Source organism: Streptomyces antimicrobicus (genome assembly GCF_020532625.1).
Classification (GTDB): domain Bacteria; phylum Actinomycetota; class Actinomycetes; order Streptomycetales; family Streptomycetaceae; genus Streptomyces; species Streptomyces antimicrobicus.
The window spans coordinates 1-51781 of the sequence record NZ_JAJAUY010000031.1 but is presented as its reverse complement, the minus strand read 5'-3'; the positions used below and the strand labels follow the sequence as shown (position 1 = coordinate 51781).

Annotated in this window: 46 protein-coding genes and 2 pseudogenes; 17 read left to right on the top strand and 31 right to left on the bottom strand. The window is 72.0% G+C overall.

Going from position 1 to position 51781, the window contains the following annotated elements; genetic code table 11:
* Both LG632_RS11235 and LG632_RS11230 read right to left on the bottom strand, forming a co-directional pair.
* Positions 1-190, bottom strand: a pseudogene (locus LG632_RS11235) (hypothetical protein); the annotation flags it as partial.
* 149 nt (positions 191-339) lie between these two features.
* The gene (locus tag LG632_RS11230; protein WP_226726817.1) at positions 340-1167 is read right to left on the bottom strand and encodes an IclR family transcriptional regulator; all 828 of its coding nucleotides are present in this window, start codon (positions 1165-1167) and stop codon (positions 340-342) included.
* Positions 1168-1295: 128 nt separating this feature from the next.
* Between LG632_RS11230 and LG632_RS11225 the strand changes: the two genes are divergently transcribed.
* From LG632_RS11225 to LG632_RS11210, 4 genes are all read left to right on the top strand, one after another.
* Complete coding sequence (locus LG632_RS11225; RefSeq protein WP_226726816.1) at positions 1296-2834, top strand: aldehyde dehydrogenase (NADP(+)); 1539 nt, start codon at positions 1296-1298, stop codon at positions 2832-2834.
* A 224-nt stretch (positions 2835-3058) separates the two neighbouring features.
* Entirely contained in the window at positions 3059-3286 is a 228-nt protein-coding gene (locus tag LG632_RS11220) for a hypothetical protein (RefSeq protein WP_226726815.1), read from the top strand.
* 81 nt (positions 3287-3367) lie between these two features.
* Complete coding sequence (locus tag LG632_RS11215; protein ID WP_226726814.1) at positions 3368-4576, top strand: TerD family protein; 1209 nt, start codon at positions 3368-3370, stop codon at positions 4574-4576.
* A 100-nt stretch (positions 4577-4676) separates the two neighbouring features.
* Positions 4677-4859: a hypothetical protein gene (locus tag LG632_RS11210; protein ID WP_226726813.1), complete on the top strand. Its 183-nt coding sequence runs from the start codon at positions 4677-4679 to the stop codon at positions 4857-4859.
* 134 nt (positions 4860-4993) lie between these two features.
* On the opposite strand, the gene LG632_RS11205 is transcribed toward LG632_RS11210, so the two are convergent.
* Complete coding sequence (locus LG632_RS11205; RefSeq protein WP_226726812.1) at positions 4994-6442, bottom strand: alkaline phosphatase PhoX; 1449 nt, start codon at positions 6440-6442, stop codon at positions 4994-4996.
* A gap of 186 nt (positions 6443-6628) precedes the next feature.
* Positions 6629-8221, bottom strand: a complete 1593-nt coding sequence (locus LG632_RS11200) for a hypothetical protein (protein ID WP_226726811.1) — start codon at positions 8219-8221, stop codon at positions 6629-6631.
* Between the two features lie 215 nt (positions 8222-8436).
* Here LG632_RS11200 and LG632_RS11195 point away from each other — a divergent pair, with 215 nt between their 5' ends.
* From LG632_RS11195 to LG632_RS11185, 3 genes are all read left to right on the top strand, one after another.
* A complete protein-coding gene (locus LG632_RS11195; protein ID WP_226726810.1) occupies positions 8437-10278 on the top strand; it encodes a DUF8508 domain-containing protein in 1842 nt (613 codons plus the stop codon).
* A 203-nt stretch (positions 10279-10481) separates the two neighbouring features.
* Complete coding sequence (locus LG632_RS11190) at positions 10482-10736, top strand: hypothetical protein (protein ID WP_226726809.1); 255 nt, start codon at positions 10482-10484, stop codon at positions 10734-10736.
* Positions 10737-10942: 206 nt separating this feature from the next.
* Positions 10943-11353 (top strand): peptide deformylase, encoded by a 411-nt coding sequence (locus LG632_RS11185; protein WP_226726821.1) that lies wholly within the window; start codon positions 10943-10945, stop codon positions 11351-11353.
* Positions 11354-11841: 488 nt separating this feature from the next.
* Here LG632_RS11185 and LG632_RS11180 read toward each other — a convergent pair whose 3' ends face one another.
* The 3 genes from LG632_RS11180 to LG632_RS11170 all read right to left on the bottom strand — a co-directional run bounded on the left by LG632_RS11180 (position 11842) and on the right by LG632_RS11170 (position 15113).
* Positions 11842-12678 carry a hypothetical protein gene (locus LG632_RS11180; RefSeq protein ID WP_226726808.1) on the bottom strand — a complete coding sequence of 279 codons (837 nt, stop codon included), beginning with the start codon at positions 12676-12678 and terminating at the stop codon, positions 11842-11844.
* 209 nt (positions 12679-12887) lie between these two features.
* Positions 12888-13868 (bottom strand): 2,3,4,5-tetrahydropyridine-2,6-dicarboxylate N-succinyltransferase, encoded by a 981-nt coding sequence (gene dapD, locus LG632_RS11175; RefSeq protein ID WP_226726807.1) that lies wholly within the window; start codon positions 13866-13868, stop codon positions 12888-12890.
* Between the two features lie 9 nt (positions 13869-13877).
* Positions 13878-15113, bottom strand: coding sequence for an MFS transporter (locus tag LG632_RS11170; RefSeq protein WP_226726820.1), 1236 nt, complete (start codon positions 15111-15113; stop codon positions 13878-13880).
* 111 nt (positions 15114-15224) lie between these two features.
* On the opposite strand from LG632_RS11170, the gene LG632_RS11165 reads away from it, so the two are divergent.
* Positions 15225-16109 (top strand): winged helix-turn-helix transcriptional regulator, encoded by an 885-nt coding sequence (locus LG632_RS11165; protein WP_226726806.1) that lies wholly within the window; start codon positions 15225-15227, stop codon positions 16107-16109.
* Here LG632_RS11165 and LG632_RS11160 read toward each other — a convergent pair.
* The 10 genes from LG632_RS11160 to LG632_RS11115 all read right to left on the bottom strand — a co-directional run bounded on the left by LG632_RS11160 (position 16084) and on the right by LG632_RS11115 (position 23696).
* On the bottom strand, positions 16084-16635 hold the full coding sequence (locus LG632_RS11160) for a TetR/AcrR family transcriptional regulator (RefSeq protein ID WP_226726805.1): 552 nt from the start codon (positions 16633-16635) through the stop codon (positions 16084-16086). The genes LG632_RS11165 and LG632_RS11160 overlap by 26 nt on opposite strands.
* A complete protein-coding gene (locus LG632_RS11155) occupies positions 16635-16961 on the bottom strand; it encodes a DMT family transporter (protein ID WP_226726804.1) in 327 nt (108 codons plus the stop codon). The genes LG632_RS11160 and LG632_RS11155 overlap by 1 nt, the downstream gene beginning before the upstream one ends.
* 128 nt (positions 16962-17089) lie before the next feature.
* Positions 17090-17449, bottom strand: a complete 360-nt coding sequence (locus LG632_RS11150) for a metal-sulfur cluster assembly factor (protein WP_226726803.1) — start codon at positions 17447-17449, stop codon at positions 17090-17092.
* Positions 17446-17907 carry a Fe-S cluster assembly sulfur transfer protein SufU gene (gene sufU, locus LG632_RS11145; RefSeq protein WP_226726802.1) on the bottom strand — a complete coding sequence of 154 codons (462 nt, stop codon included), beginning with the start codon at positions 17905-17907 and terminating at the stop codon, positions 17446-17448. Before sufU ends, LG632_RS11150 begins: the two co-directional genes overlap by 4 nt.
* A gap of 28 nt (positions 17908-17935) precedes the next feature.
* Positions 17936-19192, bottom strand: coding sequence for a cysteine desulfurase (locus LG632_RS11140; protein WP_226726801.1), 1257 nt, complete (start codon positions 19190-19192; stop codon positions 17936-17938).
* Positions 19189-19953: a Fe-S cluster assembly ATPase SufC gene (gene sufC, locus LG632_RS11135; RefSeq protein ID WP_226726800.1), complete on the bottom strand. Its 765-nt coding sequence runs from the start codon at positions 19951-19953 to the stop codon at positions 19189-19191. The genes LG632_RS11140 and sufC overlap by 4 nt, the downstream gene beginning before the upstream one ends.
* Positions 19954-19960: 7 nt before the next feature.
* Positions 19961-20278: a non-heme iron oxygenase ferredoxin subunit gene (locus tag LG632_RS11130; RefSeq protein ID WP_226726799.1), complete on the bottom strand. Its 318-nt coding sequence runs from the start codon at positions 20276-20278 to the stop codon at positions 19961-19963.
* Positions 20278-21456 carry a Fe-S cluster assembly protein SufD gene (sufD, locus tag LG632_RS11125; protein ID WP_226726798.1) on the bottom strand — a complete coding sequence of 393 codons (1179 nt, stop codon included), beginning with the start codon at positions 21454-21456 and terminating at the stop codon, positions 20278-20280. Before sufD ends, LG632_RS11130 begins: the two co-directional genes overlap by 1 nt.
* A 66-nt stretch (positions 21457-21522) precedes the next feature.
* Complete coding sequence (sufB, locus tag LG632_RS11120) at positions 21523-22938, bottom strand: Fe-S cluster assembly protein SufB (protein ID WP_226726796.1); 1416 nt, start codon at positions 22936-22938, stop codon at positions 21523-21525.
* Positions 22935-23696, bottom strand: a complete 762-nt coding sequence (locus tag LG632_RS11115; RefSeq protein WP_226726793.1) for a helix-turn-helix transcriptional regulator — start codon at positions 23694-23696, stop codon at positions 22935-22937. The genes sufB and LG632_RS11115 overlap by 4 nt, the downstream gene beginning before the upstream one ends.
* A 238-nt stretch (positions 23697-23934) precedes the next feature.
* Between LG632_RS11115 and LG632_RS11110 the strand changes: the two genes are divergently transcribed.
* The 4 genes from LG632_RS11110 to LG632_RS11095 all read left to right on the top strand — a co-directional run bounded on the left by LG632_RS11110 (position 23935) and on the right by LG632_RS11095 (position 27839).
* A complete protein-coding gene (locus tag LG632_RS11110) occupies positions 23935-24861 on the top strand; it encodes an ABC transporter ATP-binding protein (RefSeq protein WP_226726792.1) in 927 nt (308 codons plus the stop codon).
* A complete protein-coding gene (locus LG632_RS11105) occupies positions 24858-25625 on the top strand; it encodes an ABC transporter permease (RefSeq protein ID WP_226726791.1) in 768 nt (255 codons plus the stop codon). The genes LG632_RS11110 and LG632_RS11105 overlap by 4 nt, the downstream gene beginning before the upstream one ends.
* Before the next feature lie 72 nt (positions 25626-25697).
* Complete coding sequence (locus LG632_RS11100; protein WP_226726790.1) at positions 25698-26846, top strand: hypothetical protein; 1149 nt, start codon at positions 25698-25700, stop codon at positions 26844-26846.
* Between the two features lie 33 nt (positions 26847-26879).
* The gene (locus LG632_RS11095) at positions 26880-27839 is read left to right on the top strand and encodes a COX15/CtaA family protein (protein ID WP_226726789.1); all 960 of its coding nucleotides are present in this window, start codon (positions 26880-26882) and stop codon (positions 27837-27839) included.
* Between the two features lie 13 nt (positions 27840-27852).
* Here LG632_RS11095 and LG632_RS11090 read toward each other — a convergent pair whose 3' ends face one another.
* The 3 genes and pseudogenes from LG632_RS11090 to LG632_RS11080 form a co-directional block, all read right to left on the bottom strand.
* A complete protein-coding gene (locus LG632_RS11090; RefSeq protein WP_226726788.1) occupies positions 27853-28980 on the bottom strand; it encodes an amidohydrolase family protein in 1128 nt (375 codons plus the stop codon).
* A gap of 406 nt (positions 28981-29386) precedes the next feature.
* A pseudogene (locus LG632_RS11085) lies at positions 29387-29698 on the bottom strand (hypothetical protein); the annotation flags it as partial.
* 24 nt (positions 29699-29722) lie between these two features.
* Positions 29723-30670 carry a heme o synthase gene (locus LG632_RS11080; RefSeq protein WP_226726819.1) on the bottom strand — a complete coding sequence of 316 codons (948 nt, stop codon included), beginning with the start codon at positions 30668-30670 and terminating at the stop codon, positions 29723-29725.
* 283 nt (positions 30671-30953) lie between these two features.
* On the opposite strand from LG632_RS11080, the gene tkt reads away from it, so the two are divergent.
* The 5 genes from tkt (at position 30954) to pgl (ending at position 37635) form a co-directional block, all read left to right on the top strand.
* Positions 30954-33056 carry a transketolase gene (tkt, locus tag LG632_RS11075; protein ID WP_226726787.1) on the top strand — a complete coding sequence of 701 codons (2103 nt, stop codon included), beginning with the start codon at positions 30954-30956 and terminating at the stop codon, positions 33054-33056.
* 38 nt (positions 33057-33094) lie between these two features.
* A complete protein-coding gene (gene tal, locus LG632_RS11070) occupies positions 33095-34213 on the top strand; it encodes a transaldolase (RefSeq protein ID WP_226726786.1) in 1119 nt (372 codons plus the stop codon).
* Positions 34214-34218: 5 nt separating this feature from the next.
* A complete protein-coding gene (gene zwf / locus LG632_RS11065) occupies positions 34219-35748 on the top strand; it encodes a glucose-6-phosphate dehydrogenase (RefSeq protein ID WP_226726784.1) in 1530 nt (509 codons plus the stop codon).
* The gene (opcA, locus tag LG632_RS11060; RefSeq protein ID WP_226726782.1) at positions 35745-36770 is read left to right on the top strand and encodes a glucose-6-phosphate dehydrogenase assembly protein OpcA; all 1026 of its coding nucleotides are present in this window, start codon (positions 35745-35747) and stop codon (positions 36768-36770) included. Before zwf ends, opcA begins: the two co-directional genes overlap by 4 nt.
* 82 nt (positions 36771-36852) lie before the next feature.
* On the top strand, positions 36853-37635 hold the full coding sequence (gene pgl, locus LG632_RS11055) for a 6-phosphogluconolactonase (protein ID WP_226726780.1): 783 nt from the start codon (positions 36853-36855) through the stop codon (positions 37633-37635).
* 84 nt (positions 37636-37719) lie between these two features.
* Here pgl and pgi read toward each other — a convergent pair whose 3' ends face one another.
* The 11 genes from pgi to uvrC all read right to left on the bottom strand — a co-directional run bounded on the left by pgi (position 37720) and on the right by uvrC (position 51732).
* Complete coding sequence (gene pgi / locus LG632_RS11050) at positions 37720-39375, bottom strand: glucose-6-phosphate isomerase (RefSeq protein WP_226726818.1); 1656 nt, start codon at positions 39373-39375, stop codon at positions 37720-37722.
* Between the two features lie 143 nt (positions 39376-39518).
* The gene (locus LG632_RS11045; protein WP_007263454.1) at positions 39519-39854 is read right to left on the bottom strand and encodes an RNA polymerase-binding protein RbpA; all 336 of its coding nucleotides are present in this window, start codon (positions 39852-39854) and stop codon (positions 39519-39521) included.
* 65 nt (positions 39855-39919) lie between these two features.
* A complete protein-coding gene (gene secG, locus LG632_RS11040) occupies positions 39920-40156 on the bottom strand; it encodes a preprotein translocase subunit SecG (RefSeq protein WP_226726778.1) in 237 nt (78 codons plus the stop codon).
* A 101-nt stretch (positions 40157-40257) separates the two neighbouring features.
* Positions 40258-41034 carry a triose-phosphate isomerase gene (gene tpiA, locus LG632_RS11035; RefSeq protein ID WP_226726777.1) on the bottom strand — a complete coding sequence of 259 codons (777 nt, stop codon included), beginning with the start codon at positions 41032-41034 and terminating at the stop codon, positions 40258-40260.
* Positions 41035-41040: 6 nt separating this feature from the next.
* Positions 41041-42252 (bottom strand): phosphoglycerate kinase, encoded by a 1212-nt coding sequence (locus LG632_RS11030; protein WP_226726774.1) that lies wholly within the window; start codon positions 42250-42252, stop codon positions 41041-41043.
* Positions 42253-42376: 124 nt separating this feature from the next.
* Positions 42377-43381, bottom strand: coding sequence for a type I glyceraldehyde-3-phosphate dehydrogenase (gene gap, locus LG632_RS11025; RefSeq protein ID WP_226726773.1), 1005 nt, complete (start codon positions 43379-43381; stop codon positions 42377-42379).
* 204 nt (positions 43382-43585) lie between these two features.
* The gene (locus LG632_RS11020; RefSeq protein ID WP_226726771.1) at positions 43586-46561 is read right to left on the bottom strand and encodes a M14 family metallopeptidase; all 2976 of its coding nucleotides are present in this window, start codon (positions 46559-46561) and stop codon (positions 43586-43588) included.
* 164 nt (positions 46562-46725) lie between these two features.
* The gene (whiA, locus tag LG632_RS11015; protein WP_226726770.1) at positions 46726-47715 is read right to left on the bottom strand and encodes a DNA-binding protein WhiA; all 990 of its coding nucleotides are present in this window, start codon (positions 47713-47715) and stop codon (positions 46726-46728) included.
* Positions 47706-48755 (bottom strand): gluconeogenesis factor YvcK family protein, encoded by a 1050-nt coding sequence (locus tag LG632_RS11010; RefSeq protein WP_226726768.1) that lies wholly within the window; start codon positions 48753-48755, stop codon positions 47706-47708. The genes whiA and LG632_RS11010 overlap by 10 nt, the downstream gene beginning before the upstream one ends.
* Positions 48752-49723 (bottom strand): RNase adapter RapZ, encoded by a 972-nt coding sequence (rapZ, locus tag LG632_RS11005; protein WP_226726765.1) that lies wholly within the window; start codon positions 49721-49723, stop codon positions 48752-48754. The genes LG632_RS11010 and rapZ overlap by 4 nt, the downstream gene beginning before the upstream one ends.
* Entirely contained in the window at positions 49720-51732 is a 2013-nt protein-coding gene (gene uvrC / locus LG632_RS11000) for an excinuclease ABC subunit UvrC (RefSeq protein ID WP_226726763.1), read from the bottom strand. The genes rapZ and uvrC overlap by 4 nt, the downstream gene beginning before the upstream one ends.
* Positions 51733-51781: the final 49 nt, after the last annotated feature.

The window sequence follows — 51781 nt, the reverse complement described above, 5'->3', positions numbered from 1 at the left end:
TGCGGCTGGTGCCCGTGGTGCGGCGGCTGGGCGGGACCGTGCGGTCGGCGCGGTCGCCGTGGCCGGTGCGGTCGGCACGGTCGCCCTGGTCGGCGCGGTCGGCGTGGTCAGCATGGCCGGTGCGATCGGCACGGTCGGTGCGGTCGGCGTAGTTGGGCTGGCTGGTGCGGATACTGCTTCCCCTGGTCATGCATCCACGATCGCGCCCGCCCCCACCCCGGCACCTCCCCCGCCATGGGGAACCCGCTCCCCCGCCTGGGGGAGGAGCGCCTCCTTCCACCGGCTCACATGCGCCGACCAGCCCCCGGCCCCCATCCGGGCCCGATCCGGCCCACCGGCTCACATGCGCCGCGTCGCCGCCGCCAGTCGGTCCCGTGCCTCGAACAGTGCCGCCCTGATGGCCTGTTCGTGCCCGGGCGTGAGCCGGGCCGCCGGGACCGAGCAGCTCACCGCGTCCCGGGCGGGAGTCCGGTAGGGCAGGGCCACGCCGAAGCAGCGCAGTCCGAGGGTGCTCTCCTCGCGGTCCACCGCGTACCCCTGCTCCCGCACCAGCGCCAGCTCCTCGATCAGCGCCTCGCGGTCGGTGATGGTGTGCGGGGTGACCGCCTCCAGCCGCTCGGGCAGCAGCCGCCGCACCTCCGCGTCGGTGTGGGTGGCCAGCACCGCCTTGCCCAGCGCCGTCGCGTGCGCGGGCAGCCGCCGTCCGACCCGGGTGAAGGGCCGGAGGTGGTGCTGAGACTGCCGGGTGGCCAGGTAGACGACGCTGGTGCCGTCCAGCCGGGCCAGGTGGATCGTCTCGGTCGTCTCGTCGGACAGCCGGTCCAGCGCGGGCCGGGCGGCCGCGACGACCTCGTCGCCGTCGATGTAGGAACTGCCGACCAGCAGGGCCCGTACCCCGATGCCGTAGCGCGTGCCGGTCGCGTCGGTCTCCACCCAGCCGAGGTTCACCAGGGTGCGCAGCAGCATGTACAGGCTGGACTTGGGCAGGCCGAGGTCGTACTGGATGTCGGCCAGGCTGTGCAGTCCGGGATGGGCCGCGAAGTGCTCCAGCAGCACCACCGTCCGCACGGCCGACTTCACCGCCGCTCCGGCCCCGGCCCCCGTCTCGGCCCCGGCCCCCGTCCCGGCTCCGGCTCCCGCCCCGGCCCCCGTCTCGGCTGTCGTCATCGGCTGCTTCCCCTCTGGCTGTCGCCTCTTGTCACGCGGTGGGCGCGGAAATAGAGTCCGCAGCAGAAGTGATCATTCACCCACCGGAACGCCGTTCAGAATACTGAACGACCAGGAGGCAGCGGGCCATGACAGCGACCCCAGTCTGGAGTGTGGACCCCCGCACCGGGAAGCAGCGCGAACAGGTTGCGGCGGAGGCCACACCCGCCGACGTGGACCGCGCCGTCACGGCCGCCCGCGCCGCGTGCGCCGCCCTGGCCGACCGCACCGCCCGCACCGCGTTCCTGCGCACCGCCGCCGATCTGCTCGACGAGGCGGGGCCGGCCGTCGTCGAGACCGCGGACGCCGAGACGGCGCTCGGTCCCGTCCGGCTCACCGGCGAACTCGCCCGCACCACCTACCAGCTGCGCGCCTTCGCCGACGCGGTCGAGGACGGCGCCTACCTCGACGTCCGCATCGACCACGCCGACGCCTCGCTCACCCCGCCGCGCCCCGACCTGCGCCGCTACAAGGTGCCGCTCGGCGTCGTGGCCGTCTACGCCGCCTCCAACTTCCCGCTCGCCTTCTCGGTCCCCGGCGGCGACACCGCCAGCGCGCTGGCCGCCGGCTGCCCGGTCGTCGTCAAGGCCCACCCGGACCACCCGGCCACCTCCGAGCTGTGCGCCTCGCTCCTGCGCCGGGCCGCCGAGCGGACCGGCCTGCCGGCGGACGTCGTCCAGGTCGTCCACGGCTTCGACGCGGGACTGGAGCTCATCCGCCACCCGCTGGTGGCCGCGGCCGGCTTCACCGGCTCGATCCGGGGCGGCCGGGCGCTGTTCGACGCGGCCGCCGCGCGGCCGGTGCCGATCCCCTTCCACGGCGAGCTGGGCTCCCTCAACCCGGTCGTGGTCACCCCCGCGGCCGCCGCCGAGCGCGCCGAGGAGATCGGTGCCGGCCTGGCCGGCTCGGTGACGCTCGGCGTGGGCCAGTTCTGCGTCAAGCCCGGCCTGGTCCTCGTCCCCGAGGGCGCCGACGGCGACCGGCTGGCCGGCGCGTTCGCCAAGGCGCTCGGCGAGACGGCCCCCGGCGTGCTCCTCGACCACCGGATGCGGCAGAACTTCCTCGCCGGTGTCCGCGAGCGCGCCGCCCTGCCCGGCGTCGACACCCCCGTCACCCCCGGCCCGGGCGACGAGCACACCGTCGGCGCGGGCTTCCTGACCGTGCCCGCGCGCAGCCTCGCCGAGGACCGCGACGGGCGCTACGAGCTGCTGCTGGAGGAGTGCTTCGGCCCGGTGACGGTCGTCGCGCGCTACGCCGACCAGCACGAGGCCGGCGCGGTGCTGGCCCGGCTCCCCGGGAACCTGACCGCCACCCTCCAGCTGTCGCAGGCCGAGGCTGCCGGTGCGCCCGGGCCCGCCGCGGAGCTGCTCGGCCGGGTGACCGCCCTGGCCGGGCGGGTCGTGGTCAACGGGTGGCCGACCGGCGTGGCCGTCGCCCCGGCCCAGCACCACGGCGGCCCCTACCCGGCCGCGACCTCGCACTCCACGTCCGTCGGCGGCACGGCGATCGAGCGGTGGCTGCGCCCGGTGGCGTACCAGTCGGTTCCCGACGCGCTGCTCCCGCCGGAACTGCGCGAGGCGAACCCCCTGGGCCTGCCGCGCCACGTGACGGGGCCGAGCGGCACCTGACGGTCCACCGCCGCCCCACCGGCGCCCCCTACGCCCCGACGCCCCCGACGCCCCGGCACCACCGGCACGACGGACAGCCCCGCCCTGCCACCGGCCCCCGGCCCAGGCCCGAGGCCCAGGCCACAGGCTCACAGGCCACAGGCCGCCATGCCGCCATGCCCCCATGCCCCCATGCCCAGGAAATTCCGTTGCCCGCCCCGCCCCCCGCAGGGCAGGCTCCGCCCATGCCGAGACCTCAGGGATTCACGTACGACGAGCGTGCCGACGGCACCGTGGTCATCACCCACCGCGGCCGCGCCGCCGGCACGCTGCGCGGTGGCCGGGCCGAGAAGTTCCTCGCCGAGGTGGTGTCCGGGGACGCCCAGCTGGTCATGGCCCGCTGGACGGGCGCGTACAAGTTCGGCAACGAGCGCCTCGCCCGCTCGCACCCGCGCAACAGCGGCCGCCGCTGACCCTTCCCGCCGTACACCGTACGAGCCGCCCGTACGGCAGGTACCGGGGAACGGCGGCGCACCCTCGGTCGTTCTCGGGGCATGACCGCTATGACCCCTGGTTCGAACCTGCCGCTGAACGCCGTCCGCGTGACGGTCGAGGTGGCCGCTCCGGTGCGTCTCGACGTCTCGGGACTGCTGCTCGCGGCCGACGGCAAGGTGCGCTCGGACGCCGACTTCATCTTCTACAACCAGCCCTCGGGCCCCGGTGTCAGCTACCGGTCCGGCGGCGGCACGGCGCCCGACTCGATCACCGTCGACACCGCCGCCGTGCCGCCCGGCATCGAACGGATCGTGGTCACGGCCAGCCCCGACGCCGCCGGCCAGACCTTCCAGGGCATCGAGCCCACGGCCACGGTGCGCGACGCCGACAGCGGCACGCAGATCGCCACCTTCACCCCGCCGCGGCTGGGCACCGAGACCGCGCTCGTGGTGGTCGAGATCTACCTGCGCGGCGGTGCGTGGAAGGTGCGCGCGGTCGGCCAGGGGTACGCCGACGGGCTCGCGGGCATCGCCACCGACTTCGGGGTCACGGTGGAGGAGGAGCCCGCCGCCACACCCGCCGCCGCCCCGGCCGCGGCCCCGCCCGCCCCCGCCGCGGCCCCGCCCGCCCCGGCCACGGCCCCGCCCGCGGCTGCGTCCGCCGCCACCCCCGCCGCCCCCACGGGAAGCGGCAAGATCAACCTCGACAAGGGCCGCGTCAGCCTGACCAAGAACCAGACCGTCTCCCTGGTCAAGGGCGGCCGGCCGCTGCTCTCGCAGGTCAAGATGGGCCTGGGCTGGGAGCCCGCCTTCCGCGGCGCCGACATCGACCTCGACGCCTCCGTGATCGCGTACGGCCCCCGGCGCAACCACATCGACAGCTGCTACTTCGGCAAGCTGGCCATCCTCGGCGGGGCGATCAAGCACTCCGGCGACAACCTCACCGGCGAGGGCGCCGGGGACGACGAGGTCATCGTCGTGGACCTCGGACGGCTGCCCGCCGAGGTCACCGGCCTGGTCTTCACCGTCAACTCCTTCTCGGGGCATAAGTTCACCGACGTCGCCAAGGCCTACTGCCGGCTGATCGACGCGGCCTCCGACGAGGAGCTGGTCCGCTTCGACCTGACCGGCGCCGAGCCCCAGACGGGCGTGATGATGGCCAAGCTCGTGCGGCAGTTCTCGGGCGAATGGGAGATGACGGCGATGGGCGAGTTTGTGAAGTCCCGCACAGTGCGGGGCATGGTCAAGCCCGGCTCCGAGGCGCTTTAGCAGGTGGGCGGGCCGGAGCCCCTTCGGGATCGCCGCGGGTGATCGATGACACCCCGCAATGCGAAGGAGGCTGTCCGTGCCCGCCCGTAGCCTTGTACCCATGTACGAGACGCTTCCGCCCGCGGGTCCCGCCCGCCCGTCCGCCGAAGAGGCGAACCAGGCGATACGGCACCTCGTCGAGACCCGGGTCGACGACGAGTGGCCCGCCGCCGCCTACGAGTTCCTGCTCGGCGAGTGGGCCGCGGCCACCCGCGAAGAGGTCGGCACCGCCGCCCACCGCTGACGCCCCCTGCCCGGACGGACGGCGTGCCCGGACGGACGGCGTGCGGACCCACCGCGCGCCCGGACGCACCGCGCGCCCCGGACGCACCGCGCGCCCGGACGGGCCTCCCGGCCCGCCCGGGCACCCGCGTCGGATCAGCCCCGCGTACGCCGCCAAGGACCGGTGATGGCGAACATGATGCCGGGGTCCTGGAAGTTGGCGAACAGCGTGCGCCCGTCGGGCGCGAAGCAGACCCCGGTGAACTCGGAGTACTCCGGCTCCTCGGCCGTACCGATGTTGAGCTCGTTGCGCGCCAGCGGGTACGTGCGGCCGGACTCGGTGGCGCCCAGCAGGTGCTGGACGCCCGAGCCGTCCTCGGCCACGACCAGGCCGCCGTACGGGGAGACGGTGATGTTGTCCGGGCCGTCGTAGGCGCCCTCCGCCGCCGGATCGGCGTTGACGCCGAACAGCACGGTCAGCCGCAGCGTGCGGCGCTTGGGGTCGTAGAACCACACGGCGCCGTCGTGCGGCGTGCCCGGGCTCTCCTCGCGGGCGAAGGAGGAGACGACGTACGCGCCGCCGTCCGCCCACCACATGCCCTCCAGCTTGCGCCCCCGTGTGATCGTGCCCTGCGGGAACTGCTGGCGCGTGGGCACCGTCCGGGCGTCGCGGTCGGGTACGTCGACCCAGTCGACCCCGTAGACCGTGCCGATCTTCGTGGCCCGCGAGAGGTCGTCCACGAACCGCCCGTACTTGTCGAAGCACTTGGCGGCCTGGAGCACACCGGCGTCGTCGGCGAGCGTGCGCAGCTTGCCGCGCCCGTGCTCGAAGCCGCGCGGCGGGGTCCAGCGGTACAGCAGCCCGTTGGGCCCGGAGGCGTCCTCGGTGAGGTAGGCGTGGCCCCTGTGCGGGTCGATGACGACGGCCTCGTGCTCGTAGCGGCCGAAGGCCTTGACCGGGCGCGGATCGAGGTTGGCGCGGCGGTCGTGCGGGTCCACCTCGAAGACGTAGCCGTGGTCCTTGGTCATGCCGTTCCTGCCGGCCCGGTCGGTGTTCTCCTCGCAGGTCAGCCAGGTGCCCCAGGCGGTGGCGCCGCCCGCGCAGTTGGTCGACGTACCGGCGATGCCGACCCACTCGGCGACCTCGCCGCCGCGGCGGACCTCGACGACGGTGCAGCCGCCGGCCGCGGCCGGGTCGTAGACCAGACCCTCGGTGAGCGGCACCGGGTGCGGCCACTTCGCGCGGGCGCCCTTCAACTCGTGGTTGTTGACGAGGAGGGTGACCCCGCGGGGGCCGGCGAAGGCGGCGGTGCCGTCGTGGTGGGACGGGGTGAACTCGCCGGACTCCAGGCGGGTCACACCGCTGTGGGTGATGATCCGGTACGAGAAGCCGGCCGGCAGGGCGAGGATCCCCTTCGGGTCGGGGATCAAGGGGCCGTAGCCGGGCTCGCACGGCCGGCCGTGCTCGTCGCGCAGCGCGCTGCTGCTCTCCTCCGCCGCGAGCGCCCCCGGAGCGGTGGCGAGGGCCCCCACCGTTCCGGTGAGCGCCACCCCGGCGCCGGCGGCGACGGTGCGGGCGGTGAAGTCTCTACGACTGAGCGGCATCGATGCTCCAGGGTGGGGAGTGGTGCGCCTGAGTGCGGTCGGCCGAAAGGTTCCCGTCCGCACGTGAACGGCGCCTGAATTCCCCCCGAAGCCCCGTCGGCCCTCCGGACCCTCCCGGAATTGGCCAACTCCCGACCCAAAACGGCGTGGAGCCGCCGCCCTGGGCCTCGGACCGCCCCTGGTTGGTCAGGGGCGGTGGGAGCGGGCCTTGAAGGCCGCCTTGCGGGCCTCCTTGGCCGCCTTGCGGTCCGGGTGGAGCCGCCCCATGGCCTCCAGGACGTCCGCGGTGGCGGGGTGTTCCACCCGCCAGGCGGTGTCGAAGAAGGCGGTGTGGTGCGCGGTCAGGGACTCCATCAGCGCCGGGAGTTCCGCGCTGCCGTCGTCGGCGGCGAGCTGCGCGGCGATCGTGTCGACCGTCAGCCAGAACACCAGCGCCTCGCTCGGCGGCGGCACGTCGGTCGCGCCCTGCTCGGCCAGCCAGACCCGGGCCAGCCCGCCGAGTTCGGGGTCGTCCAGGACGGCCCGGACCACCGGCTCGGCGGCGGGCCCGGCCACCGCGAGGGCCTGCTGGCAGCGCAGCCGGCGCAGCGGCCCGCCCGCGTCGCCGCCGCGGGCCGCAGCCAGCAGCTCCGCCACGGCCGCGGCCGTACCGCTCCCGGTGCCCTCGGAGGCGTCGCGGGCCGCCCGCGCCAGCCACAGCTCGATCTCGGCCTGGGCGGCGTCCTCCGGATAGGCCGACACGGTGTCGAGCAGCACGTCGGCGCCCTTGTCCGCCAGGTCGCCGACGGCGGGGGCCTCGACCCCGGCCTCCAGCAGCCGGGCGCGGACCCCGTACAGGCCGAGCGGGGTGAGCCGGACCATGCCGTAGCGGGCGACGTCCTCCTCGTCCGGGTCCGCGGCGGCCACGAAGTCCTCGTCGTCGGCCTCCGCCATCAGGTCCTCGTCGACGGGGCGGAACTCCACCAGCCCGATGCCCTCCAGCTGCCGGAACTGCGCGTCGAGCCGCATCATCGCCTCCGAGACCCGCTCCAGCACCTCGTCCGTGGGCTCGGCCATGTCCTCGGGCACCACCAGCGAGGCGGCGAGGACCGGCAGCGGCACCGGGGCGTCGCCGGCCCCGCCTTCGGTGACGGTCAGCAGGTAGAGGTTGGCGAGCACGGCGTCGAGCAGGTCCGCCTCGCGCTGCGGGTCCCAGTCCAGCCGTTCGAAGTCGATCTCGCCGCCAGCGTCGAGGGCGTCGACGAGGTCGTCGAGGTCGGGTACGGAGGCGTCGGCGAGCACGGTGTCGAGCGCGGCCAGCCACAGGTCGAGCACGTCGGTGGGCGCGCCTGCGGTGACGAGCGCCAGGTCGGCCCCCGGCCCGGCGGTCCCGAACTCCGCCCCGGCGTCGGCCGCGGCACCCTCGCCGGCTCCGACGCCCTCGCCGGTGCCGACACTCGCGTCCGTACCGGCGCCCTCGCCCGTACCGGCATCCTCGCCCGGGCCCGAGACGTCGACCGGGTCCGTGACGTCGACCAGCCCGGTGTCCAGGGCCACCCGCCAGGCCTCGCTCGCGTACGCCGCGCCGTCCTCGTCGTCGGCCAGCCCCAGGACCGCGGCCGCCTCGGGCAGCTGCTCGTCGGCGAGTTCGCCGCCCGCGCCGACCCGGGTACCGGGTCCGGCCCAGCGGGCGAGCCGGACGGCGCGGGAGAGCAGCGGGGCGGCCAGCGCGGCGCGGGCCAGTTCCGCGTCGGGGTGCAGCCGGACCGGCGGCAGCGTGGGGCGCGGCTGAGCGGACATGGAGTGCTTCTCCTCGGGGAGTTCAGGCGGACGGCGGGCCCCAGCGTAGACGCAATCGGGCAACCCCCGACGAGCCGCACCTTTGGTTCATCGCACAGATGCTTCCCGTATGCCTCGTAGACCTTGACAACTTCGCCGGCGGCCCGGGACATTGACGCGCGTAGATCTTCCAGATCCTCATCCACCCGCACAACCACCCACCGGAGTCCAGCCTCATGCGCTCCTCGCACCCCCGTTCCGCCGCGGTCGCGGCCGTCGTCGCCACCGCGCTGGCCACCGGCCTGCTCGCGGGCTCCGCCGGCGCCGCCGAGACCGACGCGGCCGCCGGTTCCATACGGATCCACGACATCCAGGGCACCACCCGTGTCTCCCCGCTGGTCGGCAAGCAGGTCACGGACGTCGAGGGCATCGTCACCGGTGTCCGCACCTACGGTTCCAAGGGCTTTTGGATCCAGGACCCCGACGCCGACGACGACGCCGCCACCAGCGAGGGCGTCTTCGTCTTCACCAGCTCCGCCCCGACCGTCGCCGTGGGCGACGCGGTCAAGGTCTCCGGCCTGGTCGGCGAGTACGTCCCGGGCGGCCTGAACTCGGGCAACCAGTCGATCACCCAGATCTCCAAGCCGACCGTGACGGTGGTCTCCTCGGGCAACGCGCTGCCCGCGCCGACCCCCATCAACGAGTACACGGTGCCCGCCGAGTACGCCCCCGCGGGTGACCCGGCCGCCGGCGGCAGCATCAACGGGCTGACCCTCGACCCCGCGCGCTACGCCCTGGACCACTACGAGTCCCTGGAGGGCATGAACGTCGCGATCGGCACCTCCCGCGTCGTCGGCGCCACCGACCCGCACGCGGAGCTGTGGGTCACGGTCAAGGGCTGGGAGAACAACACCCGCCGCGGCGGCACCCTGTACGGCTCGTACGAGTCCCAGAACACCGGCCGCCTCCAGATCCAGCAGCTGGCCCCGCTCGCGCAGCAGCCGTTCCCGGTGGCGAACGTCGGCGACCGGCTGACCGGCACCACCGAGGGCCCGCTGGACTTCAACCAGTTCGGCGGCTACACCCTGGTCGCCCGCACCCTGGGTACGGTCCAGTCCAAGAACCTGGAGCGGGAGAAGACCAAGCCGCAGGCCGAGGGCGAGCTCGCGGTCGCGACGTACAACGTCGAGAACCTCGACCCGACCGACCCGCAGGAGAAGTTCGACGCGCTCGCCAAGGCGGTCGTGGAGAACCTGGCCTCCCCCGACATCCTCGCCCTGGAGGAGATCCAGGACGACAACGGCGCCAAGAACGACGGCACCGTCTCGGCCGGGCAGACGCTGACCAAGTTCACGGCCGCGATCGCTGCCGCGGGCGGCCCGGCGTACCAGTGGCGTTCGGTCGACCCGGCCAACAACAAGGACGGCGGCGAGCCCGGCGGCAACATCCGCCAGGTGTTCCTGTTCAACCCGGCCCGGGTCTCCTTCATCGACCGCGCCGCGGGCGACGCGACCACCGCGACCGGTGTGACGCAGGAGCAGGGCAAGGCCGCCCTGACCCACTCCCCCGGCCGGATCGACCCGGCGAACCCGGCGTGGGCCGACAGCCGCAAGCCGCTGGCCGGCGAGTTCGTCTTCCGCGGCCGGACGGTCTTCGTGATCGCGAACCACTTCGGCTCCAAGGGCGGTGACGAGAGCCTCACCTCGCACCACCAGCCGCCGGTGCGCTCCTCGGAGGCCAAGCGGCTGCTCCAGGCGCAGGCGGTGAATGGTTTCGTCAAGCAGCTCCTGGCCGCCGACAAGAACGCGAACGTCATCGCGCTCGGCGACATCAACGACTTCGAGTTCTCCGCGACCACCAAGGCGCTGACCGACGGCGGGGCGCTGTTCCCGGCGATCACCGCGCTGCCGAAGTCGGAGCGCTACTCGTACGTCTTCCAGGGCAACTCGCAGGTCCTGGACCAGATCCTGACCAGCCCGGCGATCAAGAAGTTCGCGTACGACAGCGTGCACATCAACGCCGAGTTCGCCGACCAGAACAGCGACCACGACCCGCAGGTCCTGCGCTTCCGCCCGTAACCACCGCCGGTTCGGGCCCCTGGCACACTCGGCGCCGAGCGCGCGAACGGGCGCCGCGCGGGCGTTCGGGACGGTTTCCGGGTAGGAGGGGGACTTTGTACCCTGGCGTGATCCTCGACACATCTGCCCGCATAACCGGCCGGTTGTGGTGTTGAGTGTCGTCACGTCCGACCTCGCGCCGCCCTTACTCCCTGGAGGACCGCGTGTTCCCCTCCATCACCCTCGTCCAGGAGATCGGCCTCGCCGTCCTGCTGGTCGCCGCCCTCGTCTGGGTGATCGGCCTCGGCCACATGATGTGGGACAGCCGCTTCCACCACCCGGAGCCCGGCGCCTTCGACGGCCTGGCCCTGATCCCGACCCAGCGGGGGGCCGCCGCGCACCCGTTGGAGACCGTGGAACTGACCGAGGCGGAGGAGCAGGCCTTCGCGGGCCTGGTCCGCTCCTTCCCGGGCCACTGACCGCCCCGCGCGCCTGCCCCGCAGGCCCGCCCCGCCCGCGCGGCCCCGCCGCCGGCAGCCGTACGAAAGCCCCCCGCCCCGGCGTCCGCCGGGCGGGGGGCTTCGTGCTGCACGCGCGTCAGCCGTGCGACGCCACTGGTACGACGTCGACGACGCCGCGTCAGTTGTGGCAGAGCTGAACTCGGCGGCCGAGCGAGCAGGCATCCATCTGTTCAGCAAGGGCATGGGGGTGTGCAGCGCCTCAGATCGGAATCGACCGAGCAGCCGTCATCGTCCGGACGCCCGAAGGGGAGACGGTCACTCTGCTGAACCCCAAGGTCATCGAGGAGTCGGCAGAGACGGACGAGCAGTACGAGGGGTGCTGGAGCTCTTTCGACGTACGGGGAAAGGTGCCAAGGCCGTTGAGCATCACGGTCGAGCACACCGACATCAGCGGCGAACAGCGCATCACGATCTTTGAGCACGGGGGAGCCCGTCTCGTCGCCTACGAGATCGACCACATCGACGGCGTGCTGTACACCGCTCGCATGCGTCCCGGGGTGGACCCGATCTCAGTCGCCGAGTACCGAGGGACCGGCCGTACGTGGAGCTACGACGCCAGCGGCCCGAAGGCCTGACAGCAGAGCTGCTACAGGTTTCTCTACCTCATCAAGGCACCCGCCGCGCACGGCGCGGCGCGCGCGGCCCGTCGCCCGGGCCTGCGCTCCTGTCTCCGCCCCGCTCCGGCCCGACCGCCGGCCGCACGCCGAGATCCGGCGAAGGTTGATGGGCGACGAACCTCAGCAGCTGAGGCTTCGTGGGCCATGGCTGTACCAACGTCGCCGGGCCCTTGTTCCTCGAAGGGAGCCAGTCCCGCCCCCGCTTGCTGCGGCCTTGTCCGCCCGCCAGCAGCCGACCCGTAAGGACGGCGGCATGCCCTTGCCTCAGTCGGGTTGCGCCACGCGAAGGAGTGGAGGTCAGAACAGGCCTCCGGCGGGGGCGCTCAAACTCCGGGATGGAGGGGGGCCGTCGCGCGGGTGCGGGTCCGTTGTGGCGAGCGATGGGAGCCAGGGCAGTAGTGGGTAAAGGTAGGGGTTACGTGCCCCTCGTAGGCACTGCGCTAGCCTTAACGTGATTCCGCCAGCCGACGCAGGAATCGGTCGACTACGGCGTTCAGCTCCTTAGGGCTCTCTAGCGCCTCAACAGGCACACGGTCGACGTATGCAATGCCAGAATCGTGCAACAGGTGGTCGCGAGTCCGATCCAATGCGCGGCGCGCATTGTGATGCGGTCCGTCAACCTCAAGCACTCCGGCACGTCCCTTGTACGTGACAAGAAAGTCAGGCTCCCAAGTCCTCTTCGAGACACGACCATTCGGCAGCGGGAAAATCGCTATCGTGTCCTCCGCCGGAAGCACCTGCTCCTGTCGATGCTTCAGCGCACGGTAGACGCGCTGTTCTCCGGCGTTCGTGAAGAGAAGGTCATCTTCCACCCATCGCGGCGGACCAGTTTGGAGCCGACGAGCCTGATTGGTTGGACGCTCGCCCTTTAGCTCACGCTCAAATTGATCACGCCAGCCGGGACCAAGAGCAGGGAGCGTCTCGCGGACTTCGATCCAATTGATTCCGTACTTGAATCGATCTGACACTTCGGAGCAGATAGCACGGAGCTTCTCAATCACGTCTTGCGTGAAGTGCCCCCTGTTCGCGGGGTCAACGTCGAGTACGAGGTCTTTCTCCTGGCCTTCGTTATCCCATTCCAGCGCCCACCGCTCGACCAAGAGCATAAGGCGGGCAGTCTCTACGTCTCCACGCCGCACAAGAAGCATGGAAATGTATGCGACAAGGGCCTCAGCAGTGAGCCTTTCGCGTTCGGAGTCCTTCAACACTGGATTCTGCAGAATCTCATCGTAACTCCGCAGATTGTTGTCAACTCCGCCGTGACCGGTCCCGTAGTCAGACACCCATGCCTCCGCCCCTGCGCCGACCTACGAGGTCACCGTAGCCGTTCCCACTGACGTCGCGGGCCGCGCCACATGACGAGCGCCCTCCCGGGCCGCCGTGGGGCCGTGGGAGGGCGCTTGTTGGTGACCAACGTTGACAACCGGCGACGGCTCAGCCTCAGGTCAGCGCGTTGGTCGGTTGCTCAGCCGCACGTCAGGGCGGCGGGGCGTCAGTTGTGGCTGTGCAGGATCTCGTTCAGGCCGCCCCAGACCGCGTTGTTCGGGCGGGCCTCGACGGCGCCGGTGACCGAGTTGCGGCGGAAGAGGATGTTGTCGGCGCCGGAGAGCTCCAGGGCCTTGACGATCTGGCCGTCCGGCAGGGTGACGCGGGTGCCCGCGGTCACGTACAGGCCCGCCTCGACGATGCACTCGTCGCCGAGCGCGATGCCGACGCCGGCCTCGGCGCCGACCAGGCAGCGCTCGCCGATCGAGATGATCTGCTTGCCGCCGCCGGAGAGGGTGCCCATGGTGGAGGCGCCGCCGCCGATGTCGGAGCCGTCGCCGATCACGACGCCCGCGGAGATGCGGCCCTCGACCATGGAGACGCCGAGGGTGCCGGCGTTGAAGTTGACGAAGCCCTCGTGCATGACCGTGGTGCCCTCGGCCAGGTGCGCGCCGAGGCGGACCCGGTCGGCGTCGGCGATGCGCACGCCGGCGGGGACCACGTAGTCGGTCATCCGCGGGAACTTGTCGACGGAGGTGACCTGCAGGTGCAGGCCCTCGGCGCGGGCGGCGAGCCGGACGGCCTCGATGCGGTCGACGGCGACCGGGCCGAGCGAGGTCCAGGCGACGTTGGCCAGCAGGCCGAAGATGCCGTCCAGGTTCTGGCCGTGCGGCTTGACCAGGCGGCTGCTGAGCAGGTGCAGGCGCAGGTACGCGTCGTGCGCGTCCAGCGGCTTGTCCTCCAGGGAGGAGATCACGGTGCGGACGGCCACGACCTCGACGCCTCGGACCGCGTCGGTCCGGATCGCCTTGGCCGCGGCGTCGCCCAGGAGTTCCACGGCCTGCTGCGGGTCGAGGCGCTCGGTGCCGGCCGGGCCGGGCTCCTCGACCAGCTGGGGGGCCGGGAACCAGGTGTCGAGCACGGTGCCGTCGGGGGTCAGGGTGGCAAGGCCGGCGGCGACGGCGCCGGTGGTACGCGTAGCAGTCATGCCTGAACGCTAACCGGCGACGGCCGGTGCGGGCGAACCGGTCTCATGTGCCGGTCGCCCGGGTCGCCGGACCGCCCGTGCGCCGGTGATCAGCACGGCCGCGCCGGCCGCCGCGCCCAGGCCCGCGCACAGGGGCCACACCAGGCCCGGCGCGGCGGTGTACAGGGCCCCGCCCAGGGGTGCGGAGAGCACGGTGCCGCTGACGGAGACCCCTGCGTACAGGCTCTGGAACCGGCCCACGGCATGGGCGGGGGCCTCGTCGGCGACGTAGGCGGTGGCGGTGGTCTTGTAGAGGATCTCCCCGAGGGAGATCAGCACCATCATCGCGACGGTGGTGGCGACCCCGACGCCCAGCATGAGCATGGCGTACCCGGCCCCGACCAGGACCAGGCCGGTGCCGATCAGGTGCAGCGGGGAGCGGCCGAGCAGGGCGAGGGCCACCGGGATCTCCAGCAGCAGGATCACGGCGCCGTTGATGCCGACGAGGAGCCCGTAGGCGCGGGTGTCCATGCCGTGGTCGGCGAGGAAGGTGGGGAAGGTGGAGTAGTGCTGGCGGTAGACGACGTCGATGACGAGGATCGCGCCCAGCAGGACCAGGACGGCCGGCCGCGCCCGCAGGGCGCGCCACACCCCGCCGCCGCCCCGACCCCCGTCCGGGGCGGCGGCGGGACGGGCGGCCGCGCCGCGGGCCGGGACGACCCGGGCGGTCCAGCCGGCGAAGAACAGCGTGCCGAGCCCGTCCGCCACGAACAGCCAGTCGTAGGAGAACGCGGTCGCGACCAGGGCCCCGAGCGGCGGGCCGACGGTGAAGCCGCCGTTGGACACCGCCCGGACCAGGGCGAAGGCCTGGCGCCTGGCTCCCTCGGGCACGGTGACGGCGACCAGGGCGGAGTTGGCGGCGCGGATCACCCCGGCGGCGTACTGGGCCAGCGGCAGGGCCACGTACAGCAGGGCGGTGTGCAGCGTGGGCAGCAGGAGCAGGACTCCGCCGCCCAGGGCGGAGGCGAGGAGCAGGACGCGCCGGTGGCCGAAGCGGTCGCCGTACCAGCCGCCGGTGAAGTTCCCGGCGATCAGGCCGACCCCGCCGGCCCCGACGATCAGCCCCGCCTCGGCGGCGCCGAGCCCGCGGGGACCGGTCAGGTACACGAAGACGAAGACGAACGTGAAGCTCACGACGGCGTTGACGAAGACCCCGCCGGCCAGTAGCCACACCGGTCTCGGCACGTCCTTGAAGCCCTGCGGCAGCACGGCGCCTCCCCCCGTTCCGCGCGGCCCCCGCCGCGGCAGTCAGTTCCTTTTGGGAACTGACTATGTCAGCATGGCAGCCTCGGGTCAACGAAGGTGAGGACGACTCCCATGGCCCAGCGCACCCGACTCGGCGACGCCGACTGCTCCATCGCCCAGGCCCTCGACGTGGTCGGGGACTGGTGGACGCTGCTGATCGTCCGTGACGCGGCGCGCGGACTGCACCGCTTCGAGGAGTTCCAGCAGGAGCTGGGCGTCTCCCGGAAGGTGCTGGCGGAACGGCTGAAACTGCTGGTGGAGGCGGGGGTGCTGGTGCGCGAGCCGTACCAGGACCGTCCCGTACGGCACGCCTACCGGCTGACCCCGCGCGGCCGCGCGCTGCTCCCGGTCCTCGTGGCACTCCAGGACTGGGGCGACACCTGGATCCTGGGAGAGGGAGAGATGACGGCGACGACGGACACCGCCTCGCGCGAAGCGGAACGGGTGCACGCCCTCAAGGGCACCCGCATCCCCGAACTGCTGCTCACCGACACCTCGGGCCAGCTCCGCGACCCGGTCGCGGACACCCCCTTCACCGTCCTGTACTGCTTCCCGGGCGCCTACGCCCGCGCCGAGGCCTATCCGCCCGGCTGGGCCGGGATCCCGGGGGCGCGCGGCTGCACCTTCGAGTCGTGCACCTACCGCGACCAGCTCGCGGAGTTCGCGGCGGCGGGGGCAGACGTGCACGGCGTCTCGACCCAGCGGCCGGACGAGCAGCGGGACTTCGCCGAGAAGGAGAAGCTCCGCTTCCCGCTCCTGTCGGACGCGGACCTCGACCTGACGGCGGCCCTGCGCCTGCCGACGTTCCGCGCGGGGGGCACCAGCCGCCTCAAGCGCCTGACGCTGGTGGTGGCGCGGGACCGCACGGTGGTGGAGGTCCTGTACCCGATCCCGGACATCGAGGCGAGCGTCGCGGCGGCACTGGCGGCCGTCAGGAGGGGCGGAGCACCCGGGTGAGGACCTCGCGGGCGTACGCCTCGTCGTACGCCGCGTCCGTCAGCAGCACCTGGAGGCAGATCCCGTCCATGACGGCGACCAGCGCGCGGGCGGTGACCGGGTCGGTGTGGTCCGCCAGCGCCCGCGCCATCGCCTCGCACCACTCGGCCGCCACCGGGCGCAGCGCCGGGCGGCGCAGGGCGGCGAGGTAGAGCTCGTACTCCAGCTCGGCCCGGCCGCGCTCCCGCTCCAGCAGCTCGCCCAGCAGCCGGGCGAGGGCGGTCGGCAGGTCGGCCCGGGGGTCCACGCGGGCGAGGCCGGCCTCGACGGCGACCGCGAAGCCCTCGTTGGCCTGCCGCAGCGCGGCGACGAGCAGCTCGTCGAGGGTCGCGAAGTGGTACGTGGTGGACCCCAGCGGTACGTCGGCCTCCGCGGCCACGCTGCGATGGCTGAGCCCGGCGATGCCCTGGGCGCCGACCACCCGGATCGCGGCGTCGATGATCCGCTGGCGCCGGTCGGGGTCGTAGCGCCGCACGCCGGCGGCCATCAGTGGGCCCCCGCCCCGCCCATGTTGAGCACCACGACACCGGCGATCACCAGCGCGATGCCGGCGATCCGCGCGGCGGAGGCGGTCTCCCCGAGGAAGCACATCCCGATGGCGGCGATGGCGGCGGTACCGACCCCGGACCAGACGGCGTAGGCGGTGCTGACCGACATCGACTTGAGGGTCTGGGCGAGCAGGGTGAAGGCGACGGCGTACCCCACGAAGGTCCCCACGGAGGGCCACAACTTGGTGAACCCGTCGCTGTACTTCATGGCGGTCGTACCGGCGACCTCGGCGGCAATGGCAGCGGCAAGCAGGACCCAAGGCATGCGTACGAGCGTACACAACGATGCGTACGCGCGTACACACGTGCGGACACGCACGTACCCACGTGCGGGTGCGCGTACGCCGAAGGGCCCGGCACCCATCGGTGCCGGGCCCTTCCGAGGCCGGTGGCTCAGACGTTGAAGCCGAGGGCGCGCAGCTGTTCGCGGCCGTCGTCCGTGATCTTGTCCGGGCCCCACGGGGGCATCCAGACCCAGTTGATCCGGAGCTCGTTGACGATGCCCTCCGTGGCCGACTTGGCCTGGTCCTCGATGACGTCCGTCAGCGGGCAGGCCGCCGACGTCAGGGTCATGTCGAGGGTGGCGATGTTGGCGTCGTCGATGTGGATGCCGTAGATCAGCCCCAGGTTGACCACGTCGATCCCCAGCTCGGGGTCGACCACGTCGTAGAGGGCCTCGCGGACCTCCTCCTCGGTGGCCGGCTTGATCGACGCCGCTTCGGGTGCGGCCTCGGGCGTCGCGTTCTCGGTCATGCCGTCTTCCTCTCGGCGTCGCCCAGGGCCTGGGCGGTCGCGTCCTTCCACGCCATCCAGCTCAGCAGCGCGCACTTGACCCGGGCGGGGTACTTGGAGACGCCGGCGAACGCGACCGCGTCCTCCAGGACCTCCTCCATGGCCTCGTCGGGCTCGATCTTGCCCTTGGACTGCATCAGCTCCAGGAAGGTGGCCTGGATCTTCTGCGCCTCGGGCAGCTCCTTGCCGACCAGCAGCTCGTTCAGCACGGACGCGCTGGCCTGGCTGATCGAGCAGCCCTGGCCCTCGTAGGAGACGTCCGTGAGCGTCTCGCCGTCGTACTTCACGCGCAGCGTGATCTCGTCACCGCAGGTCGGGTTGACGTGGTGCACCTCGGCATCGCCGTCGCGCAGGCCACGCCCGTGCGGGTGCTTGTAGTGGTCCAGGATCAGTTCCTGGTACATCGAATCCAGCTTCACAGCGGCCTCGTCGCCCTCGTCGCCCTCGTTATCCGAAGAAGTTCCGTACGTGCTCCAGCCCCGCGACCAGCGCGTCCACGTCGGCCGGAGAGGAGTACAGATAGAACGACGCTCGCGTGGTCGCGGGAATTCCGTACCGCAGGCAGACGGGGCGGGCGCAGTGGTGGCCGACGCGCACCGCGATGCCCTGCTCGTCCAGGACCTGGCCGACGTCGTGGGGGTGGATGTCACCCAGCACGAAGGAGATCGCCGCGCCCCGGTCCTCGGCCGTGGTGGGGCCGATGATCCGCAGGTCGGGGACCTCCTGCAGGCGCTGGACGGCGTACTCGGTGATCGCGTGCTCGTGCGCGGCGATCTTGTCCATGCCGATCGAGGTCAGGTAGTCCACGGCCGCGCCGAGGCCGACGGCCTGGGCGATCGGGGGCGTACCGGCCTCGAACTTGTGGGGCGCGGGGGCGTACGTCGAGGAGTGCATCGAGACGGTCTCGATCATCTCGCCGCCGCCCAGGAACGGAGGCAGGTCCTCCAGGAGCTCCTGGCGGCCCCAGAGCACGCCGATGCCGGTCGGGCCGCACATCTTGTGGCCGGTGAAGGCCACGAAGTCGGCGCCGAGCTCCTGCACGTCGATCGGCATGTGCGGGACGGCCTGGGAGGCGTCGATCAGGACCAGGGCGCCGACCTCCTGGGCGCGGCGCACGATGGCCTCGACCGGGTTGAGGGTGCCCAGGATGTTGGAGACCAGCACGAAGGAGACGATCTTCGTCTTCTCGGTGATGACCTCTTCGATGTTCGACAGGTCGAGCCGGCCGTCGTCGGTGAGGCCGAACCACTTCAGCTTCGCGCCGGTGCGCTGCGCGAGCAGCTGCCACGGGACGATGTTGGAGTGGTGCTCCATCTCCGTGATGACGATCTCGGTCTCACGGTCGACCCGGTAGGGCTCGTCGGCCCAGCCGAGCATGTTGGCGACGAGGTTCAGCGACTCCGAGGCGTTCTTGGTGAAGATCACCTCGTCGCGGCTGGGCGCGTTGATGAAGGTGGCGATCTTGTCGCGGGCACCTTCGTACAGTGCCGTGGCCTCCTCGGCGAGCACGTGCACGCCGCGGTGGACGTTGGCGTTGTGCCGCTCGTAGTACGCGTTCAGTGCGTCGAGCACCTGGCGCGGCTTCTGGGAGGTCGCCGCGTTGTCCAGGTAGACGATCTTCTTCCCGTCGTGGACCACACGATCCAGCAGGGGGAAGTCCTTGCGGATCGCCTCGGTGTCGAGGAGGCCAGGCAGCTGTGTCACGCGGTCGCGCCACCCTTCACGTACTTGTCGTAGCCCTCGGCCTCCAGCTGGTCGGCGAGCTCGGCGCCGCCGGACTCGGCGATGCGGCCGTTCGCGAACACGTGCACGAAGTCGGGCTTGATGTAGCGCAGGATGCGCGTGTAGTGGGTGATCAGCAGGGTGCCGACCTCGCCGGTCTCACGGACCCGGTTGACGCCCTCGGAGACGATGCGCAGGGCGTCGACGTCGAGGCCGGAGTCGGTCTCGTCGAGGATCGCGATCTTCGGCTTGAGCAGCTCCAGCTGGAGGATCTCGTGGCGCTTCTTCTCACCGCCGGAGAAGCCCTCGTTGACGTTGCGCTCGGCGAAGGCGGGGTCCATCTGGAGGCGCTCCATGGCCTCCTTGACCTCCTTCACCCAGGTGCGCAGCTTGGGGGCCTCGCCGCGGACGGCCGTGGCCGAGGTCCGCAGGAAGTTGGAGACGGAGACACCGGGGACCTCGACCGGGTACTGCATGGCGAGGAAGACACCCGCGCGGGCGCGCTCGTCGACGGACATCTCCAGGACGTCCTCGCCGTCGAGGGTCACGGTGCCACCGGTGATGGTGTACTTCGGGTGACCGGCCAGCGAGTAGGCCAGGGTGGACTTGCCGGAGCCGTTGGGGCCCATGATGGCGTGCGTCTCGCCCTGCTTGACGGTCAGGTCGACGCCCTTGAGGATCTCGCGGGAGCCGTTCTCCGTCTCGACGGAAACGCGCAGGTCGTTGATTTCAAGCGTTGCCATGGGTGCCTCAGGACTCCTGGGTGAGGGAGACGAGCACGTCGTCCCCTTCGATCTTTACGGGGTATACGGGGACGGGGCGCGTCGCGGGGAGGCCGGACGGCTTGCCGGTGCGCAGGTCGAAGCTGGAACCGTGCAGCCAGCACTCGATCATGCAGTCTTCGACCTCGCCCTCCGAGAGGGAGACGTTCGCGTGCGAGCAGATGTCGTGGATCGCGAACACCCCCTCCTCGGTGGAGACGATGGACACCGGCGTGCCGTCGAGTTCCACCCGCTTGGGGGTGTTCTCCTCCAGCTCGCTCAGCGCGCAGGCCTTGAGGTAGGTCATCAGACGGACGCCTCGAGCTCTGCCTCGATCTTGGCGATCAGGCGCTCCTCGATGTCGGCGACACCGATCTGCTGGACGAGCTCGGCGAAGAAGCCGCGCACGACCAGGCGGCGCGCCTCGTCCGCCGGGATGCCACGGGCCTGGAGGTAGAACAGCTGCTCGTCGTCGAACCGGCCGGTCGCCGAGGCGTGGCCGGCGCCGACGATCTCGCCGGTCTCGATCTCCAGGTTCGGCACCGAGTCGACCCGCGCGCCGTCCGTGAGGACCAGGTTGCGGTTCATCTCGTAGGTGTCGGTGCCCTCGGCGGTCTTCTCGATGAGGACGTCGCCGATCCACACCGCGTGCGCGCCCTCGCCCTGGAGCGCGCCCTTGTAGACCACGTTGGACTTGCAGTGCGGGGCGTCGTGGGTGACCAGGAGGCGGTGCTCCTGGTGCTGGCCGGCGTCGGTGAAGTACAGGCCCAGCATCTCGGCCTCGCCGCCGGGGCCGGAGTAGCGCACGCGCGGGTGCAGGCGGACGACGTCGCCGCCGAAGGTGACGACGACGGACTTGAAGCTGGCGTCGCGGCCGAGCAGCGCGTTGTGCTGCGAGGTGTGGACGGCGGTGTCGTCCCAGTCCTGCACCGACACGAAGGTCACCTTGGCGCCGTCGCCGACGAGGATGTCGACGTTGGCGGCGCGCACGCCGTCACCGGTGTGGTCGATGACGATGATCGCCTCGGCGAACGGCTTGATGTCGAAGACGGTGTGGCCGAAGGTCGTGCCGCCCTCGCCGTGCAGCGCGACGCGGATCGGCTCGGCGAGCACGGTCTCCTTGGGCACGGTGACGACCGTGGCCTTGGCGAACGACGAGAAGGCCTGGGCGGAGACCCGGTCCACCGGGGTGCCGGCCTTGCCGACGCGCTCGTCGCCGCGCTCCACCGACTCGACCGTGACGCCCTCGGGCGCGTCGATCTGGGCCTTCATCGTGCCGTTGGCGATCGCGGTGCCGTCGTGGAGGCCGCGCAGCCGCTCCAGGGGGGTGAAGCGCCACTCCTCCTCGCGGCCGTGCGGCACGGGGAAGTCGGCCACGTCGAAGGACGGGGGCGCGCTCATCCGGGTGGCGACGGTGGACTCGGCGGCCACCGCGATCGATCCCGTGGTGGTCGAGCCCACGGGGATGTTCTGAGCCTCAGCCATGGCTGTCGTCTTGCTCTCTTCCTGCTTCGTGCGTAGGGGGCCTGCTGCGGACGGGGGGGGCCGGGACTAGCCGACCGCGCCCTCCATCTGCAGCTCGATCAGCCGGTTGAGCTCCAGCGCGTACTCCATCGGCAGCTCCTTGGCGATCGGCTCGACGAAGCCGCGCACGATCATCGCCATGGCCTCGAACTCGGTCAGGCCGCGCTGCATCAGGTAGAAGAGCTGGTCCTCGGAGACCTTGGAGACGGTGGCCTCGTGGCCCATGGTCACGTCGTCCTCGCGGACGTCCACGTACGGGTACGTGTCCGAGCGGGAGATGGTGTCCACGAGCAGGGCGTCGCAGAGCACGTTGCTCTTCGAGCCGGGCGCGCCCTCGCCGATCTCGACCAGGCCGCGGTAGGAGGTGCGGCCGCCGCCCCGCGCCACCGACTTGGAGACGATGTTGGAGGAGGTGTTCGGCGCCATGTGGACCATCTTGGAGCCGGCGTCCTGGTGCTGGCCCTCGCCCGCGAAGGCGATGGAGAGGGTCTCGCCCTTGGCGTGCTCGCCCATCAGGTAGACGGCCGGGTACTTCATGGTGACCTTGGAACCGATGTTGCCGTCGATCCACTCCATGGTCGCGCCCTCGTACGCCACGGCGCGCTTGGTGACCAGGTTGTAGACGTTGTTCGACCAGTTCTGGATGGTCGTGTAGCGGCAGCGGCCGCCCTTCTTGACGATGATCTCGACCACGGCGCTGTGCAGCGAGTCCGAGGAGTAGATCGGGGCGGTGCAGCCCTCGACGTAGTGGACGTAGGCGTCCTCGTCGACGATGATCAGCGTCCGCTCGAACTGGCCCATGTTCTCCGTGTTGATGCGGAAGTAGGCCTGCAGCGGGATCTCGACGTGCACGCCCTTCGGCACGTAGATGAACGAGCCACCGGACCACACGGCGGTGTTCAGCGAGGCGAACTTGTTGTCGCCGACCGGGATGACGGTGCCGAAGTACTCCTTGAAGAGCTCCTCGTGCTCCTTCAGCGCGGTGTCGGTGTCGACGAAGATGACGCCCTGCTCCTCCAGGTCCTCGCGGATCTGGTGGTAGACGACCTCGGACTCGTACTGGGCCGCGACACCGGCGACGAGGCGCTGCTTCTCCGCCTCCGGGATGCCGAGCTTGTCGTACGTGTTCTTGATGTCCTCGGGCAGTTCCTCCCAGGAAGCGGCCTGCTTCTCGGTGGAACGCACGAAGTACTTGATGTTGTCGAAGTCGATGCCCGAGAGGTCGGAGCCCCAGGTCGGCATGGGCTTCTTGTCGAAGAGCTTCAGGCCCTTGAGGCGGAGCTTCAGCATCCACTCGGGCTCGTTCTTCTTCGCCGAGATGTCGCGGACGACGTCCTCGCTGAGACCGCGCTTGGCAGCGGCACCGGCCGCGTCGGAGTCGGCCCAGCCGTACTCGTACTTGCCCAGGCCCTCGAGCTCAGGGTGAGCAATCTCCGTGGTCATGCGGGGTTCCTCCCGGCCGTGCTTGCAGATGCTGATGTGTCGGTCTGTGCTGTGCTCGCGCTTCGCGGGATGAACGTCGTGCACACCCCGTCGCCGTGGGCGATCGTGGCGAGACGCTGCACATGGGTCCCGAGCAGGCGGGAGAAGACCTCGGTCTCCGCCTCGCACAGCTGCGGGAACTGCTCGGCGACGTGGGCGACCGGGCAGTGGTGCTGGCAGAGCTGTTCTCCGCTGTGCGGACCGGGAGCGCTCTTCGCCGTAGCAGCGTACCCGTCCGCGGTCAACGCCTTGGCCAGGGCCTCGGTGCGCTCCGCGGGGGCCGCCTCGTCGACGGCCTTGCGGTACGTCTCCGCCTGGGCGGCCAGCCGCGCCCTGGCGAACGCCGCGACGGCGGCGTCGCCCTGCTCGCCCCCGCCGGCGGACTGCGCGATCCAGCGCAGGGCGTCCACGGCGAGCGAGTCGTAGGACTGGTCGAAGGCGTCGCGGCCGCAGTCGGTGAGCGCGAAGACCTTGGCGGGCCGGCCCCGGGTGCGCGTGCCGTACACGCGCTGCTCACGGGGTGCGACCACGTCGTCGGCGACGAGCGCGTCGAGATGGCGGCGGACGGCGGCCTGGGTGAGGCCGAGACGCTGGGCGAGGTCGGCGACGGTGGAGGGACCGTGGTCCAGGATCGACCGCGCGACCCGGTTGCGGGTCGACCGCTCCCCGGTCGCGAGCTCCCCCTGGGGGGTCTCGATCAGCCGTTCGCCGTTTTTCACAACGCCATTGTTGCGTAATTAGCCGAGCCCCGACAAGCCGTGACGGAGGCCACGCGCGGTGTCCTCCATCACTAAGGGTTACCTAATCTGTCGACGCAGAGTGACGAAATCGGGAACGCTCCGCAGTCTCCGCAGGCCACCCGGGGGCCCGCGGCGGCCGGGACCGGCCGGCACCCCCCGGCCGGTGCCCGCGGCCCGGGCCCCGGGCCCCCTTTCCCGGCTCCGTAGACTCACCCGCATGAGCAACGACCCCGCCGTGGAGATCCGCGGACTGGTGAAGCGGTTCGGCACCAAGACCGCGGTGGACGGCCTGGACCTCGTCGTCCCGCGGTCCGCGGTGACGGCGGTCCTCGGCCCCAACGGCGCGGGCAAGACCACCACGGTGGAGACCTGCGAGGGCTACCACCGGCCCGACGCCGGCACCGTCCGGGTCCTCGGGCTCGACCCGGTCGCCGACGCCGCGGCCCTGCGCCCCCGGGTCGGGGTGATGCTCCAGTCCGGCGGCGTCTACTCCGGCGCCCGCGCCGAGGAGATGCTGCGCCACATGGCCTCGCTGTACGCCGACCCGCTCGACGTCGGCGCCCTGGTGGAGCGGCTCGGCCTCGGAAGCTGCGGCCGCACCCCCTACCGCCGGCTGTCCGGCGGCCAGCAGCAGCGGCTGTCCTTGGCCATGGCCGTGGTCGGCCGCCCCGAGCTGGTCTTCCTCGACGAGCCGACGGCCGGGCTCGACCCGCAGGCCCGGCGCGCCACCTGGGAGCTGGTGCGGGAGCTGCGCGCCGACGGGGTCACCGTCGTGCTCACCACGCACCACATGGACGAGGCCGAGCAGCTCGCCGACGAGGTCGCCGTCGTCGACGCCGGCAAGGTGATCGCCCACGGCAGCCCCGAGCAGCTGTGCCGCGGCGGCGCCGAGAACACCCTGCGCTTCACCGGCCGCCCCGGCCTCGACCTCGCCGCCCTGCTCAAGGCCCTGCCCGACGGCACCCGGGCCGCCGAGCTGGCCCCGGGGGCGTACCGGGTGACCGGTGACGTCGACCCGCAGATGCTGGCCACCGTCGCCTCCTGGTGCGCCCAGCACGGCGTCCTGCCCGACAGCCTGTCGGTGGAGCGGCACACGCTGGAGGACGTCTTCCTCGAACTCACGGGCAAGGAGCTGCGCGGATGAGCGCCGGTACGTTCACCCCCCGGCCGGGCGCGGCCCCGGTGTTCCGCATGATCGCGGCGCAGACGGCGCTGGAGACCCGGATGCTGCTGCGCAACGGGGAGCAGCTGCTGCTGACCGTGATCATCCCCGCCCTGCTGCTGGCGCTGTTCTCCTCGGTGGACGTCGTGGACACCGGGGCGGAGGAGCCCGTGGACTTCCTCGCCCCGGGGGTGCTCGCGCTCGCCGTGCTGTCCACCGCCTTCACCGGCCAGGCGATCGCCACCGGCTTCGACCGCCGCTACGGGGTGCTCAAGCGGCTCGGCGCCTCGCCGCTGCCGCGCTGGGCGCTGCTGACCGCCAAGACGCTGTCGGTGCTGGTCACCGAGGTGCTCCAGGTGGCCCTGCTCACCGCCATCGCCTTCGGCCTCGGCTGGTCCCCGCAGGGCGGCCCGTTCGCCGTCGCCGCGCTGCTCCTGCTGGGGACGGCCGCCTTCTCCGGGCTCGGGCTGCTGATGGCCGGCACCCTCAAGGCGGAGGTGACGCTGGCCGCCGCCAACCTGGTCTTCCTGCTGCTGCTCGTCGGCGGCGGTGTGATCGTGCCGCTGGAGAAGTTCCCCGACGCGGTCCGCCCGCTGCTGGAGCTGCTGCCGATCTCCGCGCTCTCCCACGGCCTGCGCGAGGTGCTCCAGCACGGCGCGGCCCTGCCCTGGCGGGACGTGGCGGTCCTGGCCGGCTGGACCGCGGCCGGGCTGGGCGCCGCCGCCCGCTTCTTCCGCTGGCAGTGAATCCCTTCCGCCCGCCGGGCCCGCGGCGTCAGGATGGAGCCTGACCACACGAGGGTGACGCCGGGGGGCGGCATGGCGGGGCGTGAGGCCGTTCTGCGGCTGGACGAGCGGTGGGCGAGGATCCGGGCGGGGGCCGGGCACATGGCACCCGAGGACGCCGGACGGCTGCTGGACGAGCTGATCGCCGCCCTGCGCGGGCCCGCCCGGACCGACCCGGAGTACGCCGCCCTGCTCGGGCTGCGCCTGGGCGACCTGGCGGCCCGCCGGTTCGCGGCGGGCGACCGGGCGGGGGCGCTGTCGGCCGTCGAGGAGGCGCTGCACCACGCCCGGCGGGCCGCCGGACACCGCGCCGAGTACGCCCGCTGGTACGCCCGGGCCCTGATCAACCAGGGCGTCTGGCTGGCCTGGCCGCTGAGCGACGGGCACCGGCTGCCCCGGCACCCGCTGGGCCCGGCCGCCGCGCAGGGCCCGGACCCGATGGAGCGGGCGGACGGCGAGCGGGCCCGGGACGTGACCCGCGCCGCCGTGGAGGTCTGGGCGGGCCTGGACCAGAGCGACCCCGTCAACCACCGGGGCCTGGCCCAGGCCAAGGTGTTCCTCGGCGACCGGCTCGCCGAGCTGGGGCAGGCGGAGGAGGCGACGGCCTGGGCGGTGGACGCGGAGGGCGACTTCCGCCGGCTGCTGCAGGTGAGCGAGGACCCCCAGATCCTCCAGGAGTCCGAGGAGGCCCTCGCGCATCTGGGCCGCCAGCTCCAGCTGCGGCTGCGCTACCTGTCCTTCGAGTCGCTGGTGAACCTGCGCGTGAGGGGCCTGCTCCCGGAACGGCTGCTGCCGCAGGCGGTGGTCGCGGCGCGGATCCAGGGCGTGGCACCCGGCGACATGGCCGCGCTGCTCCGGCTGGACCCGGAGGACGTGGACACCATGCTCGACGTCACCCCGTGGCTGGCGGTGTGGCGGTTCGACGTCCGCGGCCCGGACGGGGTCTGGCAGACCCGGCCGCATCCGTGGCACGGCGCCGCCGAGGTACGAAACCGGACAGCTGCGGACGTAGGGGGCGAACTCCTGCGCGGCTTCATGGAGTCCGCCGACTGCCCGGGGCCCGGCGGCTCTTGGCGGCTGCACGTGTGGTGGCAGGAGGAGGGCGACCCGGCCGCGGCCCGGTTCCGCCAGCTCGTCGGCCCGCAGGCGGCGGGGCCGGCGCCCGGCGGCACCCCCTCGTGAAAGTTTGCACAAGGCGGCGCCTACGATAGGGGCGTGTTCAACCCCTTCGCCTACCTTGCCGCCCGCTGGACGCCCTCACCCCGGACCGTCCAGCGCGCCGCACTCGCCGCCCTGGTCATGACCGTCGTCATCGTCGTCACCGGCGGGGCGGTCCGGCTGACCGGATCCGGGCTCGGCTGCGACACCTGGCCCAAGTGCACCGAGGACAGCCTGATCACCACTCAGGCCCAGGGCATCCACGGCGCCATCGAGTTCGGCAACCGCATGCTGACCTACGTGGTGAGCGCCGCCGTCGGCTGGTGCATCCTGGCCGCCCGGTGCGCCAAGCCGTGGCGCCGGTCGCTGACGAAGCTCGGCTGGACGCAGTTCTGGGTCGTCTGCGGCAACGCGGTGCTCGGCGGCATCACCGTCCGCACCGGCCTCAACCCGTGGAGCGTGGCGGGGCACTTCCTGCTGGCCACGGCGCTCATCGCGGTCACCACCGTCACCTGGCAGCGCACCCGCGAGGGGGACGGCGCGGTCCGGCGCCGGGTGCCCGCCCCGGTGCGCAAGCTCTCCTGGGCCCTGGTCGCCGCCACCGTCGTGCTGATCGCGGCCGGCACGGTCGTGACCGGCTCCGGTCCGCACGCCGGTGACAGCAGCGACGTGCCGCGCATGCCCTTCGACTGGGAGGGCACCGCACACGTGCACGCCGTCGCCGCCTGGGTCGTGTGCGCGCTCGGCGTCGCGATGTGGCTGGTGCTGCGGGTGGTGGACGCCCCGGACGACACCCGGGCCCGCGCCCGCGACCTGCTCCTGGTGCTGCTCGCCCAGGGCGCGGTCGGCTACGTGCAGTTCTTCACCCAGCTGCCCGAGGTGCTCGTCGCCGCCCACATGCTCGGTTCCTGCCTGGTGTGGATCGCCGTGCTGCGGCTCGTGCTGAGCCTGCGCGAGCGGCCGGCGGACCGGGCCGAGATCCCGGCGCAGGGCGACCCGGCGCTCTCCGCCGCCTGAGCCCCGGCCCCGGTCAGGCCGGGACGGCGTCGGCCAGCCGGTAGACGCGGCGGGCGTTGCCCGCCGCGATCATCGCGGCCACCCGCTGGGCGTCGCGGAGCGACCAGGCCCCGTCGCCGACCCAGCCGCCCAGCACCCGGCCCAGCGCCTCGCGGAACACCTGGGCGCCGACCACGTGCAGCTCGGGCAGGTGCCGGCCGCCGCTGGAGAACAGCAGCTTGCCGAAGGGGGCCAGCTCCAGCAGCTCGGCCAGCACCTCGGCGGCCCGGGCCCCGGTGTGCGCCAGGGCCGGCCCGAGGTCGGCGTAGACGTGCGGGAAGGCCGCCGCCAGATGGGCGGCGTGCCGGTGGTACGGGTATCCGTGCAGCAGGACCAGGTCCGTGCCGAGCCCCGCGGTCGCGCGGACGAAGTCCGTCAGCAGCGTGGGATCGGTGCGGTCGATGCGCTCGCACGGGTCCCCCGCGCCGGCGTGCAGCTGGAGCGGCAGCCCGCGGGCCACCGCGCTCCACAGCAGGTGCCGCAGCAGGACGGGGTCCCGTACGCAGCCGCCCTTGGCCCGGCGCTCCAGCCAGCGCCCGGCCGCGCCGCGGACCTCGCCCGGACCGGGCGGCTCGGGGGCGAAGGCGAGGGCGATGCCGTGGCCGGCGCCCGTACCGCAGGTGAAGGCGACCGCCGTGGCGGCGGCGGCGTGCAGCGCCTCGGAGAGGTTGGCGAGGAAGGCCCCGGCGGTGCCGGAGGTGTCGGCGACCTGCTCGGCGAGGGTCTCCAGCCGGACGATCTCGTGGGCCTCGGCGGCCGCGGCGTCGGCGAGCTCGCGGGGGCCGGTGAGGTCCGCGGACAGGCCGGTGTCCACGAGATACGTGGCGATGCCCGCGCCGCGCAGCAGCCGGCGGCCGGTCTCCAGGACGCCCAGCTCGCGGCGCCGCGCCAGGTAGTGGGCGGGCGGGCAGTGCGGCTCCAGGCCGAGCAGCGGCGGGCACCAGCGGCGGACGGCGAAGCCGGTCTGGGTGTCGAAGAAGGTGGTGCCGGCGGCGGGCGGCCGGCCCGACCGGCTCAGCTGGGCCTCGAAGGTGCCGAGGCCCAGCTCCGTCCGGAGCACTCCATGGCAGTACTGGTCCACCAGGGGCGGCGTTTCGATCATCCGGTCATCCCGTTGCGGACGTGGGGCGGGCTTGCGCGCTTCCACACGTCCTAACGGGTGACGGGAGTGTCAGGTGTTGCTCGTGCAGTTGACCGAGGCGACGCCCGACGGGGGCCGGAGCCGCTCAGGCCTGGTCGTCCCCGGCCGGCTTCGCGGGCTTGGCCTCGGCGGCCCCGTCCTTCACCTCGGCGGCCCCGTCCTCGGCCTCGGCGGTCTCGGCCTTGGCCTCGACGGACTCGGCCTTGGCCCCGGCGGTCTCGGCCTTGGCCTCGACGGACTCGGCCTTCGCCTCGGCAGGCGTGGCCTCGGCCTCCGCGGACTCGGCCTTCGCCTCGGCGGGAGCCTCCACGACCTCGGGCTCCGGCTCCGGCTCGGGCTCGGCGGCCACCGGAGCGGCCGGCCGCGGGTTCGGGGTGCCGCCGAGCTGGATGCCGGCCATCCGCGTCCACTCGTAGGGACCGGTGCGCACCTGGGCGGCGAACTCGCCGTCGAACTCCTCGTGGAGGGTCAGCCCGGCCTTCTCCGCCGCCAGCTTCGCGACCGCCTGGGAGGGGGCGACCAGGTCGCCCCAGCCGCCGTCCGAGCCGACGAGCACGATCCGGGTGCCCGCCTGGCCGATGTACGCGAGCTGCCCCTCGGCGCCGCCGTGCTGCTTGGAGAAGGCGCCGATCTGCTTGGCGAGCTTCGCCGCGCTGCGCTCCTGCTTGGTGTCTGCCATACCGCAGATGCTACCGGCGAGTAATCAGCGGAGGAAGGGATCCACGGCCACGGCCACGAACAGCAGCGACACATAGGTGATGGACCAGTGGAACAGGCGCATCTCCTTGAGCTTCGCGCCCGTGACCCCGGCCTTGGCCCGGGCCTGGAGCGCGTGCGCCTCCCACAGCCACCAGCCACCGGCCGCCAGCGCGACGGCCGTGTAGAACCAGCCGGTGTAGCCGAGCGGCTGCAGCAGCAGCGAGACGCCGACCATCACCCAGCTGTACAGGACGATCTGCCGGGCGACGGCCCGGTTGCCCGCGACCACCGGCAGCATCGGCACGCCGACGCGCGCGTAGTCCTCCTTCACCTTCATCGACAGCGGCCAGTAGTGCGGCGGCGTCCAGAAGAAGATGACGAGGAAGAGGATGACGGCGGCCCAGGAGACCTCGTTCTTGACCGAGGACCAGCCGATGAGCACCGGCATGCAGCCGGCGATGCCGCCCCAGACGATGTTCTGGGTGGTGCGCCGCTTCAGCAGCATCGTGTAGACCACGACGTAGAAGAGGAGCGCCCCGAGGGCGAGCGCGGCGGACAGCCAGTTGACGAGCAGTCCGAACCAGGCCGTGGAGACCACCCCGAGGGTGATGCCGAAGGCGAGGCACTCGCGCGGGCTGACCATGCCGGTCACCAGGGGACGCTGCGAGGTGCGGTCCATCAGCGCGTCGATGTCGCGGTCGATGTACATGTTCAGCGCGTTGGCGCCGCCCGCGGACAAGTACCCGCCGACGCAGGTGGCCAGGACCAGCCACAGCGAGGGCACGCCCTGCTGCGCGAGGAACATCACCGGCACTGTGGTGATCAGCAGAAGTTCGATGATTCGCGGCTTGGTCAATGCCACGAAAGCCATGACCCGGGCCCCGAACGGCCGGTGACCGGGGGTTGTCCCAAGCACCCCCGCTGGACGGGATTCGACGGCCGTCACGCACACCCCTGAGAGAGAATCCAGCAAGCTCCCGGCCTGAATCCCCGGTAAAGACTTGCGCGTACCACGCCACTCTAGACGTTGCGCTCACATCGCTCGGCGCCGGGGTCGGCTCGTGTTGGGCCGAGTGCCGCGCGCCACCCGGCCGGGCAAACCCGACGTGGCAAGGTGGTGACAGGCTGCAGGCACTCGAATAGCTGCACGCCCCGGCGAGGGTAGGCTCGGAATCGCGCCGGTGCACCGTTCGTCACCGGGACTACAAGCATGTGGAGAGGAGCCCTGACCCACGGTGAGCACCAAGCCGACCAGCACAGAGCTCGTGTGGACCGATCTGGACCAGCGGGCCGTGGACACCGCCCGCATCCTGGCCGCCGACGCGGTACAGAAGGTCGGGAACGGCCACCCCGGCACGGCCATGAGCCTGGCCCCCGCCGCGTACACCCTCTTCCAGAAGGTGATGCGCCACGACCCGGCCGACCCCGAGTGGGTCGGCCGTGACCGTTTCGTGCTCTCCGCGGGGCACTCGTCCCTGACCCTGTACACCCAGCTGTACCTCGGCGGGTTCGGCCTGGAGCTGGACGACCTCAAGGCCTTCCGCACCTGGGGCTCGAAGACCCCCGGCCACCCGGAGTACGGCCACACCGCCGGCGTCGAGACCACCACCGGGCCGCTCGGCCAGGGCATCGCCAACGCGGTGGGCATGGCCATGGCCGCCCGCTACGAGCGCGGCCTGTTCGACCCGGAGGCGGCCCCGGGCACCTCTCCGTTCGACCACATGGTCTACGTCGTCGCCGGTGACGGCTGCCTGCAGGAGGGCATCTCCCACGAGGCGTCCGCGCTGGCCGGCCACCAGAAGCTCGGCAACCTGGTGCTGCTGTGGGACGACAACCACATCTCCATCGAGGGTGACACGGAGACGGCCGTCTCCGAGGACACCATGAAGCGCTACGAGGCCTACGGCTGGCACGTCCAGCGCGTGGAGCAGCAGGAGAACGGCGACCTCGACCCGAAGGCCCTGTACGAGGCGCTGCTCGCGGCCAAGGCCGAGACCGGGCGCCCCTCCTTCATCGCCGCCCGCTCGATCATCGCCTGGCCGGCCCCGCACGCGCAGAACACCGAGGCCGCGCACGGCTCGGCGCTCGGCGACGACGAGGTGGCCGCCACCAAGCGCGTCCTGGGCTTCGACCCGGAGCAGACCTTCGAGGTCTCCGACGAGGTCATCGCCCACACCCGCAAGCTCGGCGACCGCGGCCGCGAGGCCCGCGCCGCGTGGGAGAAGGACCTCTCGGCCTGGCGCACGGCCAACCCGCAGCGCGCCGCCGAGTTCGACCGGATCCAGGCGAACGAGCTGCCCGAGGGCTGGGAGGACAAGCTCCCGGTGTTCGAGCCGGGCAAGGGCGTCGCCACCCGCGCCGCCTCCGGCAAGGTGCTCCAGGCGCTGGGCGCGGTGATCCCGGAGCTGTGGGGCGGCTCGGCCGACCTCGCCGGCTCCAACAACACCACCATCGACAAGAACTCCTCGTTCCTGCCGAAGGGCAACCCGCTGCCGGAGGCCGACCCGTACGGCCGCACCATCCACTTCGGCATCCGCGAGCACGCCATGGCCGCCGCCATGAACGGCATCGCGCTGCACGGCCACACCCGTGTCTACGGCGGCACCTTCCTGGTGTTCTCCGACTACATGCGCAACGCCGTGCGCCTGTCGTCGCTGATGCACCTGCCCGTGACGTACGTGTGGACGCACGACTCCATCGGTCTGGGCGAGGACGGCCCGACCCACCAGCCGGTCGAGCACCTGGCCTCGCTGCGCGCCATCCCGGGCCTGAACATCGTCCGTCCGGCGGACGCCAACGAGACCGCCATCGCCTGGCGCGAGATCCTCAAGCGCCACACGAAGGTGTTCGGCAAGGGCGCCCCGCACGGTCTGGCGCTGACCCGCCAGGGCGTGCCGACGTACGCGCCGAACGAGGACGCGGCCAAGGGCGGCTACGTGCTCTTCGAGGCCGCGGGCCCGGACGGGCAGAACGCGCCGGCGCAGGTCGTGCTCATCGGCACCGGCTCCGAGGTCCAGCTCGCCGTGGCCGCGCGCGAGGCGCTGCAGGCCGAGGGCATTGCGGCCCGCGTGGTCTCGATGCCGTCCGTCGAGTGGTTCGAGGAGCAGGACCAGGAGTACAAGGACAGCGTCCTGCCGCCGTCCGTGCGGGCGCGCGTGGCGGTGGAGGCCGGTATCGGCCTGACCTGGCAGCGTTACGTGGGCGACGCGGGCCGGATCGTGTCGCTGGAGCACTTCGGTGCCTCGGCCGACGGCAACGTGCTGTTCCGCGAGTTCGGCCTGACCGCCGAGGCCGTCACCGCAGCCGCGAAGGCGTCCATCGAAGCCGCCGCGCGCTGACGCCGGTACGAAAAGCAGAAGTAGGAGATGCAATTCCCATGACAGACGCACTCAAGCGCCTCTCCGACGAAGGCGTGGCGATCTGGCTGGACGACCTGTCCCGCAAGCGCATCACGTCCGGCAACCTGGCCGAGCTGATCGACGAGTCGCACGTGGTCGGTGTCACCACCAACCCGTCGATCTTCCAGAAGGCCATCAGCAGCGGCGACGGCTACCAGCAGCAGCTCGCCGACCTGGCCGCCCGCAAGGTGACGGTCGACGAGGCCATCCGCATGATCACCACGGCGGACGTCCGTGACGCCGCCGACATCCTGCGCCCGGTGTTCGACGCCACCGACGGCCAGGACGGCCGGGTCTCCATCGAGGTCGACCCCCGCCTGGCCCACGACACGGCCGCCACGATCGCCGAGGCCAAGCAGCTGGCGTGGCTGGTGGACCGCCCGAACACCCTGATCAAGATCCCGGCGACCAAGGCCGGCCTGCCGGCGATCACCGAGGTCATCGGCAAGGGCATCAGCGTCAACGTCACGCTGATCTTCTCGCTGGAGCGCTACCGCGAGGTCATGGACGCCTACCTGGCCGGCCTGGAGAAGGCCAAGGCCGCGGGCCTGGACCTGTCGAAGATCCACTCGGTGGCGTCCTTCTTCGTGTCCCGCGTGGACACCGAGATCGACAAGCGCCTGGACGCCCTCGGCACCGACGAGGCCAAGGCGCTCAAGGGCAAGGCCGCCCTCGCCAACGCCCGTCTGGCGTACGAGGCCTACGAGGAGGTCTTCTCCTCCGAGCGCTGGGCCGCGCTGGACAAGGCGCAGGCCAACAAGCAGCGCCCGCTGTGGGCCTCGACCGGCGTCAAGGACCCGGCGTACAAGGACACGCTGTACGTGGTGGACCTGGTCGCCCCGGGCACGGTCAACACCATGCCGGAGGCCACCTTGGAGGCCACCGCGGACCACGGCGAGGTCACCGGCGACACCGTCACCGGCACCTACGAGCAGTCCCGCGCCGAGCTCGATGCGGTCGCGAAGCTGGGCATCTCGTACGACGATGTGGTTCAGCTGCTGGAAGACGAGGGCGTGGAGAAGTTCGAGGCGTCCTGGAACGACCTTCTGAAGTCGACCGAGGCGGAGCTCGCGCGCCTCGCCCCCGCGGAGGACTGAGTATTTTGTCAGCAAACGGAGCGAACAACCCGCTTCGTGACGCACAGGACCGGCGGCTCCCGCGCATCGCGGGGCCGTCCGGCCTGGTCATTTTCGGCGTTACGGGTGACCTGTCGCGCAAGAAGCTCATGCCCGCCGTCTACGACCTGGCGAACCGGGGCCTGCTGCCCCCGGGCTTCTCGCTGATCGGCTTCGCCCGTCGCGAATGGGAGCACGAGGACTTCGCCCAGGAGGTGTACGAGGCCGTCAAGCAGCACTCCCGTACGCCGTTCCGGGAGGAGGTCTGGCAGCAGCTGGTGCAGGGCTGCCGGTTCGTGCAGGGCGACTTCGACGACGACGCGGCGTTCGAGACGCTGAAGGCGACGATCGAGGAGCTCGACAAGCAGCAGGGCACGGGCGGCAACTTCGCCTTCTACCTGTCGGTCCCGCCGAAGTTCTTCCCCAAGGTCGTCCAGCAGCTCAAGGACCACGGGCTGGCGCAGAAGGAGGGCTCCTGGCGGCGTGCCGTCATCGAGAAGCCCTTCGGGCACGACCTCAAGAGCGCCGAGGAGCTCAACAAGGTCGTCCACGAGGTCTTCCCCCGGGACGAGGTGTTCCGGATCGACCACTACCTGGGCAAGGAGACCGTCCAGAACATCCTGGCGCTCCGCTTCGCCAACACGATGTTCGAGCCGATCTGGAACCGGTCGTACGTCGACCACGTGCAGATCACCATGGCCGAGGACATCGGCATCGGCGGCCGGGCCGGCTACTACGACGGCATCGGCGCCGCCCGTGACGTCATCCAGAACCACCTGCTCCAGCTGCTCGCGCTGACCGCGATGGAGGAGCCGGGCTCCTTCCACCCCAAGGCGCTGGTGGCGGAGAAGCTGAAGGTGCTCAGCGCCGTCCAGATCCCGGAGGACCTGGGCAAGCACACCGTGCGCGCGCAGTACACCTCCGCCTGGCAGGGCGGCGAGAAGGTCGTCGGCTACCTCGAAGAGGACGGCATCGACCCCAAGTCGAAGACCGACACCTACGCGGCCATCCGCCTGGAGATCAACAACCGCCGCTGGGCGGGCGTCCCCTTCTACCTGCGCACGGGCAAGCGCCTGGGCCGCCGGGTGACGGAGATCGCGGTGGTCTTCAAGCGGGCCCCCTACCTGCCGTTCGAGTCGGGCGCGACCGAGGAGCTCGGGCAGAACGCCCTGGTCATCCGGGTCCAGCCGGACGAGGGCGTCACGGTGCGGTTCGGCTCGAAGGTCCCGGGCACCTCGATGGAGGTCCGGGACGTGACCATGGACTTCGCCTACGGCGAGTCCTTCACGGAGTCGAGCCCGGAGGCGTACGAGCGCCTCATCCTCGACGTGCTGCTCGGTGACGCGAACCTCTTCCCGCGCCACCAGGAGGTCGAGCTCTCCTGGAACATCCTCGACCCGATCGAGGAGTACTGGGACAAGCACGGCAAGCCCGCGCAGTACCCGGCGGGCACCTGGGGGCCGGTCGAGGCGGACGAGATGCTCGCACGAGACGGACGGAGCTGGCGCCGGCCATGAAGATCGACCTCACGGAGACCAACTCCAGCAAGATCAACTCCGCGCTGGTGCAGGCGCGCCGGGACATCGGCACGCCTGCCATCGGCATGGTGCTGACGCTGGTCATCGTGACCGACGAGGAGAACGCGTACGACGCGCTCAAGTCGGCCAACGACGCCTCCCACGAGCACCCCTCGCGGATCATCGTCGTGATCAAGCGGGTCAGCCGCTCGCCGCGCAGCCGGCGTGACGCCCGCCTCGACGCGGAGGTCCGCGTCGGGGCGGACGCGGGCACCGGCGAAACGGTTGTCCTGCGTCTGCACGGCGAGCTGGTCGACCACGCCCAGTCGGTGGTGCTCCCGCTGCTGCTGCCGGACGCCCCCGTGGTGGTCTGGTGGCCCGAGGGCGCGCCCGCCGACCTGGCCGGCGACCCGCTCGGGGCGCTGGGCCAGCGCCGCATCGCCGACACCTACGCGGCCGAGGACCCGCTCGCGGCCCTCGGCGCCCGGGCGGCGGCGTACGCACCCGGCGACACCGACCTGTCGTGGACCCGGATCACGCCGTGGCGCTCCATGCTCGCGGCGGCCCTGGACCAGCAGCCGGTCAAGGTCACCTCGGCCACGGTCGAGGGCGAGGAGGACAACCCGAGCTGCGAGCTGCTGGCCATGTGGCTGGCGGACCGCCTCGGCGCGCCCGTGCGGCGCACCACCTCCACCGGGCCGGGCCTGACGTCCGTCCGCCTGGAGAGCAAGGACGGCTCGATCGTGCTGGGCCGGGCCGACGGGGCGCTGGCGACGCTGTGCATGCCGGGTCAGCCGGACCGCTCCGTCGCCCTCAAGCGGCGCGACACGGCCGAGCTGCTGGCGGAGGAACTGCGCCGCCTGGACCCGGACAACACCTACGAGTCGGCGCTGAAGTTCGGCGTGACCCGCCTGTCCCCGTCCGAACCGGCCCAGACCCAGGCCCCGGCTCCGGCCGAGCCGGAAGCCCCGGCGGCCCCGGAGGCCAAGCCGAGGGCGAGCCGCAAGGCGGCAGCGAAGTGACCGGTGCGGGGGGTGCCGCACCTGGGCACCCCCCGCACCACCTCGAACCCGCACGACCACGAAGGTGGCAGCAGCTATGGGCATGACGACACCTCAGGTCGTCGTCCACCGGGACAAGGAGCTGATGGCGCAGGCCGCCGCGGCCCGTCTCATCACCAAGATCGTCGACGCGCAGGCGGCCCGCGGCACCGCCTCGGTCGTCCTCACCGGCGGCCGCAACGGCAACGGCCTCCTGGCGGCGCTGGCCGCCGCCCCGGCCCGGGACGCGATCGACTGGTCCCGCCTGGACCTGTGGTGGGGCGACGAGCGGTACCTCCCCGCCGACGACCCCGAGCGCAACCACACCCAGGCCCGCCAGGCCCTGTTGGACGCCGTCCCGCTGGATCCCGCCCGGGTGCACGTCATGCCGGCCTCCGACGGCCCCTACGGGCCCGACGCGGACGCCGCGGCGGCCGCCTACGCCGCAGAACTGGCCCGGGCCGCGACCCCGGAGGACCACGGCCCCGTGCCGCAGTTCGACGTGCTGATGCTCGGCGTCGGCCCCGACACCCACGTGGCGAGCCTGTTCCCCGAGCACCCGGCGGCCCGGGAGACCGAGCGCACGGTGGTCGGCGTGCACGGCGCGCCCAAGCCGCCGCCGACCCGGATCTCGCTCACCATGCCCGCCATCCGCGCCGCCCGCGAGGTCTGGCTGCTGGCGGCCGGTGAGGACAAGGCCGGCGCGGTCGCCATCGCCCTCGGCGGCGCGGGCGAGGTCCAGGCCCCGGCCGCGGCGGCGTACGGCCGCAGCCGCACGCTGTGGCTGCTGGACCGCGCGGCCGCGGCCAAACTCCCCGCCGGGATGTACCCGCCCGCGCTCTCCTGACCCCGTCCGCAGGACCGGCCGAGGCCCCGCACCCCTTTCGGGTGCGGGGCCTCGCCGCGTCCACGGCCCGGAGCGCGCCCCGGCTCAGCGGCCCCGCAGCTCCCGGTACGTCGCCACCAGGGCCTTGGTCGAGGCGTCCAGGCCCGGGACCTCCGTGCCCTCGGTCAGGGCCGGCTCCACCCGCTTGGCGAGGACCTTGCCGAGCTCGACGCCCCACTGGTCGAAGGAGTCGATGTTCCACACCGCGCCCTGCACGAACACCTTGTGCTCGTAGAGGGCGATCAGCTGGCCCAGCACCGACGGCGTGAGCTCCGCGGCCAGGATCGTGGTGGTGGGGTGGTTGCCGCGGAAGGTCTTGTGCGGCACGAGCTCCTCCGCCACGCCCTCCGCCCGGACCTCCTCCGGGGTCTTGCCGAAGGCCAGGGCCTGCGTCTGGGCGAAGAAGTTGGCCATCAGCAGGTCGTGATGGGCCGCCAGGTCGTCGGACAGCTCACCGACCGGCCGGGCGAAGCCGATGAAGTCGGCCGGGATCACCTTGGTGCCCTGGTGGATCAGCTGGTAGTAGGCGTGCTGCCCGTTCGTGCCGGGCGTGCCCCACACCACCGGGCCGGTCTGCCACTCCACCGGACGGCCCTCGCGGTCGACGGACTTGCCGTTGGACTCCATGTCCAGCTGCTGCAAGTACGCGGTGAACCGGGAGAGGTAGTGGCTGTACGGCAGCACGGCGTGCGACTGGGCGTCGAAGAAGGCGCCGTACCAGATGCCCAACAGGCCCATCAGCAGCGGGGCGTTCTGCTCGGGCGCGGCGGTGCGGAAGTGCTCGTCCACCGTACGGAAGCCGGCCAGCAGCTCGCGGAAGGCGTCCGGGCCGATCGCGATCATCAGCGACAGGCCGATCGCCGAGTCGAAGGAGTAGCGGCCGCCGACCCAGTCCCAGAACTCGAACATGTTCTGCGGGTCGATGCCGAACTCCCGGACCTTCTCCTCGTTCGTGGACAGGGCCACGAAGTGCCGCGCGACGGCGGCCTGCTCGCCGCCGAGGCCGTCGAGCAGCCAGCTGCGCGCCGAGGTGGCGTTGGTGATGGTCTCGATGGTGGTGAAGGTCTTCGACGCGATGACGAACAGCGTCTCGGCCGGGTCCAGGTCCCGTACGGCCTCGTGGAGGTCGGCGCCGTCCACGTTGGAGACGAACCGCACGGTCAGGTCCCGGTCGGTGAACGCGCGCAGCGCCTCGTAGGCCATCGCCGGACCCAGGTCGGAGCCGCCGATGCCGACGTTGACGACGTTGCGGATGCGCTTGCCGGTGTGGCCCTTCCACTCGCCCGAGCGGACGCGGTCGGCGAAGCCGGCCATCTTGTCCAGCACGGCGTGGACGCCGGGCACCACGTTCTCGCCGTCCACCTCCACCACCGCGTCGGCGGGCGCGCGCAGCGCGGTGTGCAGCACCGCCCGGTCCTCGGTCGTGTTGATCTTCTCGCCGCGGAACATGGCGTCCCGCAGCTCCGCGACGCCCGTGGCGGCGGCGAGCTCGCGCAGCAGCGTGAGCGTCTCGTCCGTCACGAGGTGCTTCGAATAGTCGATGTGCAGGTCGCCGACCCGCAGGGTGTAACCGGTACCCCGGCCCGGGTCCGCCGCGAACAGCTCCCGCAGATGCGTCTGCCCCAGCTCCTCGCGGTGCTTGCCCAGGGCCAGCCACTCGGGGGTGCGGTTCAGCTTCGTCCTGCGGCCGTCTGCGTTCATCTCGGACATCAACCCACTTCTTCCGTCCTGTTGTGCCCCGCCTGCCCCCAACCTAAGGGATGCAAAGCCCCCCTCCGCACACAAACGGGCCCGGCCCGTGGGAGAAGGTCTCTCCCACGGGCCGGGCCCGATGTCCTGTGCGGCTAGATCTCGCCCCGGAGCTTGGCCAGGGCCTCGGCGAGGATCGCCTCGCCGTCGGCGTCGGTGCGCCGCTCGCGTACGTACGCCAGGTGCGTCTTGTACGGCTCGGTGCGCGGCGGGGCCGGGGGGTTGTCCCGGTCCTGGCCGGCGGGGAAGCCGCAGCGGGGGCAGTCCCAGGTGTCCGGGACCTGCGCGTCGCTGGCGAAGCTCGGCTGGGTCTCGTGCCCGTTGGAGCACCAGAACGAGATGCGCAGGCGCGGAGCGGACTCGCCGCGCTCGGCCTCACCCATCGGCCCCGCTCCGACCCGACTTCCACGGATCGCGTTGCCACTTGCCACGGTCGTAACTCCCTGCGTGATGGTGCCGCGAAGCGCGAGTGTACCGCGCTGGACCCGAGTTGGGGTCAGCTGCTCGACTTCATCAGCAGGCCGAGGGCGACGATGCAGGCGAACCAGAGCGTGCCGACGACGACCGTGATGCGGTCGAGGTTGCGCTCGGCCACCGAGGAGCCGCCGACGGACGACTGCATGCCGCCGCCGAACATGTCGGAGAGGCCGCCGCCCTTGCCCTTGTGCATCAGCACCAGCAGCATCAGCAGCAGGCTGAAGACGATGAGGGCGATGGAGAACCCCATGATCACGGCTGGACCCTACCTTCTTGGTTGGTGATGCGGGGGCCGGGGGCTGGGTGCAGCCCGGTCCGGCCCCCGCAAGGGTACGACGGATCCGCCCTACCGCATACTCACTGGTCGCGGAACCGGACGATCTTGACGAACTCCTCGGCGTCCAGCGAGGCACCCCCGACCAGGGCGCCGTCCACGTCGGGCTGCGCCATGATCGCGGCGATGTTGCCGGCCTTCACCGAGCCGCCGTACTGGATGCGCACCTTGTCGGCCACGTCCTGGGAGTACAGCTCGGCCAGCCGGCCGCGGATCGCCCCGCAGACCTCCTGGGCGTCCTCGGGGGTGGCCACCTCGCCGGTGCCGATCGCCCAGACGGGCTCGTAGGCGATCACGATCGTCTCGGCCTGCTCGGCCGGGACGTCCTTGAGGCCGCCGTCGACCTGCGCCAGGGTGTGGGCGACCTGGTTGCCCGCCTTGCGGACGTCCAGGCCCTCGCCGACGCAGAGGATCGGGGTCAGGCCGTGCTTGAAGGCGGCCTTCACCTTGGCGTTGCAGAGCTCGTCGGTCTCGCCGTGGTACTGGCGCCGCTCGCTGTGGCCGACGGCCACGAAGGTGCAGTTCAGCTTGGCCAGCAGCGGACCGGAGATCTCACCGGTGTAGGCGCCCGAGTCGTGCGCCGAGATGTCCTGGGCGCCGTACTTGATCTTCAGCTTGTCGCCGTCGACCAGGGTCTGGACGGAACGCAGGTCGGTGAAGGGCGGCAGGACCGCGACCTCGACCGCGTCGTAGTCCTTGTCGGCCAGGGCGAAGGCGAGCTTCTGGACGTGGGCGATGGCCTCCAGGTGGTTGAGGTTCATCTTCCAGTTGCCCGCCATCAGGGGCGTACGCGTGCTCACGGTTGTTCAGTCCTCCAGTGCGGCGAGGCCGGGGAGCGTCTTGCCCTCGAGGTACTCGAGGCTGGCGCCACCACCGGTCGAGATGTGGCCGAAGGCGTTCTCGTCGAAGCCCAGCGTGCGGACGGCCGCGGCCGAGTCGCCACCGCCGACCACGGTGAAGGCGCTGGAGTCGACGAGGGCCTGCGCGATCGCGCGGGTGCCGCCGGCGTAGTCGGGGTGCTCGAAGACGCCCACCGGACCGTTCCAGAACACGGTCTCGGCGTCGGCGATCTTCGACGCGTACAGCTCACGGGTCTTGGGACCGATGTCCAGACCCTCCTTGTCGGCGGGGATCTTGTCCGCGTCGACGGTGACGAACTCGGCCGGGGTCTTGCCCTTGAGGTCGGGGAAGTCCGCCGAGGCCAGGATGTCGACCGGCAGGACCAGCTCGACGCCGTTCGCCTCGGCGCGGGCCATGTACTCCTTGACCGTCTCGACCTGGTCCTTCTGCAGCAGCGAGATGCCCACCTCGTAGCCCTTGGCGTGGAGGAAGGTGTACGCCATGCCGCCGCCGATCAGCAGCCGGTCGGCCTTGCCGAGCAGCTCGTCGATGACGGCGAGCTTGTCGGAGACCTTGGCGCCGCCGAGGACGACCACGTACGGACGCTTGACGTCGTCGGTGAGCTTCTTCAGGACGCCGACCTCGGTGCCGATCAGGTAGCCGGCCGCGTGCGGCAGGCGCTGGGGCAGGTCGAAGACCGAGGCGTGCTTGCGGTGCACCGCACCGAAGCCGTCGCCGACGTAGAGGTCGGCGAGCTCGGCGAGCTGGTCGGCGAACGCGCCGCGCTCGGCGTCGTCCTTGGCGGTCTCGCCGGCGTTGAAGCGCAGGTTCTCGATGACGGCGACCTGGCCGTCGGCGAGGGCCGCGACCTTCTCCTTGGCCGAGTCACCGACGGTGTCGGTGGCGAACGCGACGTCCTGGCCGAGCAGTTCACCGAGCCGCCGGGCGGCCGGCGCCAGCGAGAAGGCCGGGTCCGGGGCGCCCTTGGGCCGGCCGAGGTGGGAGGCGACGATCACGCGGGCGCCGGCCTCGGCGAGCTTGGCGACGGTGGGCGCGACGGCGCGGATGCGGCCGTCGTCCGTGATGGTGGTGCCGTCGAGCGGCACGTTGAGGTCGGCGCGGACGAAGACCCGCTTGCCGGAGACGCCCTCGGCGAGGAGTTCGTCGATCGTCTTCATGTGTTTCTGACTCCTTTGGCGCCTATGTGAGGCGAAGAACGACAGGCAAACTACAGGGTCCGGGCGGCGCCTCGTCGCGCCACCCGGACCCTGAGCTCTCACATCGTGGTTACCGCTCCGTGGATCAGAGCTGGCCGCCGACGAAGACGGTGAGGTCGACGAGCCGGTTGGAGTAGCCCCACTCGTTGTCGTACCAGCCGACGACCTTGACCTGCTTGCCCTGGACCATCGTCAGGGAGGAGTCGAAGGTGCAGGAGGCCGGCCAGTTCACGATGTCGGACGAGACGATCGGGTCCTCGGTGTACTCCAGGATGCCCTTGAGCTGACCCTCCGCGGCCTTCTGGAAGGCGTTGTTGACCTCTTCCTTGGTGGTCTCGCGGTCGAGCTCGATGACCAGGTCGGTGACCGAGCCGGTCGGGACCGGCACGCGCATGGCGATGCCGTCGAGCTTGCCCTTGAGCTGGGGCAGGACCAGCGCGGTGGCCTTGGCGGCACCGGTGGAGGTCGGGATGATGTTGACCGCGGCGGCGCGGGCGCGACGCAGGTCGGAGTGCGGGAAGTCCAGGATGCGCTGGTCGTTGGTGTACGCGTGGACCGTCGTCATCATGCCCTTGACGATGCCGAAGCTCTCGTCGAGGACCTTCGCCATGGGCGCCACGCAGTTGGTGGTGCAGGAGGCGTTGGAGATCACGTGGTGGTTGGCGGCGTCGTACTTGTCCTGGTTGACGCCCATCACGATGGTGATGTCCTCGTTCTTGGCCGGGGCCGAGATGAGGACCTTCTTCGCACCGGCGGCGAGGTGCTTGGCGGCGTCGTCGCGCTTGGTGAAGATGCCGGTCGACTCGATCACGATGTCGGCGCCCAGCTCGCCCCAGGGGAGGTTCGCGGGGTCACGCTCGGCCATCGTCTTGAAGGTCTTGCCGTTGACCGTGATGGTGTCGTCGGTGTGGCTGACCTCGGCGTCGAGGCGGCCGAGGATGCTGTCGTACTTCAGCAGGTGGACCAGGGTGCCGTTGTCCGTCAGGTCGTTGACACCGACGACCTCGACGTCCGCCCCCTGCTCCAGCAGGGCGCGGAAGTAGTTGCGCCCAATGCGGCCAAAACCATTGATGCCTACGCGGATCGTCACGAACCGATCTCCTCGTTGGTGCGCCGGCCTGTCCGCCGGCGAGCTGTATGGGATGTCCCCGACCGCTTACGACCCTACCTCTCAGGGCGGCATGGAGTGACATCGATACCGAAGGGACACTCCCCCGGACACGGGGAAAAGCCCTGGGTGCGGCCCGTCGCGGTGCTCCGGTCCGGGCCGCCGGGGACTGGGTGCCGGTCACTCTCAGTCGTCGTAGGGGCGGGGGTGGAGCGCTCGCAGGGCCTTACCGATCAGTAGCGCCCGATCGACGGGCTTCTGGAGGTGTTCCAGGCCGAAACCGAGGAGCACCGTGTCACGCGTAGTGACCGAGGCGAAGGACCGGAAGAGCTCGCCGGTGCGCGACCAGTCGCCCGCGACGTCCGGACTCCCGGCCGGTGCGCCGGGGGTCGTCCAGACCCCGAGCGAGCTCTCGAACCCCTCGTTCTCCTTGTCGGTGCCGCCGACGACCAGGCGCGCGTCGTCCGCGAAGACACCCCGGCCGCCGCTGCCCGGGTCGGTGACGGAGGACAGGGACACCTCGACGATCCGGCCCGCGTAGGCGCTCAGGTCGAAGGCCACGTCCTTCCAGCCGCCGGAGGAACCGGTGAAGCTGTTCCAGGCGCCGCTGCTGCCGGTGGCGGTGCAGCCGCCGTTCTCCAGGGTGAGGTAGTGCCGCAGGAACGGGTGGGCGGCCACGTAGAAGCCCTCACCGCAGTCCGCGGGCACCGCGGTGCGGGTCAGGCCCGAGGCCTCGGGCAGCGTGGTCCAGTCCTCGGCGCCGGCGGTACGGGCCTCCAGCAGGGCGTGGTCGTAGTCCTTCTCCAGGTTCCAGGAGAGCGCCATCCGCAGCTGCGGCCGGTCGGCGGCCGTGACGTGGGTGAGGTCGACGGTGCGCGCCAGCCGCCGGTAGTCGTTGTCCGCGTGGGTGGCCGCCGCCATCCACGAGCCCGAGCGGGGGGCGTACGGGTTCACGACCCCGGTGTACCCGCCCGCCCGCGCGCTGGTGAACTGCGGGAACTGCGCCGGCGGCAGGCTGTCGGAGGTGACCGTGAAGGCTCCGGGGGCGTCCAGCGGGTTGCCGGCCGCGTCCCCGAGCGCGCCGGTCGCCCCGGCCAGGGCGCCGGCGCCGGTGAAGCCGGTCGCGCCGCGGGTGCCCGCGCGGCCGTAGGCGCCGAGGTAGTACTGGCTGAAGTCGTCGGTCACGGCCGCGCCGACCTCGGCGTCACCGCCCGCGAGCTCGCCCGCCTCGACCAGCTTGCCGCCCTCGTTGAGGAAGTCCCGTACGGCGAGCTGGGTGGCCCCGCCGGGGGCCCGGGCACCCGTGTAGTGCACCGCCGTGCCGAAGTGCTTCAGGACGGCCAGCGGGTGCGGGGCGCCCTGCGTGGCGACGTCCCAGACGACCGCGGACCGGCCGTTGGCGCGCAGCGCGTCGGTGTACGTCCGGGCGTGCTGGGCCGGGGCGCCCTCCTCGGCGATCACCAGCACGTCCGCGCGCGGCCGCTCGGCCACCGTATACCTGAAGTGCTCACTGGCCACCTCGCGGCCGGAGTCGCGGTCGCGTCCGGTGAACCAGACCTCGACCTCGTCGCCGGGGCGGGTCGCGCCGACCTCGGCGCGGTACTGGTCGAAGTGGAGGTTGTCCTTGCCGCCGTAGACCTTCCCGCCCCGCCACGGCCGCAGGTCCTCGGCGTGCGTCCGGCCGCCGTTGACCCGGTACTTGAGCTGCTTGTCGCCCAGCGACTTGCGGGCCGTGACCGAGACCTCCTGCTTCTGGCCGCGGGCGGCCCAGGAGGTGGTGAAGGGGTCGGGGGTGAAGTCGGCCGCCGTCAGGCCCACCGCGGAGGCGGGCCGGTCGGGGTGGGCGGCGGTCTCGGCGACGGAGAGCGCGAAGGGGATGTTCTTGGCGAACTCCGCCTGGATCAGCTTCTCGTCGTCGGGGAAGTTGAACCCGGACGCGCAGTCCTCGGGCCGCCACCGGTCGTCGGGGTCGGCGGCGGACGCGGTCCGGCAGGTCGTCATCTCCGGCGTGAACATCATCATGCCGTTGACGTTGGCCGCGTGGCCGTCGGCCTCGCCGTTGGTGGTGTACAGCTCGGAGGACACCTGCGGGTGGTAGCCGGGGACGGCCGGACGGTCCGGGGTGCCCGCCAGCGCCTTGTACAGGACGTCGTCGGGGGTCGGGGTGGCCACCTGCCAGCCGACGCCGTAGAGGAGCAGTTCGGCCGCCGAGTGGTAGTTGATGCCGTACTCGAAGCCGATCCGCTGCTGGAACTTCTCCAGGGCGACGGTCTCGGGCTCGGAGTCCGGGCCGGGGCCGCGGTAGGTCTCGCTCGACCGGTTCGGCGAGGAACCCTCGTTGTCGTAGCCCCACTTGTAGCCGAAGTTGCGGTTGAGGTCGACGCCGTCGGCGGAGGTGATCTTCCCGTCGCCGTCGTTGTCGCGCAGGTTCTTGCGCCACAGCCGGCGGCCGTCCGGCGCGTGCGTGTAGTCGTAGCCGTCGGGGTTGGCGGAGAGCAGGAACCACAGCTCGGTGGAGTCCACCACGCCCGTGATCCGCTGGTCCTTGCCGTAGCGGTCGATGAAGTGGTGCATCAGCCGCCGGGTCATCTCCGGGGTGATCCACTCCCGGGCGTGCTGGTTGGACATGTACAGCACGGCCGGCTTGGACCCGTCGGCGCTCTCCTGGGCGTTGCGGGTGAGCTTCAGGGCGAGGATGTCCTTGCCCTGGACGGTCTTGCCGAGGGAGACGACCTTGGTCAGCGCCGGATGCTGCTGGGCGGTGCGCAGCAGCTCCTCCTGGAGGCCGCCCGGGCCGCTGTACGGGCGGAAGACCCCGTCGCCGGCGGCCCGGCCGCGCGCGGCCGCGCGCTCGGGCGGCTTGCGCTCGGTCAGCGCGACGCCCTTGGCCCCCAGTTCGCGGGCCTGGGTGGCGGTGAGGAAGAGCTCGACCTTCGCCGTGCCGCCCTCGGGGGCGCGTTCACCGAGCTCGTGGGCGTCCTGGCCGGCGGACAGGACGAGCGGGACCTGTTCCCGGGTGATCCGGGCGTCGTAGACGCGGACCTCGTCCGCGGCCGGGGCGGGAGCGCCACCGGGCGCCGCGGCCCGGGCCGCGGGTACGGCGGCGAGTGAGCCTAATGCGAGTGCGCTGGCGGCGAGGATCGATCTCGCGCGGTGCCTCATGTGCCCCCCTGGGCGTCGTAGGCCACGAAAGCGTCGGACGACAGGCTCACGACCCGCACATGCGCATGTCAATGGGGCGTCCCGCGCCACGCGCCGAAAGGGCCCGTACGCGTGACGCGTACGAGCCCTTCGGCGCAATCGGCGCGAGCCGCGGACGGGGGCCGTCAGCCGGCCAGGTTGTCCGCCATCTCCTCGGTGAGGTTGGACTCCGTGCCCGGGATGCCGAGGTCCTGGGCCCGCTTGTCGGCCATCGCCAGCAAGCGGCGGATCCGGCCGGCGACGGCGTCCTTGGTCAGCGGCGGGTCCGCCAGGGCGCCCAGCTCCTCCAGGGAGGCCTGCTTGTGCTCCATGCGCAGCCGGCCGGCGGCGGCCAGGTGCTCGGGCACCTCGTCGCCGAGGATCTCCAGCGCGCGCTGGACCCGCGCCCCGGCGGCCACGGCCGCGCGGGCGGAGCGGCGCAGGTTGGCGTCGTCGAAGTTGGCCAGGCGGTTGGCGGTGGCGCGCACCTCGCGCCGCATCCGGCGCTCCTCCCACGCCAGCACCGACTCGTGGGCACCGAGCCGGGTCAGCAGGGCGCCGATCGCGTCGCCGTCGCGTACGACGACCCGGTCGACCCCGCGCACCTCGCGCGCCTTGGCGGCGATGGACAGCCGGCGGGCGGCGCCCACCAGGGCCAGGGCCGCCTCCGGGCCCGGGCAGGTGACCTCCAGGGAGGAGGACCGGCCCGGCTCGGTCAGCGAACCGTGGGCCAGGAAGGCGCCGCGCCAGGCCGCCTCGGCGTCGCACGTGGCGCCGGAGACGACCTGCGGCGGCAGGCCGCGGATGGGCCGCCCGCGCCCGTCGACCAGGCCGGTCTGGCGGGCCAGCTGGTCCCCGCCGGCCACCACCCGCACGACGTAGCGGCTGCCGCGCCGGAGCCCGCCCGGAGCCATGACCACCAGGTCCGAGGAGTGGCCGAAGATCTCCAGGATGTCCTTGCGCAGCCGGCGCGCCGCGATCCCGGTGTCCAGCTCCGCCTCGATGACGATGCGGCCGCTCACCAGGTGCAGGCCGCCCGCGAACCGAAGGATCGCCGAGACCTCCGCCTTCCTGCAGCAGGTCCGGGTGACGGGGAGCCGGGAGATCTCATCCTTCACCGCTGGCGTCATCGCCATGGGCCGATCCTTCCATGCATCCGAAAAATACGGTCGTACGCGGCGGCCAACAGCTCCGGGTCGTGCTGGGGAGAACCGTCCTCCCTGGCCACCGGCGCCAGCTCGACCGCGGCACCGAAGCGTTTGGCGGCATCGGCGAGGGACTCGCGGTCGGGTACGGCGGCCTCGTCGGCCAGCACCACGTCCAGGGCGAGTTTAGGGGCGTGTCGGGCCAAAACCTCCAAATGACGCTGCGGAGAGAAGCCCTCTGTTTCACCCGGCTGCGGCGCCAGGTTCAACGAGAGCACCCGCCGGGCCTTGGTCGCCGTCAGCGCGTCGAGCAGCTCGGGCACCAGCAGGTGCGGGATCACCGAGGAGAACCAGGAGCCCGGACCGAGCACCACCCAGTCGGCGTCGAGCACCGCCTCGACGGCCTCCGGCACGGCCGGCGGGTCGTGCGGGACGACGTGGACGGACTGCACCTCGCCGGGGGTCAGCGCCACGGTGGCCTGGCCGCGGACGGTGTCCACGTCGTGCGGCCGGGCCGGGTCGTGACCGCGCACGAGGGCCTGGAGCTCCAGCGGAACGGCCGACATGGGCAGCACCCGGCCCTGTGCGCCGAGCAGCTTGCCGACCAGGTCCAGGGCCTGGACATGGTCGCCGAGCTGCTCCCACAGGGCGACGATCAGCAGATTGCCGACCGCGTGCCCGTGCATCTCGCCCTGGGACTGGAAGCGGTGCTGGATCACCCGCGCCCAGGTCTGGCCCCAGTCGTCGTCGCCGCACAGCGCGGCGAGCGCCTTGCGCAGGTCGCCCGGCGGCAGGACGCCGAGCTCCTCGCGCAGGCGGCCGCTGGAGCCGCCGTCGTCGGCGACGGTGACCACGGCGGTCAGGTCACCGGTGATGCGCCGCAGGGCGGCGAGCGAGGCCGACAGGCCCCGGCCGCCGCCCAGCGCGACCACCTTGGGCTGCGCCCCGCGCCGGCGCGAGGCGCGGCCGTCCCCGGCGCGTACCTCCGTCAGCCGGCGCAGGCGGCGCAGCCGCAGGCTCCGTCCGGTCACTCGCGCCCCATGTCCCGGTGTACGACGACGGTCTCGACTCCCTCGGAGGCGAGGCGGGCGGCGAGCTTCTCCGACACGGCCACACTGCGGTGCTTGCCGCCCGTGCAGCCGACGGCGATGGTCACGTAGCGCTTGCCCTCGCGGCGGTAGCCGGCGGCGATCAGCTGGAGCAGTTCCGTGTAGCGGTCCAGGAACTCCTTGGCGCCGGGCTGGCCGAAGACGTAGGCCGACACCTCCTCGTTCAGGCCGGTGAAGGGGCGCAGCTCCGGCACCCAGTGCGGGTTCGGGATGAAGCGGCAGTCGACCACCAGGTCGGCGTCGACGGGCAGGCCGTACTTGTAGCCGAAGGACATGACGGTGGCCCGCAGCTCCGGCTCGGCGTCCCCGGCGAACTGGGCGTCCATCTTCGCGCGCAGCTCGTGCACGTTCAGGCTGGAGGTGTCGATCACCAGGTCGGCGTCGCCGCGCAGCTCGCGCAGCAGGTCGCGCTCGGCGGCGATGCCGTCGACGATGCGGCCGTCGCCCTGCAGCGGGTGCGGGCGGCGGACCGACTCGAAGCGGCGCACCAGGGCCTCGTCGGAGGACTCCAGGAACACGGTGCGGCGGGTGACGCCCTGGGTGTCGAGGGCCGCGAGGGACTCGCGCAGGGCGTCGAAGAACTGCCGGCCCCGGACGTCGACCACGACGGCGATGCGCGCGACGTTGCCCTGGGAGCGGGCGCCGAGCTCCACCATGGTGGGGATCAGGGCCGGCGGCAGGTTGTCCACGACGAACCAGCCGAGGTCCTCCAGGCACTTCGCCGCCGTGCTGCGGCCGGCTCCGGACATGCCGGAGATGATCACCAGCTCGGGGATCGCCGCGTCGGCGACCTCGCCGGGCTCCGCTGTCGTGCCCGTACTCACCTGTGCTCCGTCTCCGTCGTGCGCGCCCGTACGGTCCGCTGCCTGCTGTGGTTCATGATCGGTCATTGTTCGGTCCCCCGTTCGGACATCGTTCCCGCGGGTGCGGGGGTCTCGTCGTCCATGATCTCTCCTGTGGCCGTGTTGACCGCGGGAGCCGCGGGGGCTGCCTGGGCGAGGGCCGCCGCCACGGTCTCGGCCGTCTTGCGGCCTATGCCGGGGACCTCGCAGATCTGGTCGATTGTCGCCTGCCGCAGCTTCTTCACCGAACCGAAGTGTTTGACCAGGGCCTGCTTGCGGCTCTCGCCCAGGCCCGGCACGTCGTCCAGCGGGCCCGTCTTCAGGCGCTTGCCGCGCTTGGAGCGCTGGTACTGGATGGCGAACCTGTGCGCTTCGTCACGCACCCGCTGCAGCAGGTACAGGCCCTCGCTGGTGCGCGGCAGGACCACCGGGTCGTCCTCGCCGGGCAGCCAGACCTCCTCCAGGCGCTTGGCGAGGCCGCACACGGCCACGTCGTCGATGCCGAGCTCGTCCAGGGCGCGGCGGGCGGCGGCGACCTGGGGTCGTCCACCGTCGACCACGACGAGCTGGGGCGGGTAGGCGAAGCGCTTGGGACGGCCGTCGTCCTCCGGGCGGGGCCCGTCCTCGCCGTCCTCCGGGGTCCACTCCCCCGTCCTGAGCTTCTCCTGCAGGTAGCGCCGGAAGCGCCGGGAGACCACCTCGTGCATGGACCGTACGTCGTCCTGCCCGGCGAAGGACTTGATCTGGAAGCGGCGGTACTCGCTCTTGCGGGCCAGGCCGTCCTCGAAGACGACCATGGAGGCGACGACGTCCTCGCCCTGGAGGTGGGAGATGTCGAAGCACTCGATGCGCAGCGGGGCGCTGTCCAGGTCCAGGGCCTCGGCGATCTCCTCCAGCGCGCGCGAGCGGGTGGTGAGGTCGCTGGCGCGCTTGGTCTTGTGCAGGGCCAGCGACTGCTGGGCGTTGCGGTGGACGGTCTCCATCAGGGCCTTCTTGTCCCCCCGCTGGGGGATGCGCAGGCTCACCTGGGAGCCGCGGCGGCCGGCGAGCCACTGGGTGAGGGCCGGGGCGTCCTCCGGCAGGGCCGGGACCAGGACCTCCTTGGGCACGCTCTCGCCGGTCTCCTCGCCGTACAGCTGCTGCAGGGCGTGCTCGACGAGGCCCGCGGTGTCCACCGCCTCGACCTTGTCGGTGACCCAGCCGCGCTGGCCGCGCACCCGGCCGCCGCGGACGTGGAAGATCTGCACGGCCGCTTCGAGCTCGTCCTCGGCGACGGCGACGAGGTCGGCGTCGGTGGCGTCGGCGAGCACGACGGCGTTCTTCTCCATGGCCCGGCGCAGGGCCCCTATGTCGTCGCGCAACCGGGCGGCCCGCTCGTACTCCATCTCCTCGGCCGCCTGGTGCATCTGCTTCTCCAGGCGGGAGAGGTAGGCGCCGGTGCGGCCGGCCATGAAGTCGCAGAAGTCCTCGGCCAGTTCCCGGTGGTCCTCGGGGGTGATGCGGCCCACGCACGGGGCGGAGCACTTGCCGATGTAGCCGAGCAGGCAGGGCCGGCCGATCTGGGCGGAGCGCTTGAACACCCCGGCGGAGCAGGTGCGGACGGGGAAGACCCGCAGCATCAGGTCGACGGTCTCGCGGATGGCCCAGGCGTGGGCGTACGGGCCGAAGTAGCGCACGCCCTTCTTCTTGGGGCCGCGCATGACCTGCACGCGGGGGAACTGCTCGCCCAGGGTGACCGCGAGCGAGGGATAGCTCTTGTCGTCGCGGTACTTGACGTTGAACCGGGGGTCGTACTCCTTGATCCAGGAGTACTCCAGCTGGAGCGCCTCGACCTCGGTGGAGACCACGGTCCACTCGACGGAGGCGGCCGTGGTCACCATCGTGGCGGTCCGCGGGTGCAGGCCGGCCAGGTCCTGGAAGTAGTTGGCCAGGCGCTGGCGCAGGCTCTTGGCCTTCCCCACGTAGATCACGCGGCGGTGCTCGTCACGGAACCGGTAGACCCCCGGGGAGTCGGGGATCTGCCCCGGCTGGGGGCGGTAGCTGGAAGGGTCGGCCATGCCTCCAACCCTACTTGCGGGGACCGACAAGCGGTCCCTGCCGCGCCCC

Coding starts and splice junctions, on each gene's coding strand:
- LG632_RS11230 (WP_226726817.1), bottom strand. CDS start 1,167: ATGACGACAGCCGAGACGGGGGCCGGGGCGGGAGCCGGAGCCGGGACG.
- LG632_RS11225 (WP_226726816.1), top strand. CDS start 1,296: ATGACAGCGACCCCAGTCTGGAGTGTGGACCCCCGCACCGGGAAGCAG.
- LG632_RS11220 (WP_226726815.1), top strand. CDS start 3,059: ATGCCGAGACCTCAGGGATTCACGTACGACGAGCGTGCCGACGGCACC.
- LG632_RS11215 (WP_226726814.1), top strand. CDS start 3,368: ATGACCGCTATGACCCCTGGTTCGAACCTGCCGCTGAACGCCGTCCGC.
- LG632_RS11210 (WP_226726813.1), top strand. CDS start 4,677: ATGTACGAGACGCTTCCGCCCGCGGGTCCCGCCCGCCCGTCCGCCGAA.
- LG632_RS11205 (WP_226726812.1), bottom strand. CDS start 6,442: ATGCCGCTCAGTCGTAGAGACTTCACCGCCCGCACCGTCGCCGCCGGC.
- LG632_RS11200 (WP_226726811.1), bottom strand. CDS start 8,221: ATGTCCGCTCAGCCGCGCCCCACGCTGCCGCCGGTCCGGCTGCACCCC.
- LG632_RS11195 (WP_226726810.1), top strand. CDS start 8,437: ATGCGCTCCTCGCACCCCCGTTCCGCCGCGGTCGCGGCCGTCGTCGCC.
- dapD (WP_226726807.1), bottom strand. CDS start 13,868: ATGACTGCTACGCGTACCACCGGCGCCGTCGCCGCCGGCCTTGCCACC.
- LG632_RS11165 (WP_226726806.1), top strand. CDS start 15,225: ATGGCCCAGCGCACCCGACTCGGCGACGCCGACTGCTCCATCGCCCAG.
- LG632_RS11160 (WP_226726805.1), bottom strand. CDS start 16,635: ATGGCCGCCGGCGTGCGGCGCTACGACCCCGACCGGCGCCAGCGGATC.
- LG632_RS11155 (WP_226726804.1), bottom strand. CDS start 16,961: ATGCCTTGGGTCCTGCTTGCCGCTGCCATTGCCGCCGAGGTCGCCGGT.
- LG632_RS11150 (WP_226726803.1), bottom strand. CDS start 17,449: ATGACCGAGAACGCGACGCCCGAGGCCGCACCCGAAGCGGCGTCGATC.
- sufC (WP_226726800.1), bottom strand. CDS start 19,953: ATGGCAACGCTTGAAATCAACGACCTGCGCGTTTCCGTCGAGACGGAG.
- LG632_RS11130 (WP_226726799.1), bottom strand. CDS start 20,278: ATGACCTACCTCAAGGCCTGCGCGCTGAGCGAGCTGGAGGAGAACACC.
- sufD (WP_226726798.1), bottom strand. CDS start 21,456: ATGGCTGAGGCTCAGAACATCCCCGTGGGCTCGACCACCACGGGATCG.
- sufB (WP_226726796.1), bottom strand. CDS start 22,938: ATGACCACGGAGATTGCTCACCCTGAGCTCGAGGGCCTGGGCAAGTAC.
- LG632_RS11110 (WP_226726792.1), top strand. CDS start 23,935: ATGAGCAACGACCCCGCCGTGGAGATCCGCGGACTGGTGAAGCGGTTC.
- LG632_RS11105 (WP_226726791.1), top strand. CDS start 24,858: ATGAGCGCCGGTACGTTCACCCCCCGGCCGGGCGCGGCCCCGGTGTTC.
- LG632_RS11100 (WP_226726790.1), top strand. CDS start 25,698: ATGGCGGGGCGTGAGGCCGTTCTGCGGCTGGACGAGCGGTGGGCGAGG.
- LG632_RS11090 (WP_226726788.1), bottom strand. CDS start 28,980: ATGATCGAAACGCCGCCCCTGGTGGACCAGTACTGCCATGGAGTGCTC.
- tal (WP_226726786.1), top strand. CDS start 33,095: ATGACAGACGCACTCAAGCGCCTCTCCGACGAAGGCGTGGCGATCTGG.
- opcA (WP_226726782.1), top strand. CDS start 35,745: ATGAAGATCGACCTCACGGAGACCAACTCCAGCAAGATCAACTCCGCG.
- pgl (WP_226726780.1), top strand. CDS start 36,853: ATGACGACACCTCAGGTCGTCGTCCACCGGGACAAGGAGCTGATGGCG.
- pgi (WP_226726818.1), bottom strand. CDS start 39,375: ATGAACGCAGACGGCCGCAGGACGAAGCTGAACCGCACCCCCGAGTGG.
- LG632_RS11030 (WP_226726774.1), bottom strand. CDS start 42,252: ATGAAGACGATCGACGAACTCCTCGCCGAGGGCGTCTCCGGCAAGCGG.
- LG632_RS11020 (WP_226726771.1), bottom strand. CDS start 46,561: ATGAGGCACCGCGCGAGATCGATCCTCGCCGCCAGCGCACTCGCATTA.
- whiA (WP_226726770.1), bottom strand. CDS start 47,715: ATGGCGATGACGCCAGCGGTGAAGGATGAGATCTCCCGGCTCCCCGTC.
- rapZ (WP_226726765.1), bottom strand. CDS start 49,723: ATGACCGATCATGAACCACAGCAGGCAGCGGACCGTACGGGCGCGCAC.
- uvrC (WP_226726763.1), bottom strand. CDS start 51,732: ATGGCCGACCCTTCCAGCTACCGCCCCCAGCCGGGGCAGATCCCCGAC.